Here is a 57,671-nt window from a genome sequence, read left to right as displayed (position 1 = left end):
GGTGACGATCGAGCTAGGGCCGCGCACCGAGCGCGAGATCCGCGCGGCACTCGAACGCGATGTCGGCGCCGATCGCTGGACCGGTCTTGACCGGCAGCTCGAACACCTCGCTGACGAGTCCACCGGCATCGTCGATTTGCGTCCCTCGACGGGCGATGATGCCGACCGACGGCGCCTGCTGATCGGACGGGCGCAGAAGCTCGAACGCCTCGGCCTCGCTGACCCTCAGGGTCCGGGTCGATGGTCGATCCGGCCGGGCGCGGAACCGGCGCTGCGCGATCTTTCGATCCGCACAGACATCATCAAGACCATGCACCGTGCGATGAGCCACGATGGCCCGGTCGATATCGGCAGCTTTGCGCTCCATGCCGCACCGCCGAGCGATCCCGTGATCGGGCGCTTGGTCGAGCGCGGCCTTCATGACGAGCTGGCGGGCTCGGCCTATGCCGTGGTCGACGGCGCCGATGGCCGCGTCCATCATCTCCGCTTCGACACCATCGAAATGACCGGCGATGCCAAGCCCGGCGCGATCGTCGAACTGCGCTCATGGGAGGACGCACGCGGCCAGACACGGACCTCGCTCGCGACCCGCTCCGACCTTTCGCTCGGCCGGCAGGTCGAGGCGCCGGGAGCCACCTGGCTCGATCGGCAACTGGTCGCTCGCGAGCCGGGCGCGACCGGGAACGGGTTCGGTCTCGCGATACGCGATGCGATGGAGGCGCGATCGCGCCATCTCGAAGCGGAAGGGCTTGCCCGGCGGCAGGGCCAGGGCTTCCTTTTCGAGACCGGCCTGATCGACAAGCTGAAAGCGCGGGAACTCGAAACTGCGACCGCCGCGATCGCTGCGCGCACCGGGCTCGAGCATAAGCCCTCGACCGCTGGTGAATATGTGAGCGGCATCTATCGCGAACGGGTAACGCTCGCCTCGGGCCGCTTCGCGATGATCGACAACGGGCTCGGGTTCCAGCTCGTGCCTTGGAGTCCGGCGCTTGATGGCCATTTGGGCGAGCATGTGCGCGGCATAATGGGACCGGGCGGCGGCGTGAATTGGAGCCTCGGGCGGGGTCGGGGCATCGGAATATGATTCGCTCAAATGGTCGATCCGGGCTCGGCCTGCGCAGATGAGCGCCTCGGATCGATACGCGCTTACGCTGCTCCCTGTCTTTCTTCGCCAGGCCGCGCCGACCGCAATTCGCGCTTGATGAAGCGGTGCTTGCGACCGCCACTTTCCCGCGCAACCGGGAGAAATGCACATGTCCGCGACTAAAATCCTCTGGGGACAGGTAATCACCGTCTCCGTCTTGATCCTCCTTGGTATCTGGGGGGCAACGCAATGGGTGGCCGGCGCGCTGGCCTATCAGCCGGAGCTGGGGCCGCCCTGGTTCATCGTCGGAGCCTGGCCCGTCTATCCGCCGCCCTCCTTCTTCTGGTGGTGGTTCGCTTTCGATGCCTACGCCCCGGAGATCTTCGAAACCGGGGCAATGATCGCCATCTCCGGCGCGCTTTCCGCGGTCGTGACGGCGATCGGCATGTCGGTCTGGCGCGCGCGGGAGCAGAAGAAGGCCCAGACCTTCGGATCGGCCCGCTGGGCCAACCAGCAGGAAATCGAGCAGGCCGGCTTGCTGGGCGACAGCGGCGTTGTCCTGGGACAGCTCGGGCAGAGCTACCTGCGCCACGGCGGCCCCGAGCATGTGCTGTGCTTCGCGCCGACCCGGTCCGGCAAGGGCGTTGGCCTTGTCGTTCCGTCGCTGCTCGCCTGGCCCGGCTCGGTAGTCGTCCATGATATCAAGGGCGAGAACTGGCAGCTCACCTCCGGCTTTCGCGCGAAGCACGGCCGGGTGCTCCTGTTCGATCCCACCAACGCCGCATCCAATGCCTACAACCCGCTGCTCGAGGTGCGCCGCGGTGAATGGGAAGTACGCGACGTCCAGAACGTCGCCGACGTGCTGGTCGACCCGGAGGGCTCGCTCGAACGTCGCAACCACTGGGAGAAAACCAGTCACGCCTTGCTGGTCGGCGCGATCCTCCACGTCCTCTATGCCGAGGAAGACAAGTCGCTGGCCGGTGTGGCCGCGTTCCTCTCCGATCCCGATCGCAGCATCGAGGCGACCCTCTACCGGATGAAAGCGACCCGGCACCTGGGCGAAGCAGGTGTTCATCCAGTCGTTGCCGCCGCCGCGCAGGAGCTGCTCAACAAATCGGACAATGAGCGATCAGGCGTGCTGTCGACCGCCATGTCCTTCCTCGGGCTGTACCGCGACCCGGTGATCGCCAAGGTGACCGGCACCTCCGACTGGCGCATTGCCGACCTCATGGCGGGGCCGACCCCGACGTCGCTCTACCTGGTCGTCCCGCCCGGCGACATCAGCCGCACCAAACCGCTGATCCGGCTGATCCTCAACCAGATCGGCCGGCGCCTGACCGAGGAGCTGAGCCCGCAGGGCCGCTCGCAGCGGCTCCTGTTCATGCTCGACGAATTTCCCGCACTCGGCCGTCTTGATTTCTTCGAATCCGCGCTCGCCTTCATGGCGGGCTACGGGATCAAATCCTTCCTGATCGCGCAGTCGCTCAACCAGATCGAGAAGGCCTACGGGGCCAACAACGCGATCCTCGACAATTGCCATGTCCGCGTCGCCTTCGCGACGAATGACGAGCGCACCGCCAAGCGCATCTCGGATGCGCTCGGGACCGCCACCGAAATGCGCGCGATGAAGAACTATGCCGGCCACCGCCTCTCGCCCTGGCTTGGGCACCTCATGGTATCGCGCTCCGAAACAGCCCGCGCGCTGCTGACGCCAGGCGAAGTGATGCAGCTTCCATCCGATGAAGAGATCGTGATGGCCGCCGGGGCTCCGCCGATCCGCGCGCGCAAGGCCCGCTACTATCTCGATCCGCGCTTCAAGGCGCGCGTGCTGCCGCCGTCCGCGCTGCACGCGGCCCACCCCGAGCGCAGGCGGCAAGACGACTGGTTCCAGAGCCAGGCGACTGCAATTCCGGGCGATACGGCCCAGCAGACATCGCGAACTGCGCCCGTGGCGACCGGGCAGGATACGCAGGCACCGTTACCCGGGTCGGACAGTGTCCCGCCGGATCAAGCTGGCAGCGATGCAGGCGCCGACGAGGGCGAAGCGGCCGATACGGCCAACAGCGGGATTCGGCGTGAGCCGGAACTTGGGGAGCATGAGGAGGTGGTGCCCAAGCAGAAGCCGCCCGCGAACGAGTTCGAATTCGATGGCGAGGAGGCAGACGAAGATGCAGCACGGCAACGGCGCGAGGCAGACCGCCTCGCCGCCCGCAATGCCCGCAACGCATCTCTCGATCCGGATGACGGGATCGACCTGTGAGTACCCCGCACGTGAAGCGCAGTGTTCGGCTTCCTGCGGACCTTGCGCGCAGGCTTGCCGAGGATGCCCGCACACGGCGCGCATCACAGACCGCTGTCATCGAAGCCGCGCTTGAGTCCTGGTTGTCTCCCGACGCCGCCGATCGCCTGGAGGGCGCTCTGGCGCGGCGTCTCGACCGCACGGCCCGCACGCTCGAACGCCTCGAGTGGAATGTCGAATTGGGCAATGAAGCGCTTGCTCAGTTCGTCCGCTTCTGGCTGATCACCAATGCCCCGCTTCCCGACAGCGCGATGAAGGCCGCGCAGGCGATGGGCAAGGAACGATGGCAGCGTTTTGTTGAAACGCTCGCGCGCCGTATGGAGCAGGGGCCGCGCCTGCGCAGCGAATTACGGGACGATGGGGATAGTCGTGAGCCTGCATGAGGTAGTCTCCCGCTGTAGGCGGCCACCGCCCTGAACGCAGGAAGCGAAGCTGGGCTGATCCGGTATGCGCGCATCGTTCTCCCAGTCGAAGTCATCGACAAACGGGTCGAACAGCATTCCGTCGGATCAAACTGGTGGCGATGCAGATGCCGGTGCAGCGCCGGACGACGCGAAGATGGCAGTCGTCGTATTCTGACGGGATCTATGTCCGCAAACTATTCCACCGTCACCGATTTCGCCAAGTTGCGCGGTTGATCAACATCGGCTCCCTTCACGCAGGCGACGTGGTAGGCCAGCAGATGCACCGGAACTGCATAGACCAGCGGTGCGATCAGCGGATGGACCTTGGGCATCTCGATCGTCGCGATGCAGCCGCCGCCTGCCTCGGCGATGCCTTCGGCATCGGAGATCAGCACGACCTTCCCGCCGCGCGCGCGGACTTCCTGCATGTTCGACACGGTCTTCTCGAACAGCGGGCCCGACGGGGCGAGAACGATCACCGGCACCGCTTCGTCGATCAGCGCGATCGGGCCGTGCTTCATTTCGCCCGAAGCATAGCCTTCGGCGTGGATGTAGCTGATTTCCTTGAGCTTCAGCGCGCCTTCGAGGGCCAGCGGATAGTCCGCGCCGCGGCCGAGGTAGAGCACGTCGCGGGCCGGGGCGATCAGGTGCGCCATGGCAGCGATCTCGTCGACATGGGCAAGCGCGGCATTGAGGCAGGAGGGCACTTCGACGAGATGGCTGACCACCTCCATCTCCTCGGCCCGGTCCATCCGGCCGCGCTTGACCGCGAGGTTGGCGGCAAGCGCCGCCAGCACGGCGAGCTGGCAGGTGAAAGCCTTGGTCGAGGCGACGCCGATTTCCGGTCCGGCGTGGGTGGGCAGCAGCAGGTCCGCTTCGCGGGCCATCGAGCTGGTAGGGACGTTGACGACCACGGCAATGGTCTGTCCGGCGGCCTTGCAGTGCCGCAGCGCGGCGAGCGTGTCGGCGGTCTCGCCCGATTGCGAGATGAACAGCGCCAGCCCGCCCGGCTCGAGCACTGGGTCGCGGTAGCGGAATTCCGATGCGACATCGATGTCCACCGGCAGGCGGGCGAACTGCTCGATCCAGTACTTGGCGACCATGCCGGCGTAGAAGCTGGTGCCGCAGGCGACGATCGTTATGCGGCTGACCGACGAAAGGTCGAAATCGATCCGGGGCAGGGCGATCGACTGGTCGACCTGTCGCACGTAGCTGCGCAGGGTCTGCGCGACCACGGTCGGCTGCTCGAATATCTCCTTCTGCATGAAGTGGCGGTAGTTGCCCTTCTCGATTGCCGCGGCCGATGCGCCCGAGGTGACGACCTCGCGCTCGACCGGGTTGTTGTCGGCGTCGAAGATCTGCGCGCCTTCGCGGGTGATCACCACCCAGTCGCCCTCGTCGAGATAGGCGATCTTCTGGGTGAGCGGCGCCAGTGCCAATGCATCGGAACCGAGATAGGTCTCGCCATCGCCGAACCCGACCACAAGCGGCGACCCGAGGCGAGCGCCGATCAGCATGTCGGCATGCGCACGGAAGGCGATCGCCAGCGCGAATGCGCCGCGCAGCTGCGGGAGCACGGCCTTGACGGCATCTTGCGGGGAGAGACCGGCCTCGACCTGCTCGGACACGAGGTGAGCGACCACTTCGGTGTCGGTCTGGCTTTCGAAAGTGCGGCCGCGCGCCTCCAGTGCCTCGCGCAGCGGGCGGAAGTTCTCGATGATGCCGTTGTGCACCAGCGCCAGTTCGGCGGTGGCGTGAGGATGTGCGTTTGCGGCCGTCGGCGCGCCGTGCGTGGCCCAGCGAGTGTGGGCGATGCCGGTGAGGCCGGGCGCGGGCGAGACCGCCAGTTCCTTGACCAGGTTGAGCAGCTTGCCTTCGGCCCGACGGCGGAGCAGCTGCCCGCCCTCGACGGTGCAGACGCCCGCGCTGTCATAGCCGCGATACTCCATCCGGCGCAGGCCGTCGACCAGCCGGTCCGCTACGTCTTCCTTGCCGACGATGCCGATAATTCCACACATAGTATTGAATACCCCAAGGATGCGTTGAGAAAGGATGTGGATGTCTGCTCATTCGGGACGTTCCTGATATGTCGTGTACCCAGGCGAGATGCTGGAACCTTGGTTGACTGGATCGCGCCAACTCAGTTCCCGCCGCTTAGATTCCCGGCCGAACCTAGAATCGAGCCTTCTCCGCGGTCGGAATCGCTGACACCGCCCGTCGCTGCGCCGGTCGAATGCAGCCAGATAGAGAGTCGAAGATAGATTTCAGATGATCGCGATTTACCGAGCAGCACTCGTGCCACTTAGCTCGCGCTCATAGGATCCGCAGCCGGAGGGTATTTCTGGAACAAGTAGCGCAGTAGCCGTCGCAGCGCGGAATTAACTTCGTAGTCACGCCAGCAAGCGAAACTTGTCACATATTCCAAGCCTTGCGGCCCCGACAGTTCCCGGAACACGACTCTCGGGTGATGCCCACTTGCGATCGACCCGAAGCCAAGGCTGATTCCCTGGTCGAGGCCGACCATGTGAAGAATCGCAGCGTGGCTAACCGGGTGAATTGTTATCTGCGGGACAACACTATGTCCATAAAGCCGTTCGGTAATTAGCCGCGTAGTATGCTTGATCGGATCATGGCTCGTTAGGAGAAAGACCTCGTCGGCGAGATCAGCCCAGATGATGGCTGATTTGTGGGCTAGTCGATGCGTTTCCGGCAAAGCGACGAGGATACGTTCGCGCCACAAGGCGACGCTTCTTCCGCGAAATGGTTCGGGTTGGCCGCGGACGATTGCGAGATCGAGTGCACCGCACTCCAGACCGTCGAATATGCGCTCATACGGCAATTCGATCGGCAAATGTTGCACATCAGGACAGACGGGATTTCGTTCGAACAGTAATCTGAACAGATTCCCACACGCTGCAGAGCCGTGGTAACCTATGGAAATTTGACCAGCCTGACCGTCGGCGACCTTGCGCACTGCCAGAACCAGGCCGTGAAAGTTCACCAGCAGCCGGGCGGTCTCTCGCAGGAAGATGCGTCCCGCACCTGTCGGTACGATGCGGCGCCGTTGCCGTTCGAAGATTGCTGCGCCGAGTTGAAATTCGAGGTCGCGGATTCGGCGGCTTACCGTCGACACCTTCATGTTTAACGCCTCGGCAGTCCGTCGGAAACTACCGTGCATTTGCAAAGCCAATGCTGTTTCGAGATGAGCCCGTTCAATCCCGGTGCGAACAGAGAGAGGATCAATCATGATTTCGTGCGGAGAATGGTTTCTCAACTTCTCTAATAATTTCTTCGCCAAATGATTCATCTTCTCCGAATTACGGCTCGCGATATCAATTAGTCATTTTCGTATCGACAGGCAGGCGGAATATACCGCGTGCCTCCAAGGCGAGATTCGCAAGATACGTTTGTCGTCGGGAAAACTTGCGGTTAGTGCTCGCCGCGTGCGGCTCCACCTGGTTCCATGAAATAGAGCGTCGCGAACCCGCCGAGGCTGCGATTGTAGGCGGGGCGCTTGCCGGTTAGCAACTTGAGGGCTGCCGCACGGTGCTGGGGCCGCTGCGCCGCGAGTTCGAGCCAGGTGAAGAACTGTTCGTCCTTCAGGAACCAGGTCGCCTGCTTCACCCCTCCCGAATGGGGCGCAACCAGCGCAGGATCGGCATCGACCTTCAACGCGTAATCGATAATCGTGTCGAGCGAGCGGCCATCCTTGCTCACGCGATAGAGGTCATAGCCCTGGCGCTCCGCAATCTGGGCGATGTAGACAAGATACATCGTCGCGTAGTTATGATAGTGCGCCGCCCGGTCCTTGCGCTCCATTTCGCGCGGCAAAGCTCCGTCGGGTTCGGCCTCGTCCACCGCCGAATAGACCGCGCTCACGCCGTAGCGGAACAGATCGTCGTCTTTCGTCAGCACCCCGATCATCGCGGCGTAGACTGCGCGGCGGTAGAAATGGTTGTTGCAGCAGGTCTTGGGCCCGCCGCTATAGGAAAGATGGGTTTGGGCGGCAGCGTGAAGCCATTGCTCGATCCGCCGCTTCTCTTCATCCACTCCCGGCACCTCGTCGCGCACTACCGAAAAAGCGAAAGCGGCCGCGAACAGCGTGGATTCGATCTGGAACCAGGTCTGCAAGCCCGACTTCTTGAGATTGAAGGAGAGAAATGCCTTGCCCTGCGCCCAGTAGTCGAGCGCGGCGATGACGCATTTGCCGTTGGCGTCGGTCTTCGAAACCAACTGAGCGGCGGCAAGGCCCGAAATGGCATCCTCGAAATCGTGGAACTGGGAAACTTCGTCCTTCCACGCCGAATTGTCCTCGTAAAACATATTCATCTGTGCATCGCCCGCGAATGGCGCGGTAGCCATCGCAGCGGCGCAGGGCACGCCGGGGCGGACCCGCTCGATCGCCTGCTTGAGTATCGGATCGGTGGTGGAGGCGAGCAGAGCTTTGCGCGTCTGGACATCGAAATAGCCCGCTTCGGGATCGGTTACCCTGTACTGACTGAGGTCGAGCGCCGCACGCTGTTCAACCGTCATCGCCGCAGCGCCTTGCGGCGCGGCAAGCGCGAGCACGGCAGCCAGCGAACCCAGGCGACCGGAAAGCCTCATTTATAGATCGTGACCTTTGCCTGAGCGCCGGCCATGTCAATGCCGACCGCGTGGTCGAAACTCAGCAACACGGGCACCGTCCCGCCGCTCGGCTTCTGCCCGAACTCCGCGACCATGCCGACATTGCCACCGACACTTTCGACATGGGCTCTGAAGCTCCTGCCGTCCACCTTGATCATGGCCAGCTGGCCCGCATGGACCGCCTGCTCACGCTCGACCGGGATGCGCGCTACGATGCGCTGGTCGGCCGGATTTGTCTTAGCCAGCACCATCAGCGGCGTGCCAGGCTTCACCGTGCTGCCCGTATCGGCCATCCATTCGACGGTGCAGTCGCACGGCGAAATGTATGCGAGGGGTTCTTCCGATGTCTTGAGCGAGGTCAGCCAAGCGCTGCCGGGAAGATCGAGCTGGAGCAAAACCTGCCCCTTACTCACCTGCGCTCCCGGAATGACGCGAACCTCACCCACACGGCCGAAATCGAGGCTCAGCAATTCGACATGCGGCGCGGCGACCTGCGCGGCGTCGCTGGTGACGGTGGTCAACGAGTTCCAGATATTTACTCCGAACACCGCCACGCCAAGGGCGAGCGCGGCGATCGCGGCGCCGGGCAACAGCCTAGCGGGCAAGGTGCCGCCGGATTGGGCGGATGAAGCGGACGAGGGAGTCTCGTCGTCGTGGCCGAGCACGAGATCGTCGACCGTCGGGAACACGCCGGTCAGCACCGTACGGACTATCTGCGCCAACACCGCCTGGGTGCGAACCTCACCGGTGGCGATGCGGTAGCGAAGGAAGCCGTCTTCGGTTTCGCCACCCATCATCGGGATCGCGGCGACATCGAGCGCCAGTTCGAACCCTGAAAGGGGGATGTGCAGCTTGACCGAACCGTTGGCCCCGGCAGCGATGTCGGGCGTTCGCGCCTCGGGCGGCAACTTGACCGTCAGAATGGAGCGCGAGAGCGTCACGCCATGGTAGAGCTTGTCGCCATCTGCGAGCCGGAAATCCAGCGCCACTTCGACAAAACTGCGCGGGCTGCGCCGCTCCACCGCGACCGGGGGCGCGGAGCGGACGACATCGGCCGCGACCAGCCGTGCGTCATTCGGATCGATCTTCGCATATTCCATTTCATGAGCCGCCATGTGAAATCCGGCATCCAACTACGATCCCGGCCGCGCCATCCAAGCCACGGCGAGGCACAATACGACCAGCGAACCGACATGCAGGCCGCTGGCGACGAAATTCTTGATTGCCGCAGTCCCGCCACCGTGGCGGATGCCCTGGCGGGTCCAACTCTGCCGGTTGAGGCGAAACTGGAGGAAGGTCTTGAGCAGCGCGCCCCAGATCTGGTCATAGGCCAGCAGCACCGGCCACAGCGGTTCGAACCGGCCCCAGGCAAGGCCCTGAAGGCCCGACATGATCAACCGCGAAACCAGCACCCAAGCCAGGTAATAGACGAGGAACACCGGCGAGACCGTGAGCGACAGCATCAGCGCCAGCGTCGGCCCGACCAGCGCGGTCCACATCGAGAGCCGCTGATCGAGGATGCACAACCAGGTGAACGGGCCGCAGGTGATCGGCCCCAAACGCAGTGCGCGGACGTTCGAGCGCAGCATATTGCCGTACCAGCGATGCAGCAGCCGAGTCGAACCAGTGACGAAATTGCAATCCTGCGGCAGTGCTTCGAACCCGATCGCCTTGACATCGGGGATGTAAAGCATCTTCGCGCGGCGCTTCAGCAGCGCGAACCAAGCGGATTTGTCGTCGCCGGTGAGGAAGCGCAGCGGGCCGTAGAGCCAGTCGCTGAACCCATCGCTCTCAATGATGTCGATGAAATCCGGGCGGATCACTTCGTCGCTGCGATAGATTGAGAAGCGGCCGGTAAGCACCAGCAGCCGCTCGCTGAGCGACAGCGAAGACATCAGCACGTGGCGCTGAGAATAGCGCAGCGAATACCACGAGCGGGTGACCATATCTCCGTCGGTAACCGCATCGTTGTTGGTGGTAAGCGCGCCGAGCGCGGGATCGGCGACGAAGAACGGCAGGCACTTCGCGAGTGCGCCGTCCTCGATCACGACGTCGCCATCGAGCAGGAGGGTCACCGCTCCCGGGGGCGGATGGCGGCGGGCAACGCTGCGCAGCGCATGGGCGAGCGCTCCGCGCTTGCCGTCGCCTTTCTGGAACTGGGCAACGACCTCGATATTGGCCGGTACGCCGCAACCTTCGAGCACCTGTTCGAGCAGCACCCGGTCGCGGTCGCGGGTGATCGAGGCGATCACCACCGAAGGCACGCCGTAGTCGGCAAGGTTGCGGAACAAGGCTGCATAGACCGCGCGGAAATGCGACGCGGCGATATTGTAGGACGTTACCACCACATGGATGTGCGGAACCTTGCGACCGGCCGTCCCCTCCCGGGCCCGGCGGGCGTGCCTTGGAAAAGCGAAGCGCAGATACAGCGTGGCACGGATGAAATGGAGCCCGGTCCAGCTGTGCCGCCACATCGAGATCAGCCCGTACATCCCCGGCACCGCCACCAGAATCCCGGCGAGGGTCGACGAATGCAGCAGCAGGATCATCGACCACAACACCGCCGCGGCAAGCACGGCGAAGCCGACGATGCGCGCGGGATCGTGCGCAGGCGCGGCTTCGGGCTGGGCTTCGCTGCCGTAGAGGTCGTCAAGCGTGACGACTGGCAGCGGATGGTCCAACGGAGGAATCGTGGTTCTGGCGCGGCTCGCCATGGAGCAGCTCAGGTCAGAACTGCACCGACAAGCCTAAACCGCCATAGGGCGAATCCCGGTCGCTGCCCTCGTCGCTGCCGAACTCGTAGCCGCCCCGGACGCTGAGGCGAATATCGCCGAGCTTGATGTTGTCGACCACCAGGCCGACCTGCCGACTGTCGAAATAATTGCTGCCGACCACTGCGGCTTCCGGACCTATGAAGACCGTGCCCGCGTTGAATGCCAGGCGGCCGGCTACACGGTAGGTGTCGTCGCGGGTGTTGAAATTGGCCGCGATGCGGGCAAAGACCGGCCCTTTGCGGTCGGTCAGTGCTTCGAACTTGAACGCGGCGCCAGCGCCTTCGCGCTGGCCAGCGGTCGCGGATTTGCGGTCCTCATAGGAAACACCGCCGTAGAAGCGCACTTTCCAGCTGTCTCCGGCGATCTGGTAGCCGACCAGCGCATCGCCCTGGAAACGCTCGTTAGTTGCGCCCGATTGCGATTCCGACGAGCCGTAGCCGAGGTCGAAGCGCAGCAGTGGGCCGCTGTCGTTGAGCGAGCCGGACAGGCCGACGGTGTAATTCGCGTTGACGTTGCCGCCGCGCTCATTGACCTTGCCGGAGATGGCTAGGCGCTGGCTGTCCTCAGCTGCAGCCGGAACGGCGTAGAGCAGCGCCAGAAGTGCGAACGGCACGAATTTGAGAATGCACGATTTGAACGTCATTTGCTTGCCCCCTAGAATGACAAAGCGGAATGGCTTCGAGATTGTTAGCCTCACGGACGGCAGTACCCGGTTCCGCCTTTACGAAAACGCCTAGTATAATAACTAGGACGACCGCTTGAACTATTAAAACACAATATAGAAGTCGCTTTGTATTGCGTAAGTTATTGAACATAATTTGGTTCTGCACTCTGACTTCGCTTCGCAACGCCAACAAAACCGTGGTCGTTATGTCTTGGGTGTTCATTCGGTCAGCTCGCAGGGAAAGTGGATTTTCCACGGCAGGGAGGGCGATTCTCGCTCTCTGATCCGGCTCACGCAGGGCCGCACGATAATCCTCCATCAATTCCTCTACGCGACGTGGGGCGATCCCCACGTTGTGCAGAAATCGTTCCAACTCCGTTGGGCTATCGGCAGAGTCCGTCACGCTCGCAGCGGCTCCAGGCCAAAAGGTCCGGTGACCTGGATTTCTCCTTCTACCTTTCTGCCTAATCGCACCTGAGCTGCAATATTCCCACTTCGCGCGCTCGCAACGCGGCTATCGAAAATATGGCGGGACAGCGCTGCTTCGTGTTCATGCGCAACGTCTGTCCCGCCACCGCGACGCCTGAGGTCAGGCGTTCGCGCCTTCGGTGCGACCCGAAGGAAGCGGTGCGATTGTGTGTCTGGATAGTGCGATGCGAAATGCATCAATGACCGCACGTCTTCACCGTACGACATCCAGTCTGGCTGGTAGAGCCGGACCAGAGCCCATCTCTTCTTCCGCCTCTATCATCAGACGAGTGAAATAGAGTGTCATCGCGCGGAAGCCTTGCGCTGTCAGAACCTGGTAACGAACTCGTCGATCGTCTTCACTCTTTTCGCAGCAGACCAAACCCGTAGCGGTGAGTTCCTCAATCCAACGTAGAGCGGTGGTTGGCGGCACCTCCGAAGTCCGGCACAGGCTACCAGTGGTCATCCGTTGATGCGACAAAGCGCTCTCGTAGAGAGCGAGGAGCATATCCCACCCCGGCTCGCCGAACAGACGGGGATCAAAGAAGCCATCGCGTAAGCGCCTCGCACGATACGCAAAGCGGGTCGCGTTCAACAACGCTGTGCGTGAAGGAGTCCCTCGCCCAATATTGGCCGCGGCCATCCGGCTGATGCTCGGTTCCCTCCGATCGTCCAGCTTCTGAGCCAATGACCGGAGTTCATGAGCGAGCGCATTCAGACGTGAAAGCTGTCGCTCGACGGACATCGCCCGCCGTTTTGATGAATGTATCACAGCCATGTATTGATGTTCACCGTAATAAGGCGCGGGATAGGCCGTCGATGTAAATGGTCAAAAACTGTAACGGATCTGGCTCTAGTAGAATCCGCGACTGGATCCGAAACGCAAATTAAGCAGCCTACAAGGAGATGCGACCCGCGAGGTCGGATAATGTGATCAGACGCAATGTATCAACAGCATTACTGCCAAATGGTGCAAAAAGTGGTGCTCCCGGTAGAATTTTGGCGGAGATACTCTTGATACGGGAAATCGCGCCATGGCTGCCGTTTAATCGGGGCGCCACGACTTTTCCGTAATAGTTATCGGGAACCCATCCGTCCCGAAGTTTGCCGGATACCGCGGAATAGACATAAAGCCACGGCGCAAATATTTTCGATCCGAAGGCATCCAGGGGTAAGCGCCGACGGAAGGCGGCCTTGTTGCCGGCACCGGAATAGGAAAGCTCGCGGCCTTTGAGGAGGCGTGAGCATGGACATTGAGCAGTCAAACGAGCCTCGTATGAGCGGTCGCGGTGATGGCGGAGCGCTTGTACGGGTGGAGCGGCGTCGGAACTGGAGCGACGAGGAGAAGCTGGCGATCCTGAAGGAGACGACGGCGCCGGGGGCGATCGTATCGGCCGTGGCTCGGCGGCACAGCGTTGGAACAGGCCAGCTTTATACCTGGCGTAAGCAGCTGCTTCGCGGAGCGATGGCGGGCTTCGTGCCTGTCGAATTGGCATCGTCTTCGCCGTCGGCCAAAGCTCGGGAGCTAGGGCGGATTGAGGTTCGAGGGCGGTGCGGCCTGACGGTGTTGGTTGATGGCGAGGTCGATCGGGCCGCCCTGAAACAGGTGCTCGATGTCCTGCGGGAGCTGGATCATTGAGCCTGGCGTTCCCGCCTTCGACGAAAATCTATCTGTCGCTGGCGCCGTGCGACATGCGCAAGGGGTTTGATGGGCTGTCGGCGCAGGTGTGCAATATTCTTCAGCTTGATCCCTTCTCGGGGGCGGTTTTCCTGTTCCGCGGGAAAAGGGGCGACAGGTTGAAGGCCTTGGTCTGGGACGGGTCCGGGCTATGCGTGTATGCGAAGCGTCTCGAGCGCGGAAAGTTCGTGTGGCCTCGTGCTCATGAGGGCGCGCTCCGCCTGTCGGCAGCCCAGATGGCGATGCTGATTGAAGGGCTGAACTGGAAGCAGGCGATCGTCCACGACGAGGTGATCACGCCGAGGCTCGCATAGCCAAAAAGATCAGGAAAACCGCCATTTTATGTAGGATTTACCGTGGGCTTGGGCTATTATCGGCGGCATGCGGTTCGCCCTTGATCGCCTTCCCACAGACCCGGTTCTCCTGCAGAAAATGCTGCTGGAGATGGCCGATGTCATGGAGCAGGAACGGGCCAAACTGACGGCGGCGCAAGCCACCGTCAAAGCCCAGACCTTGCGGATCGAAAAGCTCGAGCATCGTGTCGCGCGGCTGCTGCGCGTCCAGTTCGGCCGCAGCTCCGAGAAAATGGATATCGCCCAGCTGCGGCTGATGTTCGAGGAGGTCGAAGCCCCGGAACCGGCAAACGATGAGGTGTCGGCGCCGCCCGTGATGAAATCGGCCCGCAAATCCGGCGGCCGCGTTCCGCTTCCTGCACACTTCCCGCGTCAGACCGTTGATCATCAGCCCGGCCCGTGCAGTGCCGGTTGTAATGGACCGTCAGTGCAGATCGACGAGGCCGTCACTGAGGTTCTCGACTATGTCCCTGCACGCTTCCGCGTCATCCGCCATGTCCGGCCCAGGCTGGCGTGCCGATCCTGCGAACAGATCCGACAAGCGCCCGCTGTCGATCTGCCGCTGCCCAAGGTGATGGCGAGCAGCGCCCTGCTGGCCCACCTCGTCGTCAATCGCTTTGTCGATCACCAGCCCTGGCACCGGCAGTCGGTAATCTTCCGCCGCGTTGGGCTTCACATTGATCGGGATGTGATGAGCCGCTGGGCGCGAAAACTGGCATGGCTGCTGGCGCCGCTGGGCGAGCAGTTGTTCGCCTATATCCGCAAAGCCGCCAAAATCCATGGGGACGACACGCCGGTCACGTTTTTGGGCAATGGTGACGGCAGCAGAACCGGACACTCCTGGGTGTATCTGCGCGATGATCGTTCAAGCGGTGACATGAGCCCGCCTGCCGTAGCCTTCCGCTTCAGCGCCGATCGTGGCGGAGCGCATCCGGCAGAACATCTCGCCGGCTATCACGGGTATCTTCAGGCGGACGGTTTTGCGGGCTATAACGCACTTTACCGCGACCCCAAAACCAAGGCTCCCAGAGACATCGTCGAAGTTGGATGCTGGAGCCACGCGCGCAGGAAATTTACCGACATACTGGAAAAGAGCCCGTCACCGATCGCGGCGGAGGCGGTCGTGCGAATCGCCGAACTCTTCGCCATCGAGCGCGATATCAAGGGTGCGCCACCCGATGAGCGGAGACGCATCCGCCAGATCAAGGCGGTGCCGAAGCTGGAGGCTTTGCGCGTCTGGCTCGAAACACAGAACCGTGGCCTGTCTTCCGACAGCAATCTGGCGCGTGCGTGTCGCTATCCGCTCAACCGCTGGCAGGCCATGATCCGCTACTGCGATGACGGTCGGCTCGAGATCAGCAACAATCTGGTGGAGAACGCCCTGCGCGGGGTCGCGCTCGGGCGTCGGAACTGGATGTTCGTCGGCTCCATGAAAGGGGGAGAAGCGGCGGCGCTCTTCTACTCCCTGGCCGGCACATGCCGGCTCAACGGCGTCGAGCCCGAGGCGTGGTTCACAGACGTCATTGAGCGCATCGGCAACCACCCGATCAATCAGATCGATGACTTCCTGCCGTGGAAATGGCAGGCATCAAAGCTGACCAACGATCTGGAGAAGGCTGCGTGAGCAACAGCACTATCGTGCGGATGAAGATTACGCTGGACGATGTGACACCGGCCGTGAGCCGAACGCTGGAGGTGCCGCTCAATATCCGCCTCGACCGTCTTCACACCGTCATCCAGACCGCCTTCTCGTGGACGGACTCTCATCTGTGGGAAATGAGCTTCGGGCAGACCGGCTTCGGCATCCCTGATCCTGAATATGGCTTCGACGGGCCGCTCGACGCCCGTAAGGCCACTCTCGCCCAGGTCCTGGCGGATACGAGGCGCAAGACCTTCCGATATCTCTACGACTTTGGCGACGCCTGGGAGCATAGCGTCAAGATCGAGCGCGTCAGCGCGGCCAGCCCGCACCTGACATATCCGCTCATCCTCGATGCAGTAGGCATGCGGCCGCCAGAGGACTGCGGCGGCCCATGGGGTTATGCCGAAAAGCTCGAAGCGCTCGCCGACCCCCAACATGAATATCACGAAGAGGCGCTCGAGACCCTCGGTGAAGACCATGATCCCAACGCCAAGCCCGATATCCCCCTGATCGAGGCAAGGCTGGAAGCGCTCGCGAAAAAATGGGCGCCGCGGACACGCCGCAAAGCCTGACAGGCCGCGTCAACGCCACCTTCCGTCGGCGCTTACATCCAGGGCATCAGTCGAACGAGTGATAATGCCGGGAGAGGTCCGACCTTTCTGGCCCTCGATGTTGCTAAGAATGCTCGCCGCCATCGCCGCATGGGCTCTGTGATACCGCAACGTGGTGATCTCATTTTTGATGGCGCGGAACATCAGCCATCTCTTTCAACAGCAAGGTCCACGGGAGTCTGCGCGCACAAGGCGGCAAACACGGTTTCGAGCGCATGGCGCATTCGACTGCGGTCGTCCTCGGTCAGTGTCGGATGGACCGGCAGCATTATGCTCGTTTCGCCCAGCATGCGCGCGACCGACAGGCGCTGCGGCGGGCGCCAGCCGGTTCCGTCGAAAGCCTTTTCCAGATATATCTCGGAGCATGAGCCTTGCAGGCACGGCACGCCTTGTGCCGAGATAGCCGCCACGATGCGATCTCGATCCCAACCGCTCGGAAGATTCTCAGGACGTATGAACGCATGGAACTTATACCATGCATGTGCGCTTTGCGCGTCGACACTTCGAGGCAGGCGCAGCGGTCCGCTCGGCCCGCAATAGGGTAGCAATGCCTGCGCAAGCGAGCGGGCATTTGCGGCACGCGCTGCGCTCCATTCAGACATGCGGCGAAGCTGGATACGGCCGATCGCCGCTTGCATCTCTGTCATCCGCCAATTGTGACCGAAAGTTTCATGCACCCAACGGAAGCCTGGTGGATGCGACCGCTCGTACACCGCCTCCCAGCTCTTGCCGTGGTCTTTCAGGCTCCACATTCTGGCCCACAGATCTTCGCGATCCGTCGTCACCATGCCGCCTTCGCCGCCCGTGGTCATGATTTTGTCCTGACAAAAGCTCCATGCGCCAATGTCGCCGATGCTGCCGACGCTGCGTCCTTTATACCGGGCTCCATGAGCCTGGGCGCAGTCTTCGATCACTGTCAGGCCGCGGTCGCGAGCCAGTTGCATTATGGGATCCATGTCACAGGGCTGACCGCCAAGATGTACGCAGATCACCGCTCGCGTGCGGGGCGTCAGTACCTCGGCGATCGTTTCGGCGGTAAGATTGCCGCTATCCGCATCGACATCGGCGAATACCGGAATGGCACCGGCCTGTACCGCCGCCGAGGCACTCGCGATGAAAGTGCGGGGTGTCACTACCACTTCGTCGCCCGCGCCAATTCCCAACGCTCGCAGCGCTACGTCCAGAGCCAATGTGCCGTTGGCCAGCGTCACTGCATAACGGGTGCCCGCCCAAGCCGCGAATTCGCGCTCGAAATGCCGACATTCCTCTCCAGTCCAGTAGTTGACCTTGTTAGAGAGTAGCACACGGCGAATCGCGTCGGCCTCTTCCTGAGTATAGCTGGGCCAAGGCGCAAGTGAAGAATCAAGCATGGCAAATCCTGAAGACGGAAGGACGATTGAAAGAGTTCATCCGAGCAGCCGGACTTTCAGCAGCCCGAGGTATTCGTGCCCCGCGCGCTCGACCTTTCGGTAGTTTTCGGCCTGTGGAATCAAAGCGTCCAAGCGGATCGGCTGAGGGGGCTCGGCGGCCTCTTGCTGTGCCGGAGCCGGGATCGGCCGAAAGCCTTCGCGTCGAAACAGCCAAATGGCACGGGGGAGGTGACTGGCCGAGGTGACCAGATAAAGCGTCCCCTGGCGGGATATGGTTCGACCGACAGAGCGCGCTTCGGCTTCGGTGTTGGCGGCGCCGACAAGGTAACTTAATCGGGTGGGGTCGGCTCCCAACATCTTGGCCACTGTGGGGTAGGTCGGCGGATGAACACGCGGATCGGAAGGTTCCAGTCCGCCCAGCAACAGCAGCGTTGCGCGTGGCATCGCGCGCTGTAGTCGTACGCCTTCTGTCACACGCGACAGACTGACTTTGCTGAGCCACGCCGTCGGCGGCAGGTCAGTATCCCAGTGCGATCCCGCAGCGAGCACGACGATCCATTGTGGCGTGTTGGATTCGCGATTGGGTCGCGCCGTCTGGTAGGGGGCTTCGAGCGGGCGGATCACCATATCGGCGACCGGATTCGTGCCTAAAAGCCAGATCACGGCCGCGACAAGCACTGCAACTCTGCGCGTGTGCCCGCCAATAAGAAGAGCGGCCAGCAGCCCTAATCCTAGCCAGACCAGAGGAGACTTCAGCCAGTTTTGTAGGAAATCGACCACCGAAACGTTAGGACTGCAGTTGCACCGTCACCAGTTCGGGCATGCGCATCAACATTGCTTGCTGCATTTCAGGGTCGGGGAAACGCAGCCACAGCGTGCCGATTGCGTTGGTCGCTCTATCGAAGACATGGACCATATCGCCCGGCTGCATGTCGATCGTCATTTGTTCGACGTAGGGTTCCAGCGCGGCATCGATATGCACTCCAGCAAAACGTCCTGCCGCGGGGCTGTGGATCATGTAGTTCGCCAGGCAAGCGCTCGACATGGTATTGTCCAAACCAACTGCTTCGCCGAGACTGGCAGCTACAAGTGATGCGACCAGATCGACCCCGGTGGCGGCCTCCAGCAATTGCGGAATGGAATTGCCGCCATTGCGGCCCGCCACTTCAATCATGTAGAGCGCGCCGTCCTCGCCAAACATCAGTTCCAGGTTGAGTGGGCCGAAACGCAAGCCGAGCCTGCGAACCAGCGCTTGCACCTGCTGTCGGACCAAATTCTGTCCCGCAGCATCCAGCGAGACAGGCCATGACGTGCCTGTTGGCAACCAGGGCGAGGCGGAGGCGGTGCGATGGCTGTCAAGAAGGCCCCAATAGGCGACCTGTCCGTTCACGACAAAGGCATCGCCGGCGATCATGTGCGGATGCGCACGGACGAGGAATTCCTCCACGATCACCCGGCGCGAACGAGAGGCTGCTTGCGCCATGGCAAAAGCGGATGGCAGATCCTCCCAACGGTCGATCCGGTTCACAGCCGTGCTGCCGGCACCATCGACCGGCTTCACAATCACAGGCAGGCGTAGGCCGCTGGTCGGCCAACCAATCGCCCCATCGCCACTCGTGCGAGACGCGGGCACCGGAAAGCCTTGCTCGGCCAGAAAGGCGCGAAACCGGTCTTTGCGGCCCATGATCATGAGAGATTCGACGGGATTTCCGGGCACACCAAGCTGGTCGGCCAGCCAGGCAGCTTCGATGGCCATGATGTCCGAACCGAACGCCACCACCCCCGAAACAGCACGATCTCGGGCCGCTGTTAAAACTTTCGCGCGATCGAGGGTACTGACTTCAACGAATTCACTGGCGAGCGCTCGGCAGGGGCTGGCCGGATTCTGGTCGCAAACCACTACGCGATGCCCCCGGTCCAAAGCATGCTGAACCAGCGGCACGGTTTTCTCGGCGCCGCCCAACACCAGCAGGCACTTGCCCGAAGCTGTAGTCACGCTTCGGCGCTTTCCGGTACTGGCGCGCGATACAATGGGAAGAAGTCCGATTGAGGAGGAGGAACGCCGCACGTCTCCTCACTGCACCGTGCGCACTCTGCGGCATAAGCCTCGATATCGTGGATCACCGAGACGGTGCGGAAAGGCCATTCTGTTCCGCCAAATTGTTGTTTGAATGCATACAACGAGTCGCGTTTGGCCCCTAATCCCCCACCCAGGTGGAAATGGGCGATTCCGTTCGTCGCCGCCCAGGCACGCATCGCGACGAGCAACAACTTCATGGGTGCTTGCCGGGCAAAACCTTCCGCCGTACCGCTGAGATGGTATTGCAATATGTCGCCCACTTGGGTGAACAGACCCGCGCACATGATGGTGCCATCGGGGGCGGCGACGCCAGCGCAATGGACGTGGGCGGCCAGCTCGTTGCGGAAGCGGGCGATATAGTTGTCGGAATAGAAGTAGCTGTCGCCAGCGCCGACCTTTTCCATCGTCTTGCGGTAGATTTCGGGAAATGCCGCCCATACTTCGGGTGTGTCGAGCACCAGCCGTCCTCCCGCTTCAAGAAGGCGGCGTACGCCGGCACGATGGCCGCGCGCCAAGCCGACCAGGAAGCTGGCTTCGTCTCCAACCATCGGCATAGTGAGGGTAACGCCTCGTTCTTCTTCGCGCCACGCGCCGCCCGCCAGATCGGAGGCGGCGCCCAGTGCAGACAGCAACAGCGGGTGCAAACGCATGAAACTGGTGACGAGGCCACGCGCGCGGGCAGCAAGTTGAAACGCGGCTAGAGCGCGCGCGTGGAACGCCGCGTCGGCCGCGGGTGTAAAGACCGGGCAGGCATAGCCGTATGGCGAGACGGCATCGCGCGCACGACCACTGGGCGTGGGACGTTCGAGCAGCACGATCAACATCGCGGCATCGCCTTCGACATAGCGGAAAGCGACGGGGGTGGCGCCGATCCAGTTGGCCTCAAGCGCGGCATAGGCCGGCAGATGGTACACATCGTGCGGGCAGGTGGAGAGGGTGTCGAGCCAGAGCGGATCGTCAACGCAGAGAAAACGTGAGGTCATAGACAGGTAGAGATTTCGTCCAGAAGGTTGCGGATGGTGGCTGCCACCCGGCGCATGTCGTCACCGGTGTAACGATAATCGACGGGCAGCATCAGCACGCTCGCCGAGAACTGGTGGGCAGGATCGGGGTGGCCGTCCGCCCGCCCGGGGATCGGCCACAACACGGCGGGATAGATGCCGCTGGCGATCAGGCCCGCCCTTAAGACGTCTCGCTGACGCTGCGTGGGCAAGGCCAGTACGGCTATCGCGGGGGTCGCGGGGGACTCCGGCCCCAGCATCCGCAGGCCCGCCCCGGCCAAGGCCGCGCGCAGCGCCGCATGATTGCGCGCGCGGACGTGGCCCATCCGATCGGACGAGAGACGGTCGAGCCACAGTCGCGACCAGTCGGAGATCGGCGCCGGGATACCGCGTAGCAGTTCTTCCTCGCCGCGCAGTTCCATCTGCCGGAGCCGATCCTTGTCAACGACCGGATCATTGCCCGCGCCTTGCAGCCAGGCACGTTTCAACGCCATCGCGGCGAGTTTGTGCAGCACGGCCTCCTCATGCGCCGTCGAAGGCGGCGGCGGCGGCGGCACGTCATAGCCTACGGGCGACCAATAGAGGCCGCCATCGGCCAGCGGCATAACCTTGCGCAGCGAAGCGAGAGCGAAGTCGGCGCGGCTGTCCAGCCCGCCGAGCGGATTGTGGGTATGATCTTCGATGACGGCGCCGGCGAACGGACACGGTAGCGAAGGCACCCCCCAGCCGAAATAGTTCACGCGCAGCAGGACGTCGCCTGGCGCTCCCTCAGGCGTTTCGTCCTGCCCCCAAGGGCCGCAGGCATAGCGCGTCACCGCCACCGGCGCATCGGCCAGATAGCCGATCACATCCTCGCAGAAATAGCTGGGCACCCACAGCCGCCGCCAGCCGTGCCGGGTAACGCCATGGGCCAGCAGGCAGCCGAGCGCGATGCGGCCCGAACCCACTGCCACGGCCCCGAGCCGATCGGTCAAGGACGGTTCGTCGCCGTTGCGGGCATAGGTGGGCGCAAGATCGGGCAGGGAATAATGTGAACCTACCTCCCAGCGATCGTCTGCCATCACTATCATCGGGTTGTCAGCGGCGGGTTCAGACATCCGCGGTCTGCCCGTTGGCAGAGACATTCCCGACCGTGGGCTCGTTCCACGGTCGGCGCTCTTCGTGTAGCGAGATCACCGGCAGGTCCACGCCGCGAACGCCGACATCGGTCGGGTGCAGCAGTCGGCGCAGGGTTTTCAGGAAAATCTCGAGATCGATACGCGGACCGCAGCGTTCGACATAAGTGACGTCCAGCGCGAATTTCTGCTCCCAGGTCAGGAAGTTGCGCCCGCTCACCTGAGCGAGGCCGCTCATCCCGGGCCGGACTTGATGGCGACGTCGCTCTAGCGGGGTAAAGTAGGGCAGATAGGCGATGGGCATCGGCCGGGGACCAATCAGGCTCATGTGACCGAGGATGACGTTCATGAGCTGCGGCAATTCATCTACGCTGTATTTGCGAAAAAGCCCCCCGCTGCGCAGCATTCGTTCGGCGTCGGTCAGTTTGCGACCGCCGCTGAAACGCACGCTTCGCATTGAGCGCAGCTTGATCAGCCCGAATGGGCGTTCGTTGCGTCCGATCCGTTCCTGCACGATGAAAGGCGCGGCCGATCGGTCCTCCAGCCAGACCGCGAGGGCGGCGATCAGGATGACCGGCCCAGCCACCACCATGGCAGTCATCGCCGCGCCCAGATCCAGCAGCCGCTTTGCTACGGGGTAGCAAGGGTTCATCGCCCTTGCTCCGCGGCAGGCACTCGCTCGTAAGCCAGCGCCTCGGCCTCGTCGTAGATTGCACGCATCGCCGCCAGTGCCGCCGGCAAACCGAAGGCTTGGGCATGGATGCGCCCCGCCTCGCCAAATGCCACGCGCCGTACCGGATCGCGGGCCAGTTGCACGACGCGCTCGATGAAAGCGTCCATGTCGCCTTGCGGGTAAAGGAAGCCGGTTTCCCCATCGCGCACGAGTTCGCGATGGCCCCGATCCTCGCTGGCGATCACGGGCAAGCCGCAAGCCATCGCTTCGGCCAGTCCGAGGCCAAGCCCCTCCTGTCGACTGGTGCTGACCGCGATATCCGCAATGTTGGTCAGTGCCGGCACATCCCGGCGAAAACCGAGAAGGTGGACCGCATCAGTCAGTCCCAGCGCGGCCGCTTGTGTGCGTACCGCATCCTGCAAAGGACCATCCCCTAGCAGCAGCAGGCATGCATTGGGCACCTGCTCGCGGATGCGGGCAAAAGCGGTAAGGAGAAATGCATGGTTTTTGCGTGGAATGAACTCGGCGATATAGAGGATGACGAGCATCCGTTCCGAGATGCCCATGTGTGCCCGCATGGCCCGGGCATCCTCGATTGACAGGTTAGCAAAGCGTGTCAGATCAACGCCGACGCCGGGGATAAAGCGTGGCCGACTGGCCCGTAACAGACGGCGGGCAGCCTCGAAATCCCAATGGTTGATGGTGATGACGAAATCGCTAAGCCGGGTGAGCAGCCATTCCAGCGGAAACCACAGCAGCCAGTTCCTTCGCGGAGCGCTTGGAAAGAAGTGAAAACCATGGGCGGTGTACAGCACCACTGGGCGGCCCCGTGCGAAGACTGTGGTCAGCCGGGTGAGCGCACTGGCCACTGGCGTATGACAATGCACAAGGCTGTAGCGATTGGTTCGCATAAGGCGCACCAACTGCCAGAACGCACGCACGTTGGCCCAACGGAGAGGGGAGCGGGCGAAACGGATATCGTGGAAGGAATTCACTTCGGCCAACGCGAATTCCTGCGTCGCACCGGCCGCGACATCCACTATGTGACCACGAGCGCGCAGCGACGAGAGATAAGGATTATGGAACACCGCAAGGTGCCCTTGCGAGACCGCGACATAGAGTATGCGGCCCGGATGAGAGGGTTTGGTGGTAGTCATTCGATCAGTGGTCCGGCAGGATGAGAGAAAACAGACGCGGAAGAATGGTATCGGGCGCAGTGATCCGCTGGGCTTCGGCGCGATAACGGCGCGCGTCCGCCTGTGCGGGATCGTTGACGCAGGCGTGAATGGCGGCGGCAAAGCCTGCGGCATCCCCCGGCGCCACCAGCAGGGCATGGGCGCGTGCAGGAACCACCTCGCGGATCGGGGCGATGTCGCTGGCAATGACCGGCAGGCCGCACAACATGGCTTCCAGCAGGGCATTGGGCTGGCCTTCCGTCACGGAAGGAAAGACAAACACATCTGCGGCATGGTTCAGATCGGCAATGTCGGTCCGGTTTCCAAGCAGGCGAAAACGATCGTGGAGATCGGGTGGAATTAAACCCGCCAAGCTAGCCGGCAGCCTGTCCGTTCCAGGCCCAACAAGCATGGCAAATAAGCGTGGATTTGCTTTCATGGCCGAGACCATCGCGCGTAACAGCGTTCCGTGGTCCTTGGCAGGATCGACCCTTCCCACATGGAGCAGCACGATAGCATCGTCGGGCAAAGCCAGTTGCGTTCGCACTACTGCCCGTGGGCGGAGCGGCTGCATATCCGCGTCGTCGATAATGTTGGCAATCACGCCCAGCCGGCGGTCACGACCGATCAGCCGGGCATGAAAACGGTCCAATGCGGATCGTGAATTTGCCAGAATCGCGGTGGCGAAGCGTTCCACCAACGCTATGGAGAACCGGGTAAACGCCATCCGCGCACGTGTTTCCCGAAACGCATACGTCGAACGGCGGTGAAACACTATTCGGCGGGGGATACCTGCCAGCCATGCGACCCACAGTGTGATACCGGCGAAAACGCCGGTGAGATCGACGACCGCATCCAGCCTTTCAGCCCGCAACCGCCAGTATAGGCGAGCCAGTCGCAGGGGATGTGCATTGCCTAAACCGCCGTAAATCAGCACAGCGCCTGTAGCAGCCAGTTCGGAATGCAGGACGCCGGGTGCGTCCGCGCGCACGAACACCACCGCCCGCGTGCCCACAGGCAACCGGGACAACAGCCGCAGCAAATACGTCTCCATGCCGCCAATCCCGGAACTGACGATGACGAAGCCAATTGTGCTTTTTCCGGCCCGCGGCTTATCAGCGCGATGTTTCTGAATGACTGCCATCATCGGTTGTCGATGCCGCCGTGAACAACCCATTCCGCTTCGGATAGGCTGGCAGCAGGGTGCTGGTGTTTACCCGCAGGTGCCCAGACGAGCGGCATTGTCCTTCAAGAAATCGGCGAAGAACGATTTGCGCCGGGCCTCCAGCACCTCCGCAGCATATCGCATGGATCGCTGTAGGTTCTGCTCGGCCGCAAGGCGCAGCTTGTCCGTATCGAACGCGATGATCATCGCTGCAAGACCTTGCGCATCCCCTGGCGAAAACAGGCAGGATGGAGGCAAAAGCTCTGGAATGCCGCCCCGTAGCGACCCCAGCGCGGCGCAGCCCCGGCTCATCGCTTCGACCAGCGCGCGCGGCAAGCCTTCTGTCCGGCTGGGCTGAATATAGATGTCGGTATCGTCAAGCCAAACGGGAATATCGGCATGACGAACCGCGCCGATGAACTCGACACAATCGGCCACGCCCAACTTGTCTGCCAGCTTGCGCAATCGGGCACTGCTGCCAGGGCCGATTACCCGATAGCAATACCGGTGCCGCTTCTCGCCAAGCGTTTGCAAGGCCCGCAGCACCAGCTCCTGGTTTTTGTACCGCACATCCGTGGCGCCGATTGTCGTCAGTACGATGCGCGGGCTGCGGTCCAATCCGGCTATACGCCGCATACGCTGCGCCACTACGTCCGGATCGGCCGGACTGATGATCACGTTCGAACAAGCAATAGATTTTCCCGGACTGGGGTAGCGACCTTGCAGGAAACGCTCTGTAACATAAACGATATACCGTGCTTTGCGCATCAGAAGAAAGTTACATAGGAAATAATAAGGTGCGGCGATCTTCCCCTTCAACGAGTAATTCCAGAGCGCATCCCATGTGCACGCCATGAATTCGATCAGTATCGGTTTGCCTTGCTTGTGCGCCTCCCAAAACGCCCATCGCCCAAGCGTGCTCGGGAGGCGCACCACCACCACATCGTGTGCGGACACCTGTTCCGCGACAATCCGCCGCACCTGACGACCTTGCCTGATATGCGCGAAGAGCGATTTGACGTTCGGTACGGGAAAAAACCGGAAGCCGTCACGTTGCAGCGGGCTGTATTTGCTTGCTTCCTGCAACGTCACCGGCTTCGCGCGCAGCAGGAAAGTGAGGTGCGATCCGAGCTGCATATAACGGTCGATCAGAGCATCGGTATAATGGACGCCGCGGGGGACGCCGTCAGGGCCGACATAGATCGGCCCGTCGTGGACAAAGAGTACCCTGCGCCCACCCGACTGCACCGGAGTCTGAGGAGCCGCCATCAGACGTTCTCGCGAACCAGCAGCCGGGTGCTGGGCACGAAGCTGGCATCGGGCCAACGGCGGGTAATCTCCCTCAAAAGCGCTTTCAGATCGCGCAATCCACGATCCCGGACGGCGGGATCGATGCCGCCGACGTAATTGACCCGATGGGTGGAGATCACTGCCGGGACACCCCAGGCAAAAGCCGAATCGATGCCGGCCAGTGCATGATCCACGCCATAGCCCTGCGCCGGTTCGAACAGGGTGTTGCGCCCGAACCAGTCCAGCCCCGCCTCGGCAACGCCTGCATGGCCCCATACCCGGCGCAGGCCGCCCTGACCGTCAGGCTCAGCATTGCGGACATGGCGGATCACCGCACGGCAGCCTGCCTCGGCAACGGCGGGATAGAGGGATGGATGAAAAATGTTGTTGGCCGGACAATAGATTTCGGCCCGCTCGCCGAACTCGGCGGCAAAGCAATCCGCACCCGAGCGGATGATGTCTGCGAGTTCCGGCAATTCGCTGGCATCGCGAAAGAAGTTGGCGGCGCGAAAGCCCCGCGCTGCGGCCGGAAGGCCGGACTGCGGTACACTGTAGAAGCCAAGCTCGAAACCTCTGCGTACCTGCGGCGAGTCGCGCAGATGTTCCATCCACAACCGCACCTGCAAATGCTCACGGCCATGATACTGCGGCGCAAGAAGTCCCGCATCGATACCCTGGCGCCAGGCTGCCTTCACCGCCGCGCCATCGCCGCGCCGCGCCAGCGTGGCGCTGAGCGGTTCCCACGCATAAGCCGAAAAATCATTGTCGCGGATCGTGGCGAAATCGGGATTGGCCGGGTTGGTGTAGCAGGAAAAGACCGCCGCATTTCCGTCAGCCCCCTTGATCTGCCCCAGCACTTCCAGCAGCGCGGAAAGATCTTGGGCACTTTCCAGCGTATCGTAATCGTAGGGGGAGTCGCCGGTCAGAATCCCAAGCTCGATTAGCGCCTCCAGCACACTGCGGGATGGAACGCGCTGCCCCCCCCAATCGTCGCTATCGAACACGACCCAACGGGTAGAATATCTCCGCGCCACCGCGTTCTTTAATCCACGCCCGCGGGTGCGGACGATGTCCTTAATGGCTTCGAGAAGATTGAAATTAGCCAATTTCATGTAAGCTTTCAGAATAGCTGATGGGAGAGCGTCATGGTGCGCGCACGTGCTCGCGTGACAGTGCTATCCGCCGAAAAATGGTTGCATCGCCCGCGGCAGTTCATCGCGAAAGACACCCCACGGCAAAGGGAGCAACGAGGCCATACTGGCCTGCTCCAACCAAATTCTGTAGTAGACGATGTAGTAATACAGGATGGGGAAAGCGGTAATCATAATCGACCGCGCCGCCCCCGGACGTTTTTCGATAAACCAGCTGGCGTGGAAAAGGAGCAGGAGAGCTGTCATATTTCGGCCGATCCGGCCTGCTGCTTCCGGATCACCGCCAACGATATTCTTCATGACCCACATAAATAGAACGAGTGCCCAAAGGACATAGTGGCGATCGCGCGGCATGTGCCGCACACCCAGCCACAGTATTTGCGCGGAAACCAGCAGGGCGTACAAGATGACCTGGGTGTAGTATCGTAAAAACCACGATTCACCACCGGAGCCTATTTTCGTACCGAACTCGGTATTTTGGGCATATTTCACAGAACTGGCAATTTTATTGCCGAAATTACCTCCAAAAATTCCAGTCAATTCCCTGCCGACGATTTCAATCAGATTGGTGGGCAACGCAAAGGAAATCGCCAGCAGCACATAGGCGATCATGATTTGCCGCTTACCCATACCACGCGTGGCGAACAGCATCAGCATGGCAGCCAGAAAAATCGAAAAGCCAAAATGGATCGTAAATCCAATCAGGCCCACAAGAAACGCGAGTCGCCATCGCCCGTCAAGCAGCAAGAGCGTGGCGAGCATCATATCCCAAAGGCCAAGGTGGTATCGCGCGGCAACAGAGGCGAATACGGGGTAATTCAGTACGAAGGCCAGATAGAAAAACCACGCCGCATGACTGATTGGCACCCCAACGGGCACACCACGAAATAGCAACCACAGAACAGCCGACATGATGAGGCCGTAGAAGATCGATAAAATGATGAAATAAGCGGATTCCGGCAGACCTGCATTCGCGACGAAATACACTAAAAACGATAATAACGGCTCCGGAATCATCGTCGGCAGTCCCTGCCGCGCCACGTCGATTTCGGCGGCAAAGTTGAATGCGTCCGAGCCAGGGATAGGCACAAACGTCCAGCCGGCGTAGGCACAGAATATTACGAATCCTGCCGCAATCCGGCTGCGCGGATAATCGAACAGATCACGAAAACCGCCGAAGACCGGCCAGATCAACGACAAAAGCACAGATGCTGGGCGATGGAAGCGAGCGATCTCACCTTGATATCCCCGCTCGTTCATACGAAGTCCTGCTGCGGGAGACGAACCCCGAGTTGAGCAAGCAACATTTCCCATTGCCCGCCGATATTCGTCTCAGAGAACCGTTTAGCGTTAGCGACCGCTGCTTCGCTCATGCTGGCCAGCCGTGTCGAGTCTCGCGCCAGTCGGCTGATAGCCTCAGCAAAGCCGGCGATATCGCCGGCCCGCAGAATCAAGGCATCGATGCCGTCGTGCAAGATCCATCGCAATGCGGAATAGGTGTCAAAGGCGACCGGGACCGTCCCTTGCATCTGCGCCTCTATCAGTGTGTTACCAAAGCCCTCAAAGGCGGAAACCATCAGGAACAAACGAGCTGAGCAATAAAGATCGGTCGGGTCCGTGCGGCCATGAAACATAACCCGTGGCAGGCGACGTGCGGCGACCATCGCCTTCAATTCGACCAGGTCGCGCCCATCCCCAACAAGGTGCAGTTCCCAGTCCGGCAACTGCGCATGAAGCCTTTCCCACAGGTCGGGTAACATAAAGATGTTCTTCTGCAGGTTGTTCATCCGGCCGACGAACAGCAACCGGTTGCGTTTCGTATCCTGTGAGGGCGGGGGTTGAGTGGGGAACCCATTGGCGATGGCCGCTAGTCGGTTCGGATCGGCATCGGGCACGAACCAACGAATTTCCTCGAAAAACGTCGGTGATAGCAACACCAGGCGGTGACACTGCGATATTGCCTGGCAAAAGCGGTGCCCTGCCCTCCTGCGGTGGAGCCACAGCAGGAGCCCGCGTCCCGCGGGATTATCGACAAGCTGCCGCAATAGTGGCGATTTGCGCAACCGATGACCGAGGATATGCTCAAGGCTGTCACGATAGAGCGCCGGACTGTTATGAAAGCATCCGACGACAATGAACTGGCACCCGGCGTCACTAGCCTCCCACAGGGCCTTGCCGATCGCTCCGGACAGCGCCATCTGATTGATGACCACGTCGGGCTGGTGCCGTGTAAGCACCCCGTTCAGAAACGCCCGGATCGGACCGGACCGCTCGGGCAAAACCTCTGCGGGATGTTCGAGGACGCCCTGGGGCGGCTGGCAATGGCCCGCCGTCGCCAGCGACACGTAGATTACCTTCCATCCGCGTCCGGCAAAATACTGCCCCAGCTGCCATGTGATGCGCTGGACTCCGCCCACCAGCGGATTGAGCGGATAAGGCAGCAGGAGCGCAATAACTGGCTGGCGGCGGATCATGAAAGCGTGGCCACGAGATCGTCGAAGATCAGCTCTTCGGCATGGAACTGGCCCGCAACCCAAGTGCCGTCGGGCTGGAAGTAACCGGGGCACATATGCAACCCAACGGTGCCGAATACATAACACATTTCAATCACTTTCAGTCCCCAATCGGGGTGCCGCAAGAAGTCGAAGGCCATCGCCTGGAAGCCCCAGTGGCACGACAGTGAAAAGGCCTGATCGACGATGTCCCAAGGGATCCCGGTTGCATCCGGGATGTCGATCAGCCCGCTTCCGCTCGCCCTGAAATCATCTGGCCGAACCGACCGGCGATAGGCAAAGGCCCGCTCGCCGATGACGACGACGCGCCAATCATGATCGCATCCCGGCATGAACTCCTGGAAAAGCGCGTAGCCGTGTTCACGGTGGGGCCGTATTATCCGCCGCAGCGCGCGGCCCGCCGCTGCCGCCCATTCCCTGGCGCTCCTGCGGGGATATCCGGCAGCGCGCCCGGTGCTGGCGGCGGCAGCCAGGCCGACCGCGCTGGCCCGCATTCCTCGTCCGAACATCTGCCGGATCAAGCCATGCGCCTCGCGCGCGGAACAAACCTTGCGCACATTGCCCGAGCCTGCCCCGCCCCGCAGCTTGAACACCAGCGGATAAGCCGCGCGATCGGCAAAATCGTGCGCTTCGCGGGCATCGAGAAAGCACCAGCTGTGCGGTGTCGGCACCCCCGCCGCGGCAAAAAGTCGCGCCTGCGCCAGCTTGTCGTCGAAGGAGCGGGCCGTGGCGGCGTTGGGAAAGACGCGAAGGCCGGTTTCCTCCAGCGCCTGCGCCATGCCGGGGCCGAACCGCACATCGCGCTCGTCCAAGTGGTTCATATGCCACAAAAATGCGTCACATGAGCGGACGTCGTCGAGAAACCCGGCCGCATGGGCATCCAGGATCACGACTTCCATATTCCGATCGCGGGCCAGCTTGGCCCACACCGGCGAATACGCCGTCGTTTGACCATGGATACCAATCTTCACAGACATTTCAGACTTTCAGGACGGATGACGGACAGGCCGAACTACCGAGCAACCGGCGCTGGCATCCTCGTGCAGCACAGCGTGAATCCGCACGATGATCCAGGCCCGGAACGCCAGCAGGCATGGATCGACAGGAGCCGCCGGGATCACCCGGCGCAGCCGCTGTTTGACCGCGTGGGACAGCCCTGCACGCAAACGATCGAACAGTGCACGCCGCAAACCGCCCTGCCGGCGTGGCACCGACACACCTGCACTATTCGCCCCGCTTGCGGTGGGCAGGCGTTCGAGCAATCCATCGGCCACTGACGCCGACAGGATCGCGCGTGCCGCTGGCCTATCCAGTTCTGCGCGCAGGATCGCCACGGTTTCATCCGAACGCAGGAAGCCGCTCAGCGCATCGCTTTCGCGCAAGCTGGCGTAAGCTACGGCTGGACTGAGCCGGTTCACGGTTTCGATCAGCAACGCTTTGTCATTGCGCAAGGCATTGGGCAGTTTTTCGACCAGCCCGCTTATCCCGCATGCCTGCAAAGGGTTGAGCACTTCGACATACAATGTCTTGGCTTCGGTCAGCGCGGCCAGGGCCACGGGCACGCGAAAAGTGCGGTACAGGCGGTGCCGCCAGTCTTCCAGGCTCTCGTCTGGCTGGCGGTGCAGTTCTTCGGGCCACTGTTGCTTTATATGCCAGGCCTCGTCCAGCCAGCGCGTGGAAGGCAGGTCCGTCAAGAGCGCCAAGCCTAGCCCAAGGCGCACATCGCGCTCGTCATGTACCGGGGTCCAGCCAAAGCCACCGAAAGGTTCGTCGCCACGCAAGATGCCATGAACGCCGCGGGCTGCCATGCCGCCCCACAGCGCGAAACCGTCGAGATAAGCGCCGATGGCATCCGTCAGTCCCTCGCCGGTGCGCACGAAGCGATCCATGACCTGTTCGCGCGCAGCCTGGGACGGAGGGGACAAGCGTACGCTGTCATGCGGAAGGTCCAGAGCCTCGGCGAGACGTTCGGCTACTGTCATTTCAGCATTGTCGCGCGTCGGGTCGGCGGAAATATCCCAGGTAATGGCGCGCAGGCCCGGCCTGTCACGCAGCACACAGGCCAGAAGCCGGCTGTCATACCCGCCCGAAAGCGGCAGCACCCAGTTCGCGGTGTCTTCTGGAAGCGCTTCAATGCTCGCGGCCAACGCTTCCTCGAAAGCCAGTCGGAAAGTTTCGTGCGAGGCGCCCCGCGGTGGCACGAAGCGCTGATCGGCGGGCAGGGAAGCCACGTCCAGGTGCCAACTGGCCCGGTCCAGCCACAACCGGCAACCGGCAGGCACCATCCGCGCCCGTTTGTCCCAGCCTCCCGCCGGTCCCGGCGAACCGTTCGCCAACATCCATGCAACAGCTTGAGGATTTGGCTCGAACGAACCGAGCAGCATCACCAGCATCCGCACCGAACTGGCGGCCAGCAGGCAATGATCGTCATGATAATACCAGATACTACGGGTGCCCAGCGCGTCGGTGAGCAGTTCCACGGCCGTGGAAGAAGTGCGGAACAGGGCAAAAGTGCCGTCGCCCACGCCAGCGCCCGGTTCATACCAGTTGCTGACCTGCGACATTCCTCCCAGCACGATTCCGGCACCCTGGCGCGTAATCCCCGGCACGGGCTGGAAACAGACGCTGATCGCGCCGTCGCCTGATTCACCAGGCAACGGGTCAGGCATCTGCCGGAACGGTTCCGGCCGCTCGCAGGCGAGGTGCTGGCCGATCCGACGGCATGCATCGGCCACCGCCTTTGCCTGTGTCAGGCGGCTGTCGGGATCGCGAAAGCAGGCGAATACAACTTTGGCCATGGTTTTAACGGGATGCCTCAGGCGGCGTCGACACTGGCCGGGACGATTTTCAGTCCGAGACGGGTCCGGGACATCCAGACCAGATCGGCCATGCGATGGGAGGGGCAATAACCTATCGGCGCAGCTTCGAGCAGGCTGCGGATCGAGACAGCATCCTGGCGGACGCAGGCCTCACGCAGGCAATCCAGCAAGGCACACAAGTCGTCATCCGGCATGACGATCTCGTTGGCCTTCATGATCTGGGGATGTTCGGTGGGCTCAGCATCCTCGCCGATCAGCAATTCCTCATACAGCTTCTCCCCGGAACGCAGCCCGCTGAAGGTGATGCCGATATCGCCCGCGCCGTCGGCAAGGTTCGCAACTCGCTCGTCGCCATCCATCTGATAAGGCGAGAAGCCGGCGAGACGGATCATGCGCGCAGCCAGATCGACGATGCGGACGGGTTCGCCCATGTCGAGCAGGAACACGTCGCCATCCTTGCCCATCGCCCCGGCCTGAATCACCAGCGATGCGGCTTCCGGAATGGTCATGAAGTAGCGTGTCACGTCGGGGTGGGTAACGGTCACCGGTCCGCCCGCTTCGATCTGTTCGCGGAAACGCGGCACCACCGAGCCGGAAGATCCCAACACATTCCCGAAGCGCACCATCGCGAAACGGGTCGTTCCGCTTTGCGCTGCGGCATTCTGGCAGATCAGTTCGGCGATCCGCTTGGAGGCCCCCATGACATTGGTGGGCCGCACAGCCTTGTCGGTGGAGATCAGCAGGAACAGGTCAACCCCGGCGGAGATCGCCGCCGCGACGAGCGCTTCGGTGCCGAAGACATTGTTGCGAAGCCCTTCGACGACATTCTCCTCGACGATGGGCACATGCTTGTAGGCTGCAGCATGATAGACGGTCTGGACGCCATAGGCGCGCATGACCTTTTCCGACAGTTGCCGATCGCGGACAGAACCCAGGATCGGCACGATCTCGACCCTTCTCGAAGCGGTAAGAGCGAGGCCGCGCAATTCGGCTTCGATCGTGTAGAGGCCGATCTCCGACATCTCGAACAGCACCAGAACACGGGGATCGAGGTCGATAATCTGCCGGCACAGCTCACTGCCAATGGAGCCGGCTGCCCCCGTCACCATGACCACCTGCCCGGCGATATCCGCACTCATCAGGTCAGCGCGGGGCATGACGGGATCGCGGCCCAGCAGTTCCTCGATCGAGATGTCCCGAAAATCGCTGACCCGCGCGACGCCCGACACCAGGTCGGCCATGCCGGGAATGGTTTGCACATGCACCGGATACGGCTCAAGCCGCTGAAGGATGGCCTTGCGCTCGCCCAGAGTGGCACTGGGCACCGCCAGCAACACATGCGTTACGCCATATCGCTCGATTAAAACGCCGATGTCGTTCGGCGCGAACACGCGGCAATCGCTGAGCGATACGCCGTGCAGACCGGGATTGTCGTCCACGAAAGCGACGGGCAGGTATTCTTTGCCGCATAAAAGTGCCTGGTTGAGTTGCCGACCCGCTGCGCCCGCGCCGTAGATGATCACGAATCCTTTGCGTTCGCGATCCAGGCGATGCAGCATCGCGCGTATCACCAAGCGTCCTGTGCACAGCAGAATGAGGCACAGCGCCGCAAAAATGACCGGAACGGAGCGCGGCAGGAAAAAGCCGGAAATGCGGGCCAGAGGGTAAAGCGCAATCGCCGCCACACTGACGGCAGCCACCATCCGTGGCAGCAGCGGGAACGAGACATAGCGGATCACCATCCGGTAAACGCCCGCAACGCCAAGCCCGGTCATCATGACCGCAACCAGCGGAATGCCGACCCACCAGAAGTGTGTATCGGAGAGGCACGAAACGTTTTCCAGACGTAGGGCCATGGCTCCCGCAAGACTAAGGAGAACCGTGGCTCCATCCTGCACAAGCATGACCAGCAGCTTGAGGTGCCGCGGCATCGCTGCCAGACGCAGCAGCCATCGTTTCATCAATGTCGTCATTGAGCCCATCGTTTCTCATCAAGACGCGGACTGACACGGCACTTTCGCGCCGCCAGCTTCCAACATCGTCAGGGTTCCATGTCGGCGCACGTTGGCGCCAAACGGCGTGTCCGGTTCAGGAAGTCCGGATGCAGCTGCCAGAGTGGCGGGCAAGCGCGGCAAGACCAGGAATGGTCACAGGCCGCCGCAGGCCCATAAAATCCGTTATGCGCTGCTGGATGGCAGGGTCGGCATAATGGCGATTGATTGCGTCGACCGACACATCTGCCGACCGGACCATACCCATACTGAATCCGTTACGCACATAGCCGTAGAGGTCGAAGCCATGCTCGTCCAAACCGGCCACGTGCAGGACCGGCACACCTTCGCCCAGCAAACGCAATTGCGCCGCCGAATTGCCCACGACCGCCATATCGACCCGTCGGGCAAAAGCTGCGAGGGTTTCATCAGCGGGAGCAGCAGCCAGCCAGGCCTCGGGCAAGGGGCGTCCGTGCAGGGGGCTGTTGGGGTGCAGTCGGAGGATGGTGTGCCGAGCCCCTACGCCATCCCGCAGCATGGCCAGCAATGCAATTTGCGTTGGGCTGGCCGTAAAACTGGCATTGGTGGCAACCCCCACGCGGGGCTTTGGCGGCACCTCCTGCATGGGCTTGACCGCGGGCCGTGGCCGCATGGCGATCAACGCCTCGGGACTACGTTTCAGCGCCGCCGCATAGCCGCCCTGATTGAGCACCGCCGCAGCCCCCACGGGATAGGGTAACGGCCCGGTGTGGTGATAGTCATCCTGCCACCACAAGGGCGCACGCCCCAACGATACCGCAGCGCTCCACAGCATGTGCAAGGTTGGATTGACATCGCTGATGATGATCGGCGTAAGATGGGGATGACGGCGCAAAAGCTGGCGCATGGCAGCCCGGCCCACCAGAATTTGCCGGTCGCAACTGTCAAACCGACGCAGGAACGCCAGCCAAATCAGCATCGGTGAGAGACGCAATCCCCACATCGCAGTTCGCATGATGCGCGCCAGAACGCGCTCGTCTTGTTGATCCGGTGTCCAGATTGTCGAGCGGTCGAGGCCGGCAGCCAGTAATTCGTTCATCGCGGCTGCGGTCTTCGAATTGGGTGACGAGCGCGAAGGCAGAAAATAACGCGCCTGTGGCGGCAAACGCAGCGGCATTCGAGAAAGCGGGGCCAGGATCCGGAACGGGGCTACGAGTTGCTCCAGCACAGGCCTGCGCCGACGCGCCTCGCTCAGCGCCGGCCGCAAACGCTCACCGGACTGGCGCAGACATGTCAGCAGATTGGTTCCGATGGGTTCGGGCATGTGTTTTTCGTCAGCCATGTCTGGCTGCGCGCTTCAATCGATGTCGTCGAGCACGACAGGACTGTTGGCTGCTCGATCGGTACGACTGATTCGTCCGATCACTTGGGCGAGACATTTCGGAGGCGCGCCGAAACCCGGGCGAACCGAGCGTATCGCATCCGCCGTGATGACCTCACCGGCTTTCACCGGCTTCACGAAATAGAGCGAACGGCGAAATTGCACATTGCCCTGCTCGCTGGATTTCAGTCCGTAGTCGACTTGGCCCAGCGCGGTCCAGGCCACCTGCGCGGTTCGGCACAGGTCAGCCATTTCAGGAGGCTCAAGCGAAAAACTGTCATCCGGTCCCCCGCCGATGCGATCGAGCGTGAAATGCTTCTCGATGATCGAGGCGCCCAGCGCCACGGCGGCGATGGCTGTGGTGTTGTCGACCGTGTGATCGGACAGGCCGGTAACCAGGCCGAAGCGGGCGATCATGTCGCTCAGCGTCCGCAGGTTGTAGTCTTCGGGCCGGGCGGGATAGCCGCTGACGCAATGGAGGATCGCCAATTGCGTGCAGCCGGCCCCGCGCGCTGCATCGACTGCTTCGGCGATCTCTTGCGCATCGGCCATCCCGGTTGAAATGATCAGCGGTTTGCCTGTCCGCGCCGCATAGTCGATGAGCGGCAAATCCACCGCCTCGAAGGAAGCGATCTTGTAGGCCGGAGCGTTCAGATCCTCGAGCAGATCGATCGCAGTCGTGTCGAAGGGGGAGCTGAACATGGTGATACCCAGTTCACGGGCATGGTCGAACAACGGCTTGTGCCAGGCCCAAGGCATATGCGCCTCTTCATAGAGGTCATAGAGCGTGCGCCCGTCCCAAAGGCCTCCCCGAATGCGAAAGGCCTCCTCCTCGCAACGCAGCGTGATCGTGTCGGGGCGGTAGGATTGCAGCTTGACTGCATCCGCCCCCGCCTTGTGTGCCTCGCTGACGATTTGCAGCGCCCGCTCGAGGCTGCCGTTGTGGTTGGCCGACAGCTCGGCAATGACATAGGGCGGCTGCCCGGCTCCGATGGCACGGCCAGCGATGCAGAGGGTCGGCAGCTCAGGCATCGGGTGTCTCTCGCAGGTGTTGCTGCCATTCACTGGCAAGCAGGCCGAAAACCAGAACGTCGCGGTAGCCGTCGTCGTCGCGGTGCTGCTCTCGCAGCGTGCCTTCCAGACGGAAGCCCAACCCGTGGTGAAACCGGATGGATGCGGTATTTTCCGCAAGCACCTTGCCGACGATCTTGTGCAAACCAAGCTGCGCGAAGGCATGGTCGAGCGTGGCCCGACCCAACAACCGGCCGCTGCCGGCAGGGGCGTCGGGCGCGCGGTAGAAGCCCCATTCGGCAATTCCATCCGGTGCGACCGGATGAAGATGGGCGAATCCAACCGGCACGTCGGACAATTCGAACAGGAACAAACGGCGGTCAGCCGCCTGGCTCGCCCGCTCGAACCATGTCTTATGTTCGTCGGCGGAAATGACTTGCCGATTGAACATCCGCAGCCGCACGGATTCGTGATTGCGCCAGCCCAGCACTGTGGAAAGATCATTCTCGCGCAAGGCCCGCAAGCGCCCAAGGGTCGCCGGATCAACCACGATAGAGTTGCCTCATTTTTTCCATAACACGCCGCACACCTTCGCCATCGCAGATCGCCGCCGCTCTCCGTGTCATGACTTGGCGCGCGATCCGGTCGCTGGCCAGTTCCCTGACCAGTGCGGACAAACTGTTTTGCAGGTCGCAAGGGGCCGCAATGCCCAGAGCGGCGCCGGCCTCGACCAATGTCCAAGCGACGCGCCTCTGGTTTTCGGCGATCACGATCATGATGGTCGGCAAGCCTATGCAGCAACGCTCCCAACTGGTGTGCCCGGCAGCGCCGATGGCAAGATCGCTTTCAGTCATCAGGCTTGCCATATCCGCGACGCCGCAGAGTACGCGGGTTGGTACCGGCATGGCGGCAGCTTGGTTGCGCACCGCGTCCAGCCATGGAGCATGTCGCCCTGTGACGACCGTGATTAGGAGATTTTCGGACCATGCGGCATTCCGCCAACCGCCTTCCGCCAAGGCGGTAAGCACCGCCCCAGTGACATTATCCTGATCGGTCCCGCCCAAGGAGATGAGCAGGTTAGAGAGTACGGCAACATCGCGCCGGGCCAAGGCGGAGGGTCGATGCGCCGCGAAACCGGCATTCAGCAAGGCATAGGAGGCACCGCACAAGATTACGGCGGCGCCCGGCACCCATTCGGCATAGTCTTGTGCATCGCGACCGTGGGTCTGATCGAGCAGCAAGTCGCAATCGTGGCGCCGGTTGGCGAGATCGTCGATCACCATCACGTGCCTCGCCACACCGCGCATTTGTGTCTCCCACTCGGCGGTGAGAGCGTAATGATCCACGACCAGCCAATCGACGCCACCGCAGATCGCGGCGCGGCATTGCGCCGCATCGGCCTCCTGACCCGCCCGCGACCAAACCGCGACATCCGGCTCGCGGCAGGGCAGCAGCGTCACCGGATATCCCCGCGCCCGTATCGCGGCGGCCATATGTCCCGGCCGGTCGCTGCACAGGAAACGGATGTCGGCGCCGGCCGCGGCGAGGCCATCGGCCAGCGTCAGGCACCGCATGACATGGCCGGTGCCGATCGCCAATCCGGCATCGACGCGCAAGGCCACATGCCAGCAGCCTGCGGCCGGCGCTGAAGGTGCGATCAGCATGGGCGAGCCGTTGCGCTATCGGTCTCGCGCAGGGCACGAAACAGCCACTCGGCCCGCTCCCAATCCTCGGGCGTATCAATATCCTGAACCCGGTGCCGCGGCAGGATCACCGGCACCGATGCCGCTGAAAGGATCGGGGTGTCCGCCAGCCAAGCGGCGGCCCGGCCCCAGTAGAACTGGCCGGCGTCGTGCCAGGCTGGCTCCAGATCCTGCGAGCGGGTGCGGGCGTGTTTGGGTGCGAACATCTCGACCCTCCCTTGCGCAGTACGCCGGAGCGCCCGCTGAATGGGAAAAGCATAACTCGTCACGGAAAAGGCGAAATCGCCGCCCGTTTCGTCCAGCAATGCCAGGCCGCTTTGAAGATCTTCCGGCCGGATGAACGGCGCGGTGGCATAAATGCAGCAGATATTCCCAGGATCGAACCCCGCTTGCCGAACCCAGCGGACGGCATGCGCAACGACCGGGACGGTGCCGGTATGGTCGTCGGACAGGTCCGCCGGACGCCTGAACGGCACGCAGGCACCCGCCGCTCGCGCCACGTCAGCGATTTCGTCATCTTCGGTGGAGACCACGATGCGGTCGAAACAGCCGCTTTCCCGAGCGGCCGCTATCGACCATGCGATCATCGGCCTGCCGCAGAACTCGCGCACATTCTTGCGGGGGATGCGCTTGGAGCCGCCGCGCGCCGGGATCACCGCCAGCCTCATGCGTCCAGCGCTTTTGCCAGCGCACGCACGACCGCGTCCTGCTGCGCCTCCTGCAAGGTCGCGAACATCGGCAGGCTGATCGCTTCGCGGTAATATCGCTCTGCTTCCGGAAACTGACCCTCGGCAAAGCCCATCGCCCGATACCAGGGCTGGGTGTGAACCGGAATATAGTGCACATTCACACCGATCCCGGTGGCACGCAGGGCGTTGAAAATCGCCCGGCGTCCGGCCGAACCGCTCTCGGTCAGTCGGATCACATAAAGATGCAGCGCGGAATGACCATCGGGATGCCGCCACGGCGTGATCACCGGCAGGTCGGACAGCGCCGCGTCATAGCGCGCGGCCAGGCTGTGCCGGTCGGCGACATAGCCATCGAGCCGGGCCAATTGGCTCAACCCCAGTGCGGCCTGCATATCGGTCATGCGGTAATTGAAGCCGAGCGCGATCTGCTGATAGGACCAAGGCCCGTCGGGCGCCTGCGTCATCTGGTCCGGATCGCGGGTGATACCGTGGCTGCGCAGCAGCTCCATCCGCGCCGCCAGCGCCGGGTCGTTCGTGGTGGCAAGGCCGCCCTCGCCGGTGGTGATGATCTTGACCGGGTGAAAGCTGAACACCGTGATGTCGCTGTACCGGCAGTTGCCGATCGACCCGCCGCGATAACGCCCGCCGACGGCATGGCTGGCATCCTCGATGATGCGGAAGCCATAGCGCCGCGATAGCGCATGGATCGCCCCCATGTCGCAAGGCTGGCCGCACAGATGCACGGGCACCACCACTTTGGGAAGGCGCCCTTCGGCTTCGGCCCGCGCCAGCTTCGCGGCCAGCGCATCGGAGCACATATTGTATGTGCGTGGATCTATATCGACGAAATCGACGCTCGCGCCGCAATAGAGCGCGCAATTGGCGGAGGCGACGAAGGTGATGGGGCTGGTCCAGAGCCAGTCGTCCTCTCCCAAGCCCAGCGCCAGACAGGCGATATGCAGCGCCGACGTGGCGCTGTTCACCGCCACGCCATGGGCCGCGCCGCAGTAGGCGGCCAGTGCCTGCTCGAAACGCGGCACGATAGGGCCCTGCGTCAGCCAGTCGGAGCGCAGCGCTTCGACCACGGCGTCGATATCCGCGGGGGTAATTTCCTGCCGGCCATAAGGGATCATCAGGCGACATCCTCAAGCTGGCCGACATGCGCTCCGATCAGCGCGCGCAATTGGCTCACCGACAGGAAATCCTCGTTGGTGCCGCTGTTGTAGGCAAATCCCTGCGGTACAGGCGCCCCCCCGGTTTGGGCGCAATAGCGATCGAGCGGCCAAGCCCCGGCGGAAGGGAGGATCGCGTAATAGCGCCCGAGATCGACGGTGTTGAAACTGTCGCTGGCGGTAATCATCTCCTCGTGCAGCTTTTCGCCGGGGCGGATGCCGACGATTTGCTGGCGGCATTCAGGTGCGATGGCGGTGGCGACATCGGTGATCCTGTAAGACGGAATCCGCGGCACGAAGATTTCTCCGCCGTGCATAGCGTCAAGCGCCCACAGCACCATCTCTACGCCTTCGGTCAGGCTGATGTTGAAGCGAGTCATGGCCGGATCGGTGATCGGCAGCACACCGCTCGCGCGTCGTTCCAGGAAGAAGGGGATCACCGACCCCCGGCTGCCCATGACATTGCCATAGCGCACCACGCCGATGCGCAGGTCACGATCGCCTTTGATGTTCTGGGCAGCCGTGAACAGTTTGTCGGAACACAACTTGGTGGCGCCATACAGGTTGATCGGTGCGGCAGCCTTGTCGGTGGATAACGCCACCACACGCCGCACGTCGCTGTCGAGGCAGGCTTCGATAAGATTCTGCGCGCCGATGACATTGGTCTTGATGCATTCGAAAGGATTGTATTCCGCTGCCGGCACCTGCTTGAGAGCGGCAGCGTGGATTACCGTATCAATGCCTTCCATGGCACGCCGCAACCGGTCGCGATCGCGGATGTCGCCGATGAAATAGCGCAGCATCGGATAGTCTTTTTCCGGGAAGCGCTGCGCCATCTCGAACTGCTTCAGTTCGTCGCGGCTGTAGATCACCAGGCGGCGGATATGAGGGTAGCGCGCGAGCACGGTCTTGACGAATGCATGGCCGAACGAGCCAGTGCCACCGGTCAACAGAATGGAAGTATTATCAATCATGACATGATGGTCCGGAATGGAAAGAAACAAGCAGGAATCATTCAGAGGGCAGCGAGGCTTGTGGGCGGGTCACAGCACCGCAGCGGGCGCCCCCATGGTCAGGACACGGCCTTCGGCCAGCTCGACGATGCGGTCGCAGCGACGCAGGGTGGACACGCGATGCGCGATCATCAGCAGCGTCACACCGCGGCCCAGCGCTTCGATGGCGCGGATCGCCGCGGCCTCGGTGCGATCGTCGAGCGCGCTGGTCGCCTCGTCGAGCACCAGCACATCGACGTCGCGATATAGCGCACGGGCAAGGCCGATCCGCTGGCGTTGCCCTCCCGAAAGTCGCACGCCCCGCTCGCCCACGCATGTGTCGAACCCATCGGGCAGGCTGGCTATGAACGTGTCCAGCTGCGCAATTGCCGCCGCCCGCTCGAGGCGCTGCCGATCGATCTGCGAGCGCGGCATGCCAAAGGCGATGTTTTCCGCTATCGAGGTATCGGACAGAAAGATCGTCTGGGGCACGTGGGCGATGCGACGCTGCCACAGGCGTCGGTTGGCCGCCCCGAGCGGTGCTCCGTCCACCAGTACGGTGCCGCTGCTGGCATCGAGTAATCCCATGATCAGGTCGATCAGGGTGCTCTTGCCGCAGCCGGTCTTACCGACGAAGCCGATGCGCGCACCACGCGGGATCTCCAGATCGATGCTGTCAAGCACCGGCGGTCCATCTGCGGCATAGCGGAAGCTGACCGCACGCATTTCGACGAGGGCGGAAGCCGCATCGGCAGTCAGCCGAGGGGCGGAATGCAGACTGTGCGCATTCATATCGGCGGGAATCGGCAATGTGGTCAGAGCCAGCACATCGTCGAGCTGAGCGCGTGTGCCGCTGATCTGCGACCAGGCGAAATAAATGAATTGCAATTGCGGCAGCAGGCGCTGGGCCCCCAAGGCCAGTGCGCCCAGGATCGGGATCGCCCCCAGGAGCCCGCCCTGCCGCCCGCTCAGCCAGCCGGCCATGGCGACGATACAGACCATGCCCGCTGCCTCGATGAAGTAGCGCGGGCCGTTGGCGAGCAGGCTGTTCGACGCCTGTGCCCGACGGCTGAGGCTATCCACCCGGTCGAAGGCAGCGCTGAAGAAGGTCTGTGTACCATCAAGCAACACGTCGCGAATGCCGCCCAGCCCTTCCTGCACGGCTTTTACCCGCAACCGCTCGTTACCAGCGATGATCTGGCCGTTGCGCCGTACCCGCCGTCGCACGAACAGACTGGTGGCGACATAGAGTACGCCGATGATCACTCCTGCCAGCAGGGCCGAGCGTGGGTCCACCAGCATCAACGTCGCCATGATGCCCAGCGAGATCAACAGCGCGACGATGCCCTGCATCAACGGGTTGATGATGCCGGCCACGACCGCATTCACCTTGGTCAGGCCCGCCAGCACTTCGCTGCTGCTGCGACTGACGTGCCAGGCATAGGGCTGGTAGAGCGTGCGACGGAACACCTCGCGCGCCAGATCTCCCCCCAGCCCGAATGCGAAACGGAAACCGGCCCATTGGGTGGCGATGCGCAGGATCGCCGAGAACACCACAATCACGGCGAACAACAGTGAGGCTTCGCGGATACCCAGCGGCAGATCCAGCACCGGAATGCGAAATGGCGGGGCGCCGGGCGCCGCCAGCAAGGCCAGAAACGGCACCACTGCGCCCAGCGTCGCCATCTCGGCCAACGCGCCGATCAGCATCAGCCCGGTTTGCAGGCCGAGCTGTGCCCTGCGGCGCGCGGATAGAAAATGATACAGCGCGCGAAGGCTGCGCCATAGCGATGGTTGCGGATCAGCAATCTTGAGCACGGGAGAGCAGGCCGCCGTAAAGGGGCGCAAGAGGGGCGAATGCGGGCTCATAAGCGCAGGTCGGCCTCGCCGTCGGGCAGCACGCTCTTGAGGTCGTACAGCACATGGCGCGCCTTGCCGAAACGGCGCATTGCTTCGCCGCCCAGCATGCGGAAGTTGTCGTGGGCCACCGCCAGCACGATGGCATCATAGGCGCCCGCCTCCGGCGCTGCACGGAGGTCGATGCCATATTCGTGGCGGGTTTCGTCAGGATCCGCCCAAGGGTCGTGGACGTCCGGCAGGCAGCCGAAACCGCGCAACTCCTGGATCACGTCGATCACCCGGCTGTTGCGTAGGTCAGGGCAGTTTTCCTTGAAGGTCATGCCCAGCACCAGCACCCTGGCGCCATCCACGAGAATCCGGTGCTGGATCATGGCCTTGACGAGTTGCGTGGCGACATAGGCGCCCATCCGGTCGTTGAGGCGGCGGCCGGCCAGAATGATCTCGGGATAATAGCCGATCGCTTGGGCCTTGTGCGTGAGATAATAGGGATCGACGCCAATGCAGTGGCCGCCGACCAGACCGGGGCGGAACGGCTGGAAATTCCATTTGGTGCCCGCCGCTTCCAGCACCGCCTGTGTGTCGATACCCATGCGGTTGAAGATGATCGCCAGTTCGTTCACCAGCGCGATGTTGATGTCGCGCTGGGTGTTCTCGATCACCTTGGCGGCTTCGGCCACCTTGATACTGGCGGCCTTGTGCGTGCCGGCCACGATGATTTCGCCATAGAGCGCATCGACCAGATCGGCGACGTCCGGCGTGGAGCCCGCCGTGACCTTGCGGATCGAAGGCAGGCGATGGGCCTTGTCGCCCGGATTGATACGCTCGGGCGAGTAACCGACGAAAAAGTCCTGGTTGAAGGTCAGGCCGGAATGATGCTCGATTACGGGCACGCACTCCTCCTCGGTACAACCGGGGTAGACGGTGCTTTCATAGATGACGATGCCGCCCGGCCGGATCGCCGAACCGACCGTGCGCGAGGCGGCGAGCAACGGTGTCAGGTCGGGCCGGCGATGCTCGTCGATCGGGGTGGGCACGGTGACGATAAACACGTCGCAGTCCGTCAAATCCTCGATCCTTGCGGAAAAGCGCAATTGACGGGCCTCGGCGAGTTCCTCGCCGGATACTTCGCGGGTAAAATCCTTGCCGGCGCGCAATTGGGCGATCCGGTCGCTGGCGATATCGAAGCCCACGACCGGGCGGCATTTGCCAAATTCCACGGCGAGCGGCAGGCCGACATAGCCAAGCCCGATGACGGCGATTTTGAGTTCTGAAAGCGAAGGAAGCATGTCAGCGGGTCACTTCTGGTAATAGTCGCGGAACCACGCGACGAAGCGGGAGATACCGTCGCGGAAATCGGTGCGGGGGGCGTAGCCGGTCAGGCGATAGAGCAGCGTGGCATCGGCCCAGGTGGCGGGAACATCGCCCATCTGCATCGGCAGAAGGTTGCGGATCGCCGGCTTGCCCAGCTCCCATTCGATAGCCTCGATGAAATCGAGCAAGCGGACCTTGTCGCTGTTGCCGATGTTCACCACGCGGAAGGGGGCAACAGGGCTGAGACTATCGCCTGGCGCAATGTCGGCGGTGCAGGCCGGCCGTACCGGCGGCACGTCGATCAGCAGGCGGATCGCCCGCACCAGATCCGCCACATACGTGAAGTCGCGGTACATCTCGCCGTGGTTGTAGATGTCGATCGGACGGTCATCGAGAATGGCGTCGACAAACTTGAACAGCGCGAGGTCAGGGCGGCCCCAGGGGCCATATACCGTGAAGAAGCGGAACATGGTGATCGGCAGGTTCCACAGATGGGCATAGGAGTGGCCCATGCTTTCCGTGGCCTTCTTGGTGGCGGCATAAATCGTGAGCTGGGTGTCGGCCTTTTCCGTCTCGACGAAGGGCATATCCTCGTTTGCGCCATAGACCGAGGACGTGGAGGCCATCAGCAGATGCGCCACGCCCAGACGTCGGGCTGCCTCCATCACATTGAAGGTGCCCACCACATTGCTGTCGATATAGGCGCGCGGGTTTTCCAGGCTGAAGCGCACCCCGGCCTGTGCGGCCAGATGCACGATAGCGTCGGGGGCGAAGGCATCGATCGTCCGGTCGAGCAGCGCCTGGTCTTCCAGTTGCCCTTCCACACAGGCAAAGCCGGGGTGTTGCAGCAATACCTGATGGCGGCGTTGCTTGAGGCGCACATCGTAATAATCGGTCATGCCGTCGTAACCGAACACCTCCAACCCTTCCTCCAGAAGGAGGTGGGCAAGATGAAAACCGATAAATCCTGCCGTTCCGGTCACGAATACGCGCCGGCTTGCTTTACTACCTAGCGATGTCATGGGAATAATTCTGTGATCTCAAGGATGTGCGGAAAAGATCGCTTACCAATACGACCATTGCCCAGTGGCGATGACGTGAAGCCCGAGCATGGCGTTAGTGACCCCATGGGCCGCGATCGCACCCGGGAGACCGAGCCGGCTCAGCCGCACACCTCCGTAGGCGAGTGCAGCGACAAAGGCGGCAACGGGTTGGGAATGCATTGCGGCAAAGCATCCGGAGGTGATCAGCAATACCCCTGCCGGGACAGTGCCCGTCGGGACTCGGCGCGCCAGCGTATCTTCTGCAAGTCGCCAAAGACCACGCCGGAACGCCAGTTCTTCCACTACAGGCGTCACCAGGGCCGAACCGAGAAAACGGACAGCGATCCAACCTCCCGCGAGTGCTCCGGACGCCGCCGAAAGCGCGGATTCCATCACCAGACTGCGCGCGGGATCGGGCGGAACCAGGTGGAGCCACACGCCATAGACGGCGCTTCCAGCCAGTACGGGCAGCCAAAGCCGTGAATTGCCTGCCCGCCACTCATGTCGATGGGTGTGCCACAGGACGCCGAGCGTGATTGCGACAATCAACGGGTAACCCCAGTTGATGTCCGTTCTATAAATTCCGAAAGCAAGGTTGAGGGTGACCACCGCAGCCAAAGGCAGGCAATCGCGCAAAGCCGCCCTCACCGCGTCTTCCTCGGCAGACCCCGGAGCTACCCGGCTGACCAACCGCTGTCCGCCATCTCGGGTAGCATTCGACGAGCAAGCGCGCTCCAGTACGAAGATCGCGCCACACGCCACCGCCAGGACCGATAAAATTCCGAAGCGTGAATGAAAGCCATAGATCGCGCCTTGCGGAGCGACGCGCGCACCGAGTTCGAGCAAAGCCACGATCCGGAGCGCATTGAGGCAAAACACGGCCGCCAGCCCGGCCAGCCAGATCAGCGCCATCGCCAGACCGGGGCGTTGCCGTGCGATCAGTGCATAGGACAGGTAAAGTCCCGAAAACAGGAACAAGCCTTCATATCCGGAACACACGGGCAGGATATCGACCTGGAATGCGCCTAGCCGTATCCAGGTGCCATTGGGCAGTGCCTGCATCGATACTGCTGAGACGCCTTCCAGATGCACCAGCAGCCAATGCACGAGGCCCACGGTGGCCTGATTGAGCGCTGCAATGGGAAGCGGATGAAAAAACATCTGCAAATAGACGAACAACGTGAACGCCAGCGGCCACCAACGGCTCATCGCGCGCAGCAGTCGGCCGGGTGCGGTTTTCAAGAGACCGGCGCACAAGAGAACGGTTGCGCTCAGCTTGCCGATAGCCAAGACAATCTGGGCGAAACCGATATGGGAATAATGAGCCGAGAGCAGGCTGCGCGAAACCGACGAGAACACCAGGATTGCGATGGCCCACCAACCCGGCCCAAGTGATCTCGACCACAACCCTCCCGTTCCGCAGCATGTTTTGGTCCGATCGTCACATTGCCGGGAGAAGGTGGCGTGGCTTGCAGGGAACAGCGTGTTGAGAAGCATCGCTCCCGCCATGAACAGCACGATGTCGCCAATCACATACAAGACATCGGCGACATATAGCGCGCTTGCCTGGATGCTGCCGAATTGAACGAAGATCCCGCTTTCAAACCGCGACAGGCGCGATACCTCGAATAAGCCCGCCAGAAGGATCAGGTTGCCGACCCGCTTTGCACCGAACCCGCGCAGCGGGGCGGACGGGAAAGGATATGATTTGAAAATGGTCATGAACGACACGGAAGGAGGCAGGCGGCCTCCTGGATCAGAATACAGCCATCAACGCTACGAGGCTGGACAGTACAGCCAAGCCGGCCGACAAAGCCGGCCGCTGAAAACGCGCGCGAAGCACCGGATAGAGCCATCCACCGAATATTGCCCCACACAGCGACAGGATAATCGCGTCGCGTGACGCATCGCTGGTAATGCGCAGGCCGAGCGGCAGTGCTGCTAAGGACAATACCACGACAAGCGGCGGTGCCATCCTCAACCAGCGAGCATTTCCAAACTGGCGCGCCATGGCTTTCAGGCGCAGCGCAAGGTTGGTTTTTCGCAGGCCCAATTGCGGCCAAAGAACCATCGCGAGGGGGCCGACCGCAAGCATCCACCACAGGAATGCGCCGATACGGCGCAATACGAAATAATCCAGATTCGGCATTGTCGCCCGCAAGAGCGCTCGTGCGGCATCGTTACGATTCTCACCGACCGGTTTGGCTTCATATGGCTGACTGGCAACCGAAGGATCGATCCTTTGATACAAGGGATCGGAAATCTTACGCAGTACTGCCAGCGCCACCTTGTCCCGGTTTTGCTTCCTGAGACCCGCTGCGATCTGTTCATGCACCAGCTTGGGATCGACAGGATCCGCTTGCCGCGACTGTAGTATCAGGATCTCGATCCTGCCGGGTTTACGCTGCAGATCGATGTAGGAACCCGAAGCCGCCATGCGTTCGAGCTTCTTCAGCAACAAGGCTGGTACCTGCTCGCTGTTTTGCGTTGTATCGACAGCACCAGCCAGCAGATGCGCGGATTGCAGAGCCGATTTGATCGCATTGACTTGCGCCGGCGCAGGCATCGCGCCGACCGGCAAACGCGACAAGGCGGCCGTCACCACCTTCTCGGCGTCCCGGCCTTGAACGGCGGCGATGATCCGGGTGTAGGTGAAACGCGCGCGGTTGGCGAAGATCTGCGGATTTTCTCTGACGAAAGCCTCGATTGCATCAGGTCTGGGCGGACTGTCCGCATTCGTTTGAGCCACGCGCCTGTCGAGAACATAAGCAAGCATCAACTGACGCCGGGACAGCGCTAGCTGTGCAGCAAGTTCGGGGGGTATCTCACCTCGTTCGTCGAATTGCTGTTCGATCATATGTTCGGCGATCAACTGCCGAATGGCCAACTCGCGCCTGGCTCGGGGTTCTGTTTCCCCTTGTCGGATTAGTGCGTCTTCACGCTCGACGACATCCGCCTCGAAAATGCTGACGTTGCCCACCCGCACAATGAGAGCCGGTGCGGCTTTAGAGCCAGTCGAAGCCGCTTGAAGAGGCGCAGCATGCACAGCTGCCCCCTGCGAAGCCGTCAGGAGCATAGCGGCAACCGGCAAACAGCCGGCCCGGAGCAGGAGGCGATATACCATTGGGAACCTTGGGTGCGAGTTACGGACGGCGCAGACAGAGACGCTTGCAAGTGAGCGATTCTCAGGCTGTGAAAGCTATGAAACGCAAAAGGACTGTTCGAGTTCGAACCGCGGAAATGCTAGGGCGCTTCGGTGGTGCCAGAATGTTTACGCAAGCCCGCGGCGTAAATGGCGACTTGCGCACCGGTAGGTATGTCACCGGCGTCAACCAGCAGGTTGACCCTTAACGCCTTGCACTCTTCGGTCACCGGCACATCCATCTCCAATGTCTGTGCCTGGGTGCTTGCGGGAAACACTGCTCGGGCGATGGGTTTCTCCCGTCCGTCGTTCCGGATGCACCGCCACTCCCAGATGGCGGAAACCATCTTGTCGTCAATGGAAAAAGCCATGTTCGTCGCGAAGTCATAGCGCCCCGTCGGCAAGAACAGCACCCGGGTTAGTGCCACGGTTATCTTGTTCCTGGGTAGCTGGATCGCCGCGCCTCCACCGGACAGAAAACGGGTAGTCGTGACAGCTCGGACTGGCAGTGCCCAAGTAAACGGTCGCAGTGCTGGATTGGCCGTCTTGGCATCGACGTCCATGCCTCGGAATGGGTCTAGGTCTGGGGCAATCGATAGGGCCAGCGCAAACGCTTCGGGATAGGCATTCACCCGGACCAACCTGGCGAGAATTTTCTGCCTCAGCCTCGATAAGTCGCCTTCACCTACTGTATCGACATTGTCGTTTAGCAGCGCGAGGACGCTCTCCACCTTTGCGTTCTCAGCCGCGTAGCTCAAGAACGCACCAACCCAGTGCGAGCGGCGAGAAAGATACGCTTTTAGGGATTCTCGTACTTCGTCGTGATCCAGCGCGCGGGCAAGCAATGGGAATAACTGAAGCCACGCCTCTTCATGAGTCGAAAGAGCCGCGTCGTAATGTTCAAGCGCACGGGGCACATCGTTTTGCGATACGGATATCTCAACCAAGCCAATTTCGGTGGCCAGGTCGCGCCGCGATACTGCGTGAGCTTGCTGCAGCAAAGCTAGCGACGAAGCATGATTCGTATTGGAAGTGGCAAGCCAGCGCAACACTGACGCCTGGAGTGGGTCTTGCCGCAGCGCTGCCAACAGCGCCTTCTTGTCCGTCACGCGGCCAAGAATGTCTTGCTGCCGGCCCATCGCACGATCGAGGATTAGCGACTGGGCTACACCATCGTTGGGCGCGATGCGCATGACAAATTCCGGATAATCAGCCCGCAAGGCGATAAGCGCTGAATACCAGGCGATGGCACTTGCGAGTCCGATGACGACTAGCCCGCCCACGCAGCGACTACGCACTCTTCTATGCAGAAGAAGGACGGCATTGATGGGGCTCTCAACCGGCCTGCTCGTCATCCGCCTGCCCGTAATAGTCGAATATCCCACTATAATCGTTGTGGCTGCGCGGCACCTTGGTCAACACGGCGCCCAGAAGTTTCCCGTTGGTCATTCTCAGTCGGTTGGTTGCCGCCTTCACCGCTCGCTGTGCTGGACCACCAGCCTCCACGACCAGCAAAGATGCCTCGGCCATTCCGCTAATAAACGGTGCATCTGCCAGACCGAGAATCGGTGGCGTATCGATTACTACGTTGTCGTAAACCGTCGTCGCATATGCGAGCAATGCACCGAGACGCTGTTCTGTGAGCAACTCGGCGGCATTGGGCGGCTTCGGGCCGGAAGAAAGCAGGGAGAGGCCTGCGATGTCCGAGGCTTGGATATTCCGAGTCCAATCATCCTCACCCGACAGATAGTTCGACAATCCCTTTTCCGGTATCATCGACAGATGCTTGCTCAGAAGCTCCGCAAGCGAAGGGGCCCGCATATCCCCATCCACGAGCAGCACCTGCTTGCCCTTTCGGGCTAGAATCAATGCCAGCATCGCCGCCGTTGTGCTTTTTCCCTCGCCGCTTCGTGTGGACGTGACCATCAGGGTCTTAGGGACACCGTGCGAAGTGGCAAACGAGAGCGCCGAACTAATGCTGACATAAGCCTCGAAAAGTGGCGATGCGGAATCCTCAAGCGGAGTAAGCATTCTTGTCTTGGGAATAAGGGGAGCTTCGCCGATGATGGGGATATCCAGTGTCCTCGCGAGCATTTCGGAATCGTGGATTGACTGACCGACATGCTCGATCGCGAAGATCGCACTGCCGGACAACACTAGGCCTAACAGCAAAGCAAAGGCTAGATTCTTCAATAGGCTAGGAGAGGAAGGACCATTTGGCTGTAATGCCGCGTCAACGGTTGTCACTTGGCTGGCGCCGACGGTACCGGCAATGCCGATTTCCTTGTAGCGCTGCAACAGCGCGTCATAAAGTTGGCGGTTTGTATCTGCTTCGCGAAGCAAGATATTATATTGGATTGTCGCCTGCTGCTGCTCGTTGAGCTGGCGGCGCAGTTCGGCCACCTCACTTTCGAGCTGGGCTTCCTGTGCTTTGGCCTGCTTGAGCGCCATCTGTCGATTGTCGTGGATGCGTTTTGCCGCACTACGGATATCCGTGTCGATCTGTCGCATCTGAGCGGCCAACTCTTGTGCAGCCGGATAGGTAGGCTCATGCTGCACAAGCATCTGGGCGTATTGGGCGGCAAGTTGCGATCGCGCCTGCCGCAAGCCAATAATTGAAGAGTCGAGACTGGCATCGCCTGCGTCTGGGCTCAACTGAGTTTGCGCGGTGATGCGGCTTTGAGTAGCCTGATTTAACGCGGCCGCACGGGCAGTCAGGGCCATTTCAACCAGCGTCTGGCTCGAGACCGTGTGACCCGTCGAATCAACCGCTTGGGCCAGTTTCACAATACCGGCACCGGAGGCGAAATCACTTGCGGCTCTTTCGGAGCGTTGTAGCCGTTCGCGCATTTCGTTGAGGCGGCCCTCCAGAAAGTGCCTCGCATCGCCCGTGGACGAATATTGCTGGTCGATGCGGGTTTCGATGAACGATCGCACCCATTCGTTAGCAATTTTCGCCGAGAGCTCAGCAGATCGGCTGGTGTAGCGTATATCGACGAGTTTTGAATCTTTAACCGGGTCAATCGCAATATGAGCCAGCAATAAATTGGCGGCCTGTCGCTCGCGAACTTTCCGTTCCGCCAGCCCCACCCCCTGTTCGGTAATTGGCGCACCAACGCCGTGTGCCAGAAAAAAGGCCGAATTATTGCCAAGGTCCAACGATGAGACAACGCGATCAGCCAATGCTCTAGTGGCCAGCAAGGCATATTGCGTCTGGTAAAACTCCGTGTCCTGGTGGCTAGGGCCGCTGTCCAGATTGCTGACGTCTGCCATACTCTTTTGCTCGCGGTCGATCTCGATCCGAGCGTGAGCTGTGTATTGTGGCGGAATCAGCAAAGTGACCACCAACCCCAGAGCCAAGAGCGACAGAATTATTCCGCCAATTATCCACCAGAAACGCATTACAAGCCGCCAGTAATATAGCAGGTACGGCATTTCGGAGAGCTGGCCATTCTCTGTCCTGGAATGCCAAATGGGGGCCGCCAACGTCTGGGCAGGAACAATGTTGGCGCTATCGAGCGTCATGGGCGGATCCGGTCATAGGAATAGATTGAAAAGGATCGTGGGCGTGAATGAAGACTATCACTTCCGCCCTAAGGCTACGACCAGCGGAGTGATCCATAGCGGTGCGGACGAGATTACGTCTTTGAAAATCTGACGCGCGCGGGAATTTCCGACTATCACGAAATCCGAGGCATAGATCTCCGGGTCGGAATAACGGCCAGCCATGATTGCTCGAACATCGTACAATGCTGCGTACTTCGTATTCTGCACTGTACGAAATATGACTACTTGGCGAAGGTCGGCGATATCGGTCTGACCTTTGGCGAGCGCGATGGACTGCAAGAGGGTCATGCGACCGACAACTGGGAAAGTGCCGGGGTTTTTCACCTCGCCGGTGACAGTCACAACTTGGCTGACAGCTTCGACAAGGTTCACCGCCACTTGGGGATCGCGCAAATAGCGTCCCCGTAGCCCATCCTTTACCTGCTCTTCCATTTGCAGAGGGGTAAGCCCCGCCACATGGATGATACCCACCAGCGGTATCGAAACCCGACCACTCGAATCGACCTGGACCTCCATCGCCGCCAGCTCGGGAATGGCGAAAACGGCAAGGTGCAATTTGTCGAAAGGGCCGATCAAGTACGGGCGCTCCCCCGTCTGCCCTTCTGCGGTTTCAGGCGCGGGAAGCCCGCCGCGTTCGACAACTGTCAGGGTGTTCGGATCGGCGTGTTCCAGGCCCGGTGAGGCGCACGCGCTCAATAAGATCGTCGCCCCAAGGCCCATCATGAAGCATCTCGATTTCATTGGTTGGCTTCCCATGCGGCCGGAGCTGGAGCAAACTTGCGGACCTTCTGGCCCTGTCGGGGCAGCCATAGAAGCGCCGTGACAAAAAGGCAGGCGATTGCCGGGGTGCGCAACGGGTAATCGGTGAGGCTGGCAAGGCCGATTATTGTCACGATAGTTAGCCCGACACGATAAAGGCGCCGGTCAGGACTGGACATATCCCACTTGGTAAATCGCGTTGCCTGAGAAAATACCCGCGCATAACCGACCATTGCTATCAATAGTAAAATAGCACCTGAGACTCCCGCGGTGAGGAGAAGATCTGCAAAGTCGTTATGCGCTTGATTGAAATACTGAGGTGAAAGCAGGTTAGAAGGTTCATGCAATTGTATCACCTGTGCAAACCCACCGGTTCCTGTTCCCCAAGGGAGGTAGGTCTTTGCCGCAGTTACGGTGAGAGACAGCATCTGCCAGCGGCGTTCATCCGTGAGATTTGCATCAGTCAGACGTGTCAGCGATTCTACGCGAACCATGTTCATCGTTATGGCAGCGATGGCTAGTCCTGCGCCGATCAAGCTGATGATCCAAATTCGCCACGGCTGACTGCGCCGGAGGATACCGTTTCCATTTCGTTGGTGGCTAGGAGGACAGTAAATGAAGGGCACTGATCCCATGGCGAATATGCTCAGTAGAAATCCGCTGCGGGACCCTGTTGCAAGTAGTGTGACGAACACGAAAATAATGGCAGCAAGGCTTATATAGCGCCTCATTTTATGAATCTGAGGCGTTCCCTCGCGACGAGCTGCGTAAGCAGCCAACATCGGTATCATACAAACCAAAAACACAGCCTGATGATTGCGATTGGCGAACAACCCGACACCAGAACCGATATTGGTAACGTCGTATAGGTACAAATAAGCCTCGGCCGCGGGCGCAACGATTTGGACAATCCCCAGCAACGCGCTCAACGCTCCAAGAACCAGCCACAGTTCCAAAAGATGTTTCCGGCGGCGAAACGGTGCAATTGCACCCAACAGCAGCACCGCAGTCGGCAACGTTAGAAAGCACAGGCTATTCCATGTCGCCAGCGGCGTCATAGTGAAGGGCCGCCAGATCCGGCCTATCTCACTGGCAGCATCAATCTTCGTTATTACCTGTCGGCCTGGTAGCTGCGTCCATATGGTCGGGGGCAACGGAATGATCTGCGCTGCAACAAATGCAACGATGGTCGCGCCAAAGACAATATGGGGCCGGTAGAGGTTCCAGCGTACCAGACTGATGCGCGAGGCAGCTGCTCCGAGCAATAGCACTGCGGCAGGATGGAGTACGATGAGGCTCTCGACATCTGCACGGGCACTTCCCCCCAGCACCATGGCCAACACGACTGCCAGATAAAGCCCAAACGAGGCAAAGTTGGATTTGGACGGCACGGATGAAGGGGTTTTGCCGCAACTGGCTGAGTCACTGGGCCCAGAAAACGGATTGCGGTCCAGGGGCAACGGGTACCCAAGATTCGCGCGGGGGGGGGGTAGCACTTTCTGCGAGCAATATAAAGAGTTAGTTCAAATAAGTATGCTCGGAACGTCGGTGACACTTACGGACTAACGGAGTTGTGGCCGCCACTAGACAATACCGTACCCGCTGCCGCCGCTAGACCTGCAAAGGAATAGAGTACCGAAGACGGAACTCCCCCGGAGTTAACAATGCTTTTCTGTGCCATTTTGCGCACCGCGTTCTGAGCATTTGGGCGTGCCCACAAAAGATCATTACGTGCGGCGCAGTGCAGCACGGGCGTCGGCTCATTTTGGCGGCAGGCCAATACAGGTGATGCCTCAGGCGATAAAGCAGTGGCTGCGGGCGAAGGCGCTTCGGACGCTGCGAAAATGGGAGTAGTCGATGAGAAACCACCTGCAAGAGCAAGCGCGAGGATGGGCCACCGGTATTTCATACGTCCTCCATAGCAAGAATGGATCGAGCCCAATGGCTGGGAGCTTGTACCATCGTGAGTGTCCGCCTGCTCACTCTTGCGGCAACGGAGATGTCAGCAGCCGAGCACGATAATCCGCCGATTCCAGCTCGAATCGGGCGCAATGCGGACACGTGTAAGAGACATATTCGACCAGCTGCACGAGATGCCCATCCCGCTGCCGAACAGCTTGCATGACGAGGGGCTTGAGCGCCTTCCAGACGTAGATCCCATTCTGCAATTCACCGTTCAGGCGGAACATCGGGGTGGCCTCAACGCCTGACTTCAGAGCGGCATCTGTCATGGCGGTCAAATGCTGGATATCGGTTTCGTCTGTAAGGCACGCCGACGCTTCTGCGTGTGCTACGCCGAGTTCCGCGGCTAGTTTGAACAGACCCAGATCATCCGCGATACGTACCGTCCGTTCCGTGATTGTGCCTTTCGTCCAGGATTTCAGCCGTTCAGGCGTTACCTGGTCGAGTATGGCTTGCTGATGAGCCAGAAACTCATGGTGCCGACGCATAAGGCCCTCATGCGGGCCGCAGCGCACCAACAGTGAAATGGCAAGATCTACCGGATCGTGGATGACATTGTGCAGTTCGATCTGGAGTGCACCAGCGGGTCGACCAACAATCACGTAGGTGAATTCAGATGTCGGCCGAATCTCCATATCAGGTGACGCGGCGAAGCTTCCTGCTGGCGCCAGTGTCATGCCTAGTGCGAGAACGCGGATAAACCAGGATAAACGCATACGCTTGTCGTCCCATAGCTACCGCACTCCGAGAGAATCGCACTCGGAGCGGCTTAGTTTTTGTATTCACACTGAAGTATTATTGGTCGGGCTTGCACTATTGCCCGAAGTTCTTCGTCATATTTTCCAGCAGTTCAGGCAGCCGGAGTCGGTCAACGCGAATCAAAGCCACGCCAATGGCGCTTAGCCGCATCTGGATCAGGCGGGCATCTGCACCCTACTGCGGCGGATACGCATCAGGCTCCCGTCGCGGGGCCTCGCCGCCCACAACGCGAAGACACCGAACAGCAAGACGCCGCTCGCCGCGAGGCCGCCGTCGATTTCCGGTGCCGCCATGCCATAGTAAGACATTGTCGCAACAGATGTGCCTCCAACCTGATTGCGGCCTGGATTACTCCACGTCACTACTGTGTTGTCGGACCCTGGAAGGATATCGATCCCACTGTTGGTCATCGCATATGTCGTTCCGGCAACATTGAAGTTGATCGAGAGATTGGTGATCGTGTCGCCGACGCTCAGTCCCGAAAAGCTATTCACCGTCACGGGTGCTCCGCCATACGATAACGTGCTGCCAATGCTGAGTGTGCCGGTGTCAGGCGCGACCTCAAAGGTTGCACTGAACAGCTTGCTACCACCGATGACGGCAGGATTGGTGTATGTAGAAAAGCTGAAGTATGGGCGGGTCTCGGCCAGCGCGGGAGAGGAGAAAATTGACCCGGCTAATATGGCAATTGCGATTTTCTTTCTCATTTTTTTCATGATTAATCCTTTCTGGACAGACAGGTTCCCATCTCAATTCATCAAGTGACATTCAGACCCATGTGACTGGATGGCATTGCTACAGAGGTTTCACCGCCAAGCAACTTGAGGAGAAGTTCGACACGATCATTGGACTTCATCTCGACAAATTTTCCTGCGGAACCTGCGAATGGTCCGCTTAGGATCCTTACTTCATCGCCTCGCCGCAAATCCCCCGCGCCGATTTTCCATTCTCCGTCCGGGCATCGTCTACGCAACTCGTCCATCACATTTCGAGGAACCGGGGTGGGCCGGTTGCCTCGGACCGAAACGAGATAGCGCATTCCATACGTCGAGTTGACAGACTGCCAGCGACCGAGATCGGGGTCGAAAGACAAGAACAGGTATCCCGGGAATAGTGGAGCCATTGCACATTCGCTCCTGCCGAACCTGTTTCGCACTCTACGAAAGAAGGGATCAAATACTACGAACCCTTGGTTTTTGAGGTTCTCAATCGCGAACTTTCTCTTGTTCTCGAATACGCATCCCACAAACCACTTATCCATTTTCATTCCAGCGCCGATAGAATGTGAACTTTGTGACCAATCGACGGATTTGGTCGTTGTGCCATTGTTCGAAGCAGCGGGCTCCGTTGTTTCACCAACGGCAGATCCCCGCGGGGGGGGGGGGGGGGGGGGGG

At 61.4% G+C, this 57,671-nt stretch carries 48 protein-coding genes (1 of these 48 running past the window's edge); 7 read left to right on the top strand and 41 right to left on the bottom strand.

Annotation, left to right across the window (positions count from 1 at the left end):
- From FE851_RS04570 to FE851_RS04560, 3 genes are all read left to right on the top strand, one after another.
- On the top strand, positions 1 to 1,084 hold the 3' portion of the coding sequence (locus FE851_RS04570; RefSeq protein WP_145200222.1) for a relaxase/mobilization nuclease domain-containing protein. 659 nt of this gene lie to the left of the window's left edge; the window shows 1,084 of its 1,743 coding nt (coding positions 660-1,743); its start codon lies off the left edge, out of view; its stop codon occupies positions 1,082 to 1,084.
- Between the two features lie 169 nt (positions 1,085 to 1,253).
- Complete coding sequence (locus FE851_RS04565; RefSeq protein ID WP_145200219.1) at positions 1,254 to 3,344, top strand: conjugal transfer protein TraG; 2,091 nt, start codon at positions 1,254 to 1,256, stop codon at positions 3,342 to 3,344.
- The gene (locus tag FE851_RS04560; protein ID WP_145200216.1) at positions 3,341 to 3,766 is read left to right on the top strand and encodes a ribbon-helix-helix protein, CopG family; all 426 of its coding nucleotides are present in this window, start codon (positions 3,341 to 3,343) and stop codon (positions 3,764 to 3,766) included. The genes FE851_RS04565 and FE851_RS04560 overlap by 4 nt, the downstream gene beginning before the upstream one ends.
- Before the next feature lie 215 nt (positions 3,767 to 3,981).
- Here FE851_RS04560 and glmS read toward each other — a convergent pair whose 3' ends face one another.
- From glmS to bcsS, 6 genes are all read right to left on the bottom strand, one after another.
- Positions 3,982 to 5,805, bottom strand: coding sequence for a glutamine--fructose-6-phosphate transaminase (isomerizing) (gene glmS / locus FE851_RS04555; protein WP_145200213.1), 1,824 nt, complete (start codon positions 5,803 to 5,805; stop codon positions 3,982 to 3,984).
- 284 nt (positions 5,806 to 6,089) lie between these two features.
- Positions 6,090 to 7,094: a LysR substrate-binding domain-containing protein gene (locus FE851_RS04550; protein WP_145200211.1), complete on the bottom strand. Its 1,005-nt coding sequence runs from the start codon at positions 7,092 to 7,094 to the stop codon at positions 6,090 to 6,092.
- Positions 7,095 to 7,216: 122 nt separating this feature from the next.
- Positions 7,217 to 8,392, bottom strand: a complete 1,176-nt coding sequence (locus FE851_RS04545) for an alginate lyase family protein (protein ID WP_145200208.1) — start codon at positions 8,390 to 8,392, stop codon at positions 7,217 to 7,219.
- Positions 8,389 to 9,528, bottom strand: coding sequence for an HlyD family efflux transporter periplasmic adaptor subunit (locus FE851_RS04540; RefSeq protein WP_145200206.1), 1,140 nt, complete (start codon positions 9,526 to 9,528; stop codon positions 8,389 to 8,391). The genes FE851_RS04545 and FE851_RS04540 overlap by 4 nt, the downstream gene beginning before the upstream one ends.
- 18 nt (positions 9,529 to 9,546) lie before the next feature.
- Positions 9,547 to 11,127, bottom strand: a complete 1,581-nt coding sequence (locus FE851_RS04535) for a glycosyltransferase (RefSeq protein WP_145200203.1) — start codon at positions 11,125 to 11,127, stop codon at positions 9,547 to 9,549.
- Positions 11,128 to 11,140: 13 nt separating this feature from the next.
- Positions 11,141 to 11,830, bottom strand: a complete 690-nt coding sequence (gene bcsS, locus FE851_RS04530) for a cellulose biosynthesis protein BcsS (protein ID WP_145200200.1) — start codon at positions 11,828 to 11,830, stop codon at positions 11,141 to 11,143.
- Positions 11,831 to 13,565: 1,735 nt separating this feature from the next.
- On the opposite strand from bcsS, the gene tnpA reads away from it, so the two are divergent.
- The 4 genes from tnpA to FE851_RS04510 all read left to right on the top strand — a co-directional run bounded on the left by tnpA (position 13,566) and on the right by FE851_RS04510 (position 16,564).
- The gene (gene tnpA / locus FE851_RS04525) at positions 13,566 to 13,958 is read left to right on the top strand and encodes an IS66-like element accessory protein TnpA (protein WP_145200197.1); all 393 of its coding nucleotides are present in this window, start codon (positions 13,566 to 13,568) and stop codon (positions 13,956 to 13,958) included.
- Positions 13,955 to 14,311, top strand: coding sequence for an IS66 family insertion sequence element accessory protein TnpB (gene tnpB, locus FE851_RS04520; RefSeq protein ID WP_261370850.1), 357 nt, complete (start codon positions 13,955 to 13,957; stop codon positions 14,309 to 14,311). Before tnpA ends, tnpB begins: the two co-directional genes overlap by 4 nt.
- 118 nt (positions 14,312 to 14,429) lie before the next feature.
- Entirely contained in the window at positions 14,430 to 15,974 is a 1,545-nt protein-coding gene (gene tnpC / locus FE851_RS04515) for an IS66 family transposase (protein ID WP_186378752.1), read from the top strand.
- Complete coding sequence (locus tag FE851_RS04510) at positions 15,971 to 16,564, top strand: plasmid pRiA4b ORF-3 family protein (protein ID WP_261370849.1); 594 nt, start codon at positions 15,971 to 15,973, stop codon at positions 16,562 to 16,564. Before tnpC ends, FE851_RS04510 begins: the two co-directional genes overlap by 4 nt.
- A 9-nt stretch (positions 16,565 to 16,573) precedes the next feature.
- On the opposite strand, the gene FE851_RS25995 is transcribed toward FE851_RS04510, so the two are convergent.
- The 35 genes from FE851_RS25995 to FE851_RS04345 all read right to left on the bottom strand — a co-directional run bounded on the left by FE851_RS25995 (position 16,574) and on the right by FE851_RS04345 (position 57,537).
- Positions 16,574 to 16,747, bottom strand: coding sequence for a hypothetical protein (locus FE851_RS25995; RefSeq protein WP_186378751.1), 174 nt, complete (start codon positions 16,745 to 16,747; stop codon positions 16,574 to 16,576).
- Entirely contained in the window at positions 16,747 to 17,973 is a 1,227-nt protein-coding gene (locus FE851_RS04505) for a DegT/DnrJ/EryC1/StrS family aminotransferase (protein ID WP_145200191.1), read from the bottom strand. The genes FE851_RS25995 and FE851_RS04505 overlap by 1 nt, the downstream gene beginning before the upstream one ends.
- A gap of 36 nt (positions 17,974 to 18,009) precedes the next feature.
- A complete protein-coding gene (locus FE851_RS04500) occupies positions 18,010 to 18,753 on the bottom strand; it encodes an ElyC/SanA/YdcF family protein (RefSeq protein WP_145200188.1) in 744 nt (247 codons plus the stop codon).
- A gap of 7 nt (positions 18,754 to 18,760) precedes the next feature.
- Complete coding sequence (locus FE851_RS04495) at positions 18,761 to 19,969, bottom strand: ATP-grasp domain-containing protein (protein ID WP_145200185.1); 1,209 nt, start codon at positions 19,967 to 19,969, stop codon at positions 18,761 to 18,763.
- Entirely contained in the window at positions 19,966 to 21,036 is a 1,071-nt protein-coding gene (locus tag FE851_RS04490) for a GNAT family N-acetyltransferase (RefSeq protein ID WP_145200182.1), read from the bottom strand. Before FE851_RS04490 ends, FE851_RS04495 begins: the two co-directional genes overlap by 4 nt.
- Entirely contained in the window at positions 21,033 to 22,151 is a 1,119-nt protein-coding gene (locus FE851_RS04485) for a hypothetical protein (protein WP_145200180.1), read from the bottom strand. The genes FE851_RS04490 and FE851_RS04485 overlap by 4 nt, the downstream gene beginning before the upstream one ends.
- Positions 22,144 to 22,821 carry a sugar transferase gene (locus FE851_RS04480; RefSeq protein ID WP_145200177.1) on the bottom strand — a complete coding sequence of 226 codons (678 nt, stop codon included), beginning with the start codon at positions 22,819 to 22,821 and terminating at the stop codon, positions 22,144 to 22,146. Before FE851_RS04480 ends, FE851_RS04485 begins: the two co-directional genes overlap by 8 nt.
- Complete coding sequence (locus FE851_RS04475) at positions 22,818 to 23,999, bottom strand: glycosyltransferase family 4 protein (protein WP_186378749.1); 1,182 nt, start codon at positions 23,997 to 23,999, stop codon at positions 22,818 to 22,820. Before FE851_RS04475 ends, FE851_RS04480 begins: the two co-directional genes overlap by 4 nt.
- A 4-nt stretch (positions 24,000 to 24,003) precedes the next feature.
- On the bottom strand, positions 24,004 to 25,164 hold the full coding sequence (locus FE851_RS04470) for a glycosyltransferase (RefSeq protein WP_186378748.1): 1,161 nt from the start codon (positions 25,162 to 25,164) through the stop codon (positions 24,004 to 24,006).
- Positions 25,165 to 25,230: 66 nt separating this feature from the next.
- A complete protein-coding gene (locus FE851_RS04465) occupies positions 25,231 to 26,451 on the bottom strand; it encodes a glycosyltransferase (RefSeq protein ID WP_186378747.1) in 1,221 nt (406 codons plus the stop codon).
- Positions 26,451 to 27,584: a hypothetical protein gene (locus FE851_RS25990; protein WP_186378746.1), complete on the bottom strand. Its 1,134-nt coding sequence runs from the start codon at positions 27,582 to 27,584 to the stop codon at positions 26,451 to 26,453. The genes FE851_RS04465 and FE851_RS25990 overlap by 1 nt, the downstream gene beginning before the upstream one ends.
- A gap of 63 nt (positions 27,585 to 27,647) precedes the next feature.
- Positions 27,648 to 28,883: a hypothetical protein gene (locus tag FE851_RS04460; protein WP_145200165.1), complete on the bottom strand. Its 1,236-nt coding sequence runs from the start codon at positions 28,881 to 28,883 to the stop codon at positions 27,648 to 27,650.
- Positions 28,880 to 30,097 (bottom strand): glycosyltransferase, encoded by a 1,218-nt coding sequence (locus FE851_RS04455; protein ID WP_145200158.1) that lies wholly within the window; start codon positions 30,095 to 30,097, stop codon positions 28,880 to 28,882. The genes FE851_RS04460 and FE851_RS04455 overlap by 4 nt, the downstream gene beginning before the upstream one ends.
- Positions 30,094 to 30,915, bottom strand: coding sequence for a RimK family alpha-L-glutamate ligase (locus tag FE851_RS04450; protein ID WP_145200156.1), 822 nt, complete (start codon positions 30,913 to 30,915; stop codon positions 30,094 to 30,096). The genes FE851_RS04455 and FE851_RS04450 overlap by 4 nt, the downstream gene beginning before the upstream one ends.
- A 207-nt stretch (positions 30,916 to 31,122) precedes the next feature.
- On the bottom strand, positions 31,123 to 32,934 hold the full coding sequence (locus tag FE851_RS04445) for an asparagine synthase-related protein (protein WP_145200153.1): 1,812 nt from the start codon (positions 32,932 to 32,934) through the stop codon (positions 31,123 to 31,125).
- 17 nt (positions 32,935 to 32,951) lie between these two features.
- Positions 32,952 to 34,916 carry a polysaccharide biosynthesis protein gene (locus FE851_RS04440; RefSeq protein WP_186378745.1) on the bottom strand — a complete coding sequence of 655 codons (1,965 nt, stop codon included), beginning with the start codon at positions 34,914 to 34,916 and terminating at the stop codon, positions 32,952 to 32,954.
- A 127-nt stretch (positions 34,917 to 35,043) separates the two neighbouring features.
- Complete coding sequence (locus FE851_RS04435) at positions 35,044 to 36,267, bottom strand: hypothetical protein (RefSeq protein WP_145200150.1); 1,224 nt, start codon at positions 36,265 to 36,267, stop codon at positions 35,044 to 35,046.
- 15 nt (positions 36,268 to 36,282) lie between these two features.
- Positions 36,283 to 37,338 (bottom strand): pseudaminic acid synthase, encoded by a 1,056-nt coding sequence (gene pseI, locus FE851_RS04430; RefSeq protein WP_145200147.1) that lies wholly within the window; start codon positions 37,336 to 37,338, stop codon positions 36,283 to 36,285.
- Positions 37,331 to 37,831: a UDP-4-amino-4,6-dideoxy-N-acetyl-beta-L-altrosamine N-acetyltransferase gene (gene pseH, locus FE851_RS04425; RefSeq protein WP_145200144.1), complete on the bottom strand. Its 501-nt coding sequence runs from the start codon at positions 37,829 to 37,831 to the stop codon at positions 37,331 to 37,333. Before pseH ends, pseI begins: the two co-directional genes overlap by 8 nt.
- A gap of 28 nt (positions 37,832 to 37,859) precedes the next feature.
- Positions 37,860 to 38,981: a UDP-2,4-diacetamido-2,4,6-trideoxy-beta-L-altropyranose hydrolase gene (gene pseG, locus FE851_RS04420; protein ID WP_145200141.1), complete on the bottom strand. Its 1,122-nt coding sequence runs from the start codon at positions 38,979 to 38,981 to the stop codon at positions 37,860 to 37,862.
- Positions 38,975 to 39,688 carry a pseudaminic acid cytidylyltransferase gene (pseF, locus tag FE851_RS04415; protein ID WP_145200138.1) on the bottom strand — a complete coding sequence of 238 codons (714 nt, stop codon included), beginning with the start codon at positions 39,686 to 39,688 and terminating at the stop codon, positions 38,975 to 38,977. Before pseF ends, pseG begins: the two co-directional genes overlap by 7 nt.
- Positions 39,685 to 40,842 (bottom strand): UDP-4-amino-4,6-dideoxy-N-acetyl-beta-L-altrosamine transaminase, encoded by a 1,158-nt coding sequence (pseC, locus tag FE851_RS04410; protein ID WP_145200135.1) that lies wholly within the window; start codon positions 40,840 to 40,842, stop codon positions 39,685 to 39,687. The genes pseF and pseC overlap by 4 nt, the downstream gene beginning before the upstream one ends.
- Positions 40,842 to 41,885, bottom strand: coding sequence for a UDP-N-acetylglucosamine 4,6-dehydratase (inverting) (gene pseB, locus FE851_RS04405; protein ID WP_261370848.1), 1,044 nt, complete (start codon positions 41,883 to 41,885; stop codon positions 40,842 to 40,844). The genes pseC and pseB overlap by 1 nt, the downstream gene beginning before the upstream one ends.
- A 39-nt stretch (positions 41,886 to 41,924) precedes the next feature.
- Positions 41,925 to 43,742, bottom strand: coding sequence for an ABC transporter ATP-binding protein (locus FE851_RS04400; protein WP_222422929.1), 1,818 nt, complete (start codon positions 43,740 to 43,742; stop codon positions 41,925 to 41,927).
- Positions 43,739 to 45,019: a Vi polysaccharide biosynthesis UDP-N-acetylglucosamine C-6 dehydrogenase TviB gene (tviB, locus tag FE851_RS04395; protein WP_145200132.1), complete on the bottom strand. Its 1,281-nt coding sequence runs from the start codon at positions 45,017 to 45,019 to the stop codon at positions 43,739 to 43,741. The genes FE851_RS04400 and tviB overlap by 4 nt, the downstream gene beginning before the upstream one ends.
- Positions 45,020 to 45,028: 9 nt before the next feature.
- Complete coding sequence (locus FE851_RS04390) at positions 45,029 to 46,066, bottom strand: NAD-dependent epimerase/dehydratase family protein (RefSeq protein ID WP_145200129.1); 1,038 nt, start codon at positions 46,064 to 46,066, stop codon at positions 45,029 to 45,031.
- 42 nt (positions 46,067 to 46,108) lie between these two features.
- The gene (locus tag FE851_RS04385; RefSeq protein WP_145200127.1) at positions 46,109 to 47,809 is read right to left on the bottom strand and encodes a CAAX prenyl protease-related protein; all 1,701 of its coding nucleotides are present in this window, start codon (positions 47,807 to 47,809) and stop codon (positions 46,109 to 46,111) included.
- A gap of 34 nt (positions 47,810 to 47,843) precedes the next feature.
- Positions 47,844 to 49,163 (bottom strand): hypothetical protein, encoded by a 1,320-nt coding sequence (locus FE851_RS04380; protein WP_186378744.1) that lies wholly within the window; start codon positions 49,161 to 49,163, stop codon positions 47,844 to 47,846.
- 167 nt (positions 49,164 to 49,330) lie between these two features.
- Positions 49,331 to 50,422: a hypothetical protein gene (locus FE851_RS04375; RefSeq protein WP_145200121.1), complete on the bottom strand. Its 1,092-nt coding sequence runs from the start codon at positions 50,420 to 50,422 to the stop codon at positions 49,331 to 49,333.
- 142 nt (positions 50,423 to 50,564) lie between these two features.
- Complete coding sequence (locus FE851_RS04370; RefSeq protein ID WP_145200118.1) at positions 50,565 to 52,754, bottom strand: GumC family protein; 2,190 nt, start codon at positions 52,752 to 52,754, stop codon at positions 50,565 to 50,567.
- Positions 52,755 to 52,811: 57 nt separating this feature from the next.
- Complete coding sequence (locus FE851_RS04365; RefSeq protein ID WP_261370847.1) at positions 52,812 to 53,537, bottom strand: polysaccharide biosynthesis/export family protein; 726 nt, start codon at positions 53,535 to 53,537, stop codon at positions 52,812 to 52,814.
- Positions 53,534 to 54,889, bottom strand: a complete 1,356-nt coding sequence (locus tag FE851_RS04360; protein WP_261370968.1) for an O-antigen ligase family protein — start codon at positions 54,887 to 54,889, stop codon at positions 53,534 to 53,536. The genes FE851_RS04365 and FE851_RS04360 overlap by 4 nt, the downstream gene beginning before the upstream one ends.
- Before the next feature lie 645 nt (positions 54,890 to 55,534).
- Positions 55,535 to 56,194, bottom strand: coding sequence for a DsbA family protein (locus tag FE851_RS04355; protein ID WP_145200110.1), 660 nt, complete (start codon positions 56,192 to 56,194; stop codon positions 55,535 to 55,537).
- A 237-nt stretch (positions 56,195 to 56,431) separates the two neighbouring features.
- On the bottom strand, positions 56,432 to 56,992 hold the full coding sequence (locus FE851_RS04350; protein WP_145200107.1) for a hypothetical protein: 561 nt from the start codon (positions 56,990 to 56,992) through the stop codon (positions 56,432 to 56,434).
- A gap of 41 nt (positions 56,993 to 57,033) precedes the next feature.
- A complete protein-coding gene (locus FE851_RS04345) occupies positions 57,034 to 57,537 on the bottom strand; it encodes a transcription termination/antitermination NusG family protein (RefSeq protein ID WP_186378742.1) in 504 nt (167 codons plus the stop codon).
- Between the last annotated feature and the right edge of the window lie 134 nt (positions 57,538 to 57,671).

The sequence above is a fragment of the Sphingobium sp. B2 genome (assembly GCF_007693735.1).
GTDB lineage: Bacteria > Pseudomonadota > Alphaproteobacteria > Sphingomonadales > Sphingomonadaceae > Sphingobium > Sphingobium xenophagum.
Note: the sequence above shows the minus strand (reverse complement) of the source record. Positions and strands in the feature narration are given on the sequence as shown.

What these genes read in the sequence shown, in the direction of transcription:
- FE851_RS04435 (WP_145200150.1), bottom strand. Translation starts at nt 36,267, where the DNA reads ATGGCTGACGAAAAACACATGCCCGAACCCATCGGAACCAATCTGCTG.
- pseC (WP_145200135.1), bottom strand. Translation starts at nt 40,842, where the DNA reads ATGATCCCTTATGGCCGGCAGGAAATTACCCCCGCGGATATCGACGCC.
- pseF (WP_145200138.1), bottom strand. Translation starts at nt 39,688, where the DNA reads ATGAGGCTGGCGGTGATCCCGGCGCGCGGCGGCTCCAAGCGCATCCCC.
- FE851_RS04360 (WP_261370968.1), bottom strand. Translation starts at nt 54,889, where the DNA reads ATGGTGCTGGGGGGAAGTGCCCGTGCAGATGTCGAGAGCCTCATCGTA.
- FE851_RS25990 (WP_186378746.1), bottom strand. Translation starts at nt 27,584, where the DNA reads ATGAAATTGGCTAATTTCAATCTTCTCGAAGCCATTAAGGACATCGTC.
- FE851_RS04465 (WP_186378747.1), bottom strand. Translation starts at nt 26,451, where the DNA reads ATGGCGGCTCCTCAGACTCCGGTGCAGTCGGGTGGGCGCAGGGTACTC.
- FE851_RS04390 (WP_145200129.1), bottom strand. Translation starts at nt 46,066, where the DNA reads ATGACATCGCTAGGTAGTAAAGCAAGCCGGCGCGTATTCGTGACCGGA.
- pseG (WP_145200141.1), bottom strand. Translation starts at nt 38,981, where the DNA reads ATGCTGATCGCACCTTCAGCGCCGGCCGCAGGCTGCTGGCATGTGGCC.
- FE851_RS04375 (WP_145200121.1), bottom strand. Translation starts at nt 50,422, where the DNA reads ATGCGCATCGCGCCCAACGATGGTGTAGCCCAGTCGCTAATCCTCGAT.
- FE851_RS04350 (WP_145200107.1), bottom strand. Translation starts at nt 56,992, where the DNA reads ATGAAAAAAATGAGAAAGAAAATCGCAATTGCCATATTAGCCGGGTCA.
- FE851_RS04470 (WP_186378748.1), bottom strand. Translation starts at nt 25,164, where the DNA reads ATGATGGCAGTCATTCAGAAACATCGCGCTGATAAGCCGCGGGCCGGA.
- FE851_RS04550 (WP_145200211.1), bottom strand. Translation starts at nt 7,094, where the DNA reads ATGAATCATTTGGCGAAGAAATTATTAGAGAAGTTGAGAAACCATTCT.
- tviB (WP_145200132.1), bottom strand. Translation starts at nt 45,019, where the DNA reads ATGCTTCCTTCGCTTTCAGAACTCAAAATCGCCGTCATCGGGCTTGGC.
- pseI (WP_145200147.1), bottom strand. Translation starts at nt 37,338, where the DNA reads ATGCCTGAGCTGCCGACCCTCTGCATCGCTGGCCGTGCCATCGGAGCC.
- FE851_RS04545 (WP_145200208.1), bottom strand. Translation starts at nt 8,392, where the DNA reads ATGAGGCTTTCCGGTCGCCTGGGTTCGCTGGCTGCCGTGCTCGCGCTT.
- FE851_RS04440 (WP_186378745.1), bottom strand. Translation starts at nt 34,916, where the DNA reads ATGAAACGATGGCTGCTGCGTCTGGCAGCGATGCCGCGGCACCTCAAG.
- FE851_RS04565 (WP_145200219.1), top strand. Translation starts at nt 1,254, where the DNA reads ATGTCCGCGACTAAAATCCTCTGGGGACAGGTAATCACCGTCTCCGTC.
- FE851_RS04480 (WP_145200177.1), bottom strand. Translation starts at nt 22,821, where the DNA reads ATGAACCCTTGCTACCCCGTAGCAAAGCGGCTGCTGGATCTGGGCGCG.
- FE851_RS04400 (WP_222422929.1), bottom strand. Translation starts at nt 43,742, where the DNA reads ATGAGCCCGCATTCGCCCCTCTTGCGCCCCTTTACGGCGGCCTGCTCT.
- FE851_RS04365 (WP_261370847.1), bottom strand. Translation starts at nt 53,537, where the DNA reads ATGAAATCGAGATGCTTCATGATGGGCCTTGGGGCGACGATCTTATTG.
- FE851_RS04475 (WP_186378749.1), bottom strand. Translation starts at nt 23,999, where the DNA reads ATGACTACCACCAAACCCTCTCATCCGGGCCGCATACTCTATGTCGCG.
- FE851_RS04445 (WP_145200153.1), bottom strand. Translation starts at nt 32,934, where the DNA reads ATGGCCAAAGTTGTATTCGCCTGCTTTCGCGATCCCGACAGCCGCCTG.
- tnpA (WP_145200197.1), top strand. Translation starts at nt 13,566, where the DNA reads ATGGACATTGAGCAGTCAAACGAGCCTCGTATGAGCGGTCGCGGTGAT.
- FE851_RS04380 (WP_186378744.1), bottom strand. Translation starts at nt 49,163, where the DNA reads ATGCTCCTGACGGCTTCGCAGGGGGCAGCTGTGCATGCTGCGCCTCTT.
- FE851_RS04355 (WP_145200110.1), bottom strand. Translation starts at nt 56,194, where the DNA reads ATGACACTGGCGCCAGCAGGAAGCTTCGCCGCGTCACCTGATATGGAG.
- FE851_RS25995 (WP_186378751.1), bottom strand. Translation starts at nt 16,747, where the DNA reads ATGTTCCGCGCCATCAAAAATGAGATCACCACGTTGCGGTATCACAGA.
- bcsS (WP_145200200.1), bottom strand. Translation starts at nt 11,830, where the DNA reads ATGACGTTCAAATCGTGCATTCTCAAATTCGTGCCGTTCGCACTTCTG.
- FE851_RS04505 (WP_145200191.1), bottom strand. Translation starts at nt 17,973, where the DNA reads ATGCTTGATTCTTCACTTGCGCCTTGGCCCAGCTATACTCAGGAAGAG.
- glmS (WP_145200213.1), bottom strand. Translation starts at nt 5,805, where the DNA reads ATGTGTGGAATTATCGGCATCGTCGGCAAGGAAGACGTAGCGGACCGG.
- FE851_RS04535 (WP_145200203.1), bottom strand. Translation starts at nt 11,127, where the DNA reads ATGGCGAGCCGCGCCAGAACCACGATTCCTCCGTTGGACCATCCGCTG.
- FE851_RS04485 (WP_145200180.1), bottom strand. Translation starts at nt 22,151, where the DNA reads ATGTCTGAACCCGCCGCTGACAACCCGATGATAGTGATGGCAGACGAT.
- tnpC (WP_186378752.1), top strand. Translation starts at nt 14,430, where the DNA reads ATGCTGCTGGAGATGGCCGATGTCATGGAGCAGGAACGGGCCAAACTG.
- FE851_RS04385 (WP_145200127.1), bottom strand. Translation starts at nt 47,809, where the DNA reads ATGACCATTTTCAAATCATATCCTTTCCCGTCCGCCCCGCTGCGCGGG.
- FE851_RS04345 (WP_186378742.1), bottom strand. Translation starts at nt 57,537, where the DNA reads ATGGATAAGTGGTTTGTGGGATGCGTATTCGAGAACAAGAGAAAGTTC.
- FE851_RS04455 (WP_145200158.1), bottom strand. Translation starts at nt 30,097, where the DNA reads ATGATCCGCCGCCAGCCAGTTATTGCGCTCCTGCTGCCTTATCCGCTC.
- FE851_RS04490 (WP_145200182.1), bottom strand. Translation starts at nt 21,036, where the DNA reads ATGACCTCACGTTTTCTCTGCGTTGACGATCCGCTCTGGCTCGACACC.
- FE851_RS04450 (WP_145200156.1), bottom strand. Translation starts at nt 30,915, where the DNA reads ATGGCGCAGGCGCTGGAGGAAACCGGCCTTCGCGTCTTTCCCAACGCC.
- FE851_RS04370 (WP_145200118.1), bottom strand. Translation starts at nt 52,754, where the DNA reads ATGACGCTCGATAGCGCCAACATTGTTCCTGCCCAGACGTTGGCGGCC.
- FE851_RS04540 (WP_145200206.1), bottom strand. Translation starts at nt 9,528, where the DNA reads ATGGCGGCTCATGAAATGGAATATGCGAAGATCGATCCGAATGACGCA.
- FE851_RS04460 (WP_145200165.1), bottom strand. Translation starts at nt 28,883, where the DNA reads ATGAACGAGCGGGGATATCAAGGTGAGATCGCTCGCTTCCATCGCCCA.